Below are 56,539 nucleotides of genomic sequence, written 5' to 3'. Positions count from 1 at the left end.
TCGTCGTGCGCGCGCCGATGCCTTCGATGCCGCTCTGCTTCTGGGGCGATGCCGATTTCGTCCGGTATACGGACAGCTATTTCGGCGTCTATCCGGGGGTCTGGCGCCATGGCGATCGTGTCCACTTCAACGCGCGCGGCGGCTGCCACGTCTTGGGCCGTTCCGACGCCACGCTGAACCGTCATGGCGTGCGGATCGGCTCGGCGGAAATCTACCGGACGATGGAGGGGATTCCCGGTATCGTCGATAGTCTCGTCATCTGCATCGAGCAGCCGGACGGCGGCTTCTACATGCCGCTGTTCGTGCAACTCGCCCAGGGCATCGAGCTGACGGACGGGTTGCAGGACGAGATCCGCCGGCGGCTGCGCCACGAGCGCAGCCCGCGGCATGTCCCCGACGTCATCATCGGCGTGCCGGAAATCCCGATGACCCTGACCGGCAAGAAGATGGAGGTGCCGGTCCGTCGACTGCTGCTCGGCGACGCTCCGGACAAGGTCGCGAGCAAGGATGCCACCCGCAACCCGGCGGCGCTGGACTGGTTCACGCAGTTCGCGGCGGCACGGCGAGGCGGATGACAGGGGCGAGCGTCAGCCCGATGAGGGACAGGCCGGACGGCTGGAGCGTCCCGGCATCTGGGCCTACACGTCGACGTTCGCCGACAGCGAGTTGTCCTGGATGAATTCGCGGCGCGGCTCGACGACGTCGCCCATCAGCTTGGTGAAGATGTCGTCGGCCTCGTCGACCTCCTTGACCCTGACCTGCAGCAGCGTGCGGGCCTCGGTGTCGAGCGTGGTTTCCCAGAGCTGTTCCGGGTTCATCTCGCCCAGACCTTTGTAGCGCTGCTGGGTGACGCCCTTGCGGCCGGCATCGATGACGGATTCGAACAGATCGACCGGGCCGTGGATCACCGTCTGGACGTCGCCGCGGCGCAAGGTGCCGGGCTTGGCATAGGCCTCCTGCAGGCGGGCCGCATAGTCGTCGAGCTTGCGGGCATCCGCCGAGGCGAGCAGCGCGTCGTCGATGACGGCGACGTCCTTGACGCCGCGCACGGTGCGTTCGAAGGTGAAGCCCTGGCCCTCGAGGAAGTGACCGATCCAGCCGCGCTCGACCTCGTCGGCCAGCACGTCGAGCCGTTTCGCGATGTACTCGGCCGCGGCGTCCGCGGTCGCCAGGTCGCGGGTGATATCCGGCCGCAGCACGCCGGCGATCGCGGCCTGCTCGACGACCTTGCGATCGTAGCGGCTGTGCAGATTGCGCAGGATGTTGCGGACGATCCGCGCTTCCTCGACCAGCCCCAGCAGGTCGCGGCCCTTGCGCTCCTCGCCCTCGGCGGTCTTGAACACGCAGTCGTCGAGCCCGGTGCCGATCAGATAATCCTCCAGCGCGCGCTCGTCCTTCAGATACTGCTCGGACTTGCCGCGCATCACTTTGTAGAGCGGCGGCTGCGCGATGTAGAGATGGCCGCGGTCGATGATCTCGCGCATCTGCCGGTAGAAGAAGGTCAGCAGCAGCGTGCGGATGTGGGCGCCGTCGACGTCGGCGTCCGTCATCACGATGATCTTGTGATAGCGCAGCTTGTCGATCGAGAACTCGTCACTGATGCCGGTTCCGAGCGCGGTGATCAGCGTGCCGATCTGTTCGCTCGACAGCATCTTGTCGGGGCGCACGCGCTCGACATTGAGGATCTTGCCGCGCAGCGGCAGCACCGCCTGGAATTCGCGGTTGCGGCCCTGCTTGGCGCTGCCGCCGGCCGAGTCACCCTCGACGATGAACAGCTCGGACTTGGCCGGATCCTTCTCCTGGCAGTCGGCGAGCTTGCCGGGCAGCGAGGAGACGCTGAGCGGGCTCTTGCGGGTCAGCTCGCGCGCCTTGCGCGCGGCCTCGCGTGCCGCCGCGGCCTGGATCACCTTGCCGACGATGGTCTTGGCCTCGCCCGGATGCTCCTCGAACCAGGCGGCGAGCGCCTCGTTCAGAACGTTCTCGACCACGGGACGCACTTCCGAGGACACCAGCTTGTCCTTGGTCTGCGACGAGAACTTCGGATCTGGCACCTTCACGGAAAGAACGGCGGTGAGACCCTCGCGACAATCGTCGCCGGTCAGCGCGATCTTCTCCTTCTTCGCATTGGCCTCGGCATAGCCGTTGACCTGGCGCGTCAGCGCGCCGCGGAAGCCGGCGAGATGGGTGCCGCCGTCACGCTGCGGGATGTTGTTGGTGAAGCAAAGCACGTTCTCATGATAGCTGTCGTTCCACCACAGCGCAGCTTCCACGGTGATGCCGTTGACCTCCGAGCGCACCATGATCGGCGCCGGAACGATCGCCTTCTTGTTGCGGTCGAGATATTTGACGAACTCCTCGACGCCGCCGTCGTAATGCATCTCCTCGCGCTTCTCGACCGCGTGGCGCATGTCGGAGAGCACGATGTTGACGCCGGAATTGAGAAAGGCGAGCTCGCGCAGGCGATGCTCAAGCGTCGCGTAGTCGTATTCGACGTTCTTGAAGGTCTCCGTCGAGGCCAGGAACGTCACCTCGGTGCCGCGCTTGCCCTTGGCCTCGCCGACCACCTTCAGCGGCGCAATCGCATCGCCATGGGCGAACTCGATGAGATGCTCCTTGTCGTCGCGCCAGACCCGCAGCAGCAGCTTGCTCGACAGCGCGTTGACGACGGAGACGCCGACGCCGTGCAGGCCGCCCGACACCTTGTAGGAGTTCTGGTCGAATTTTCCGCCTGCGTGCAGCTGGGTCATGATGACCTCGGCCGCGGACACGCCTTCGCCCTTGTGGATGTCGACCGGAATGCCGCGGCCGTCGTCGCGCACGGTGACCGAATTGTCCGGATTGAGGATCACCTCGACCGCGGTGGCGTGGCCGGCCAGCGCCTCGTCGATCGCGTTGTCGACGACCTCGTAGACCATGTGGTGCAGGCCGGAGCCGTCATCGGTGTCGCCGATATACATGCCCGGGCGCTTGCGCACCGCGTCCAGGCCCTTCAACACCCGGATCGATTCTGCGCCGTACTCGTTCGCGGTTGCAGGCTCGGTGTCGGCGATGGTTTGCCGGGCGGGTTCGGTCATGTGGGGCCTTCGGAAGGGTGGTCGAATCGGCATCGCAAACCGCATGCCGAGAGCGCTCTTTCTCTCACGAAAGAAGCCACGCGCCTAGCGCAAAGTGGCCCTTCGTAAGACATTGAAGAGATAGCGTTTTTTAACGGTTTTTCAAGGCCTGGCGAGGGTCGTTTTCGTCCCCTCCGAAAGCCGGATTCAGGCCATTCCCGCGGCTGGTTTTGAGGCGTGCGGCGGGGCGCTTTCGCGTGCGATTCAGGGCACGAGTCCGGTATGACCCCGGGGGGATCCCGACCAACGGCCGAAGGCGTTACCGCCGCGCGCTGATCCGTCCGGCCTCGACGTCGAAGATCTCGCCGAGCTCGCGTAGTTCGGCAAACGCCGCGGGATCGGCGCCGGTCAGCCATACCTGGGCACCGAGCGTGCCGAGCTCGGCGAACAAAGCGGTGCGGCGGCCGGGATCGAGATGGGCGACGATCTCGTCGAGCAGCAGCATCGGCACGATGCCGGTGGTCTCGGCGACCAGCGTCGCATGCGCGAGGATGAGGCCGATCAGCAGCGCCTTCTGCTCGCCGGTCGACGCGTCGCGCGCCGGCATGTTCTTCGGCGCGTAGACGACATGGAGATCAGTGAGATGCGGCCCGTCGAGCGTGCGGCCAGCCGCGGCATCGCGCGCGCGATTGTCGCGCAGCATCGCGCGGTAGCGGTCCTCGACGGCAAGCGCCGGCTCGCTCAGCAGCGCATTCTCCATCCAGCCGTCGAGCGCGATCTCGGCGGATGGGAACGCCGAGGCTTGTCCGCGCTGGCGCAGCATCGCAGCGAGCTTCACCGCGGTCTGGCCGCGGCTCGCGGCGACGGCGACCGCGAGCTCCGCAGTCTCGCGCTCGATCGCGCCACACCAGTGGTCGTCGAAATTGCGCACCTCGAGCAGCCGGTTGCGCGAGCGCAACGAGCGCTCCAGCGCCGACACGCGGCTCGAATGCTCGCTGTCGATCGCGAGCACCAGGCGGTCGAAGAAGCGCCGCCGCTCCGAGGCCGCGCCCATGAACAAGCCGTCCATCGCAGGCGTCAGCCACACCATGCGGATGTGGTCGCCGAAGGCGGCTGCCGAGCCGACCGGTTCGCGATCGATGCGGCAGCGGCGCGTGGTGTTCGCATCGCTGCGCGGCGGCTCGATGCCGGTGCCGAAGGTCGTCAGCCCCAGCGCCCCCTCGACCTCCGCCGAGACCGCCCAGGAGCCGTCGCCCTGGTTGTCGGCGACATCCTCGAGTGTCGCGCGGCGCAGGCCGCGTCCCGGCGCGAAGAACGAGATCGCCTCCAGGCAATTGGTCTTGCCGGCGCCATTGGCGCCGACCAGCGCAACCATGTCCGCCTGCACGCTGACGCTGGCAGCGCGATAGCTGCGAAAATGCGTCAGCGCGAGGCGGTGGATGCGGGAGGGGGTCATGGGGTGGAGTTGCAGGTCCAGTTCTGTCATTGCCGGGCTTGACCCGGCAATCCATCGTCCGCGTCAGCGGACGATTTCATCATAGAGATCGCGCCAGTCCGGATTGTTTGCGACGATCAAGTCGACCTTCCATTCGCGTGACCAGTGCTTGATGTTCTTCTCACGCTGCAATGCTGCGGCGATCGTCTCATGCGCTTCGAAATACACCAAGCGCTTGATGCCGTAGCGTCTGGTGAAGCTCTCGGCGAGTCCTTCGCGATGCTCATAGACGCGACGAACAAGATCGTTGGTCACGCCGACATAAAGCGTGCCGCCGGGCTTGCTGGCGAGGATGTACACCCAGTAGGCCATTTGTCGAGATGGATGGCCGGGTCAAGCCCGGCCATGACGAGTCAACTTAAAAGCTCGCAGCGGATCACTTGTCACACCCGCATGGGCATCAGCACGTACAACGCATTCCTGTTGTCGCGGTCCTGGATCAGGGTCGGCGAGCCGGGATCGGCAAGCCGGAGCACGGCGACCTCGCCCTCGATCTGGGCGGCGATGTCGAGCAGATAGCGCGAGTTGAAGCCGATATCGAGGGCATCCGCGGCGTACTCGACCTCGAGCTCTTCGGTCGCGCTGCCGGAATCCGGATTGGTCACCGACAGCACCAGCTTGCCGGGCGCCAGCGCCAGCTTCACGGCGCGGCCGCGCTCGGAGGAGATGGTGGAGACGCGATCGACGGCGGCGGCGAAATCGGCCTTGTCGACGACCAGCTCCTTGTCGTTGTTCTGCGGAATGACGCGGCCGTAATCCGGGAAGGTGCCGTCGATCAGCTTCGAGGTCAGCACCACCTGTCCCAGGGTGAAGCGGATCTTGCCCTGCGACAGCTCGATCCTGATCTCGCTGTCATTGTCCTCGATCAGCCGCTGCACCTCGCCGACGGTCTTGCGCGGCACGATCACGCCCGGCATCTCGGCGGCGCCGGCCGGCTGCGGCAGGTCGACCTGGGCGAGGCGGTGGCCGTCGGTGGCGACGGCGCGCAGCGTCGGCTGCTTGGCGGTGCCGCCGGCATGCAGATAGATGCCGTTGAGGTAGTAGCGCGTCTCCTCGGTCGAGATCGCGAACTGCGTGCGGTCGATCAGGCTCTTGATGTCCTTGGCCGGAACCCCGAAGGCGTGCGTCATTTCGCCCGCGGCGAGATCCGGGAAATCGCTCTCCGGCAGCGTCTGCAGGGTGAACTTGGAGCGGCCGGCGCGGATCGCGAGCACCGCGCGCTCGCCGTCGCTCTCCAGCACGATCTGCGAGCCGTCCGGCAGCTTGCGGACGATGTCGTAGAACATGTGCGCCGGAACTGTGGTCGAGCCCGCGGTGGCGGTCTCGGCGGCCAGGGTTTCCGTCACTTCGAGATCGAGGTCGGTTGCGCGCAGCGACAGCCGGGCGTTCTCGGCGCGGACCAGCACGTTACCCAGGATCGGGATGGTGTTGCGCCGCTCGACCACACGATGGACGTGGCCCAGCGACTTCAGGAGCTGCGCGCGTTCGACGGTCACCTTCATTGCACTTACCCGCCCGTTCCCAACTGATCTCGTCCTGGAATGCCGGCGGGCTAGAGCAGCGCCGCGGCCGATGGCACCTCGCGCCCGAACGGCGCTTGGCCAGCGTCCAGGAGCGTGAGGGGGAGGCGTAAAGTGGCGCGGATGAGGCTCAAGCGCAAGGGATGCGGAGCCGATTTCCCATGTTTCGGCAGGCTCTTCCGGGACCCGGAGGCAGGGGCCGAGCATGACGCCCGAGGGCAGCGTCGAGCCGCCGGGACAATGGCCCGGCTGGGGGCGAACCTTCTGTCCGCTCCCCTGGCCGTGCGTGCCCTCTAATCCTGCAGCTGGCGCTTCAGCGACTCGACTTCGTCGTTCAGCGTGACGTCCTTGCCGACCAGCGCCTCGATCTTGCGCACGGCGTGCAGCACGGTGGTGTGGTCGCGCCCGCCGAAGCGGCGGCCGATCTCGGGCAGCGAGCGCAGGGTCAGCGTCTTGGCGAGATACATCGCGACCTGGCGCGGGCGCACCACGTTGGCGGTGCGGCGCGACGACAACAGGTCGGAGCGGCTGACGTTGTACTGCCGCGCCACGACGCGCTGGATGTCCTCGATCTTGATCCGCTTCGGCTCCTGCGGGCGGACCAGGTCGCGCACCTCGCGCTCGGCCATGTCGAGTGTGACCGGCTGATTGTTGAGCTTGGAATGCGCCAGCAGGCGGTTGATCGCGCCTTCGAGATCACGGCCGTTATGGGTGATGGAGCGGGCGAGATAGTCGAGCACCGGCTCCGGCACGTCGAAGCTCGCATGATGGGCGCGGGCCGCCGCGACGCGCGACTTGAGAATGCCGAGGCGGAGATCCTCGCCCAAAGTTGCCATCTCGACGACGAGGCCGCCGGCAAGCCGCGAGCGGACGCGATCATCGAGGCTTTCGAGGTCGGACGGCGGCCGGTCGGCTGCGATCACCACCTGGCGCCCCGCGTCGATCAGCGCATTCAGCGTATGGCAGAACTCCGCCTGGGTGGATTTGCCCTGCAGGAACTGCAGGTCGTCGATCACCAGCACGTCGATGCCGCGCAGTGCTTCCTTGAACGCCAGCGCGGTCTGCGATTTCAGCGCCGCGACGAAGCCGTACATGAACTTCTCGGCGGTGAGGTACAGCACCTTGCGCTCGCCGCCGGCGTTGCCGGCCCAGGTGACGGCCTGGAGCAGGTGCGTCTTGCCCAGCCCGACACCGGCATGGATGTAGAGCGGGTTGAACATCACGGGATCGCCGCGGCGACCGTCGGCGACCTGGCGCGCCGCCGCATGGGCCAGCGTGTTGGCGCGGCCGACGACGAAGCTGGCGAAGGTCAGCCGCGGATCGAGCGGCGAGCCGCCGAGCGCATCATGGCTCGTGGCGAGCGAAGCCGCAGCCGACGCCGTTCGCGTGTCGGCGCTGGTCGCCGGCTTGGCGTCGCTGCGCTCGGCGCGGCGGGCTTCGACGGCGACGGGGGCTTCCTTGACCGGCGTCGCGCAGCGCATCGCGGTGCGAACGGACAGATCGATACGGTGCACCTCCGGCATCTCGGCCTGCCAGCACGACAGCACGCGCTCGGCGTAGTGCGCCTGGATCCAGCTCTTCAGGAAACGCGTCGGCACCGACAGATGAACGCTTTCGTCCTGGACGGCTTCGAGGTCCATCCGCGCAAACCAGCTCGTATAGACATCCTCGCCGACGGTCGAGCGCAGCCGACCCTTCACGCGAGACCAGCGTTCCTGTTCCGAATTTGTCATGGCAGTCGCAACTTTTCGAATTGAGTGGTGGTGTCGTGTGATCGCCGGGCAGGCGTCCCGTGGAAGGACGCGTCTCCCGCAGCGAGACCTCGAGCGGAGGCTCAACTCCAGACATGGCTTACCGTTCGGCGCGAGCGCCGTTGGGCTGATCAATGCTGGTGAAGAAAACTACTCCGCGAGGTCAGCGCATACTCGGACGAGCGGGAGGGCCGATGGCCGTGCTGGCGATGGCCGTGCTGGTCGTACCGGTCACTTCAGTGCCGACCGCCAAAGTGCCGACCGCCAAGGGTGCGTGATCCGGAACCAGCTTATGGTGTGTGCCCGCAATTTGTCCGTAAAGCATGCAACCTCCCCGCCCTGCCGTGATTGCTCACGGCAAGTTGTCATCCCAATGCCGCCGCGTCCGAACCCCAAGATTCAGCCGCACCGCCGTACATCCCGTCCAACTTGTCCACTCGGTGAGCGAAGCCGCCACGAGCTCCGGCCGGGTCGACCGATGTCGTATTTCTCTTGTTCAAAGCGGCGCAACGATGATGCTGCGCCCGAGAAATTTCGACAAAGTTCGGTCGTTCCCCATATTGCTATGGGTACAGATCCGGCCATCGCTTTGGAAAGCGTCGCCAACGCGCACACCGCCGCCGATTTGCACGTCCGCCCCGTTTCTAAAACCGCGCTGGTCTCAAGATCGTGGGCGCCGCGAGTGATTAAAGAAATACACGATGCGTCGGGACTCGCAATCCATAAGATCGGAGCACGCGTGACGAGTCTTCGCAGCGGTTGCGACGCGGTGTTGCGCGTTAAGAAAGCAACGTTTTGAATCATCGCGAGGAATCTCGGATGTGACAAACAACATCGTCTGCCCAAAATTTCTTCATAATTTTTTTATGTTTCGACCGGCCTCACCCGCTTTTCCAATCACTTGGTCGCGCTATGCGCTTAAGTCATTTTCGAGACGATGTTTTTCGCGATTGCCGGACGCGGGTAACTCCCGCGATGCGCGGTGCGTGACGTGAACGACGCGCCGCGCTCACTTGACATCGCTGCGCAAGCGCGACGCGCAGAGTCTTCGCTGTTTCAGGTGAGACAATATTGTCACCGCGTAAAACTACGGAACGTCACGTAGGACTACGGAACAATGTCAGGCGCGTATGACGTCGCGCATCCTCCAACACGCGCAGATCGCATTCGCGACGCGATATCGCCATCAAATAGAAGGCGCGGCGAGGAACGAATGTGCTCCGGCGCAATGCGCAAAAAGAAAAGCCCGGCGCGAGCCGGGCTGTTTGCATCTTGATAGTTCGCCAGTGGCGCGGTCGCGTTACTTCGCGAGCTTGGCGATCTGATGCGTGAGGCGCGACACTTTGCGGCTCGCGTTGTTCTTGTGAATGATGTTGCGCTGCGCGGCGCGCATCAGCTGCGGCTCGGCGTTGGCCATCGCCTTCAGCGCAGCCTCGCGGTCGCCCTTCTTGATGGCGTCCTCTACGGAGCGAACGGCGCCGCGCATCTGGGTGCGGCGCGACTTGTTGATGATGGTGCGGCGGGCAATCTTGCGCGTCGCTTTCTTCGCGGAGGTCGTGTTGGCCATGCTCTCAAATATCCTTCGGCGGCGAGCAGTCGCCGCTCTTGCGGGTACGCGCGCGGCCCGCTTGACGCGGCCCCATCGACGCGGTGGGTTGTTCGGACGCCTCTCTGAGAATGCCATGACCGGAGCGGATGCTCGGCGGATCGGCGCTGCTCAAAGAACAGCGGCGGCGGGATTGCGCCCACCGCCAATGGCGACCTTATAGGGGCAGGCCTGCCGAGCGTCAACGGTCTCGGAGCGCCCGCGGCGGCCGGAATCGACCAAAACCCGGTTCTAAGCCCCTGACGAGGTTGAATTTCTGCGGGGGCCCCGCTATGGCCTTGCTGCCCGCAAGGGCGTGCGAGAGAGGGCAGGTGAGGCATGATCCGCGGTTTTTTCCGTCTGGTAGGGCTGTTGCTGCTGGCCGGAAGCTTCATCTTCCTGGTCTATGACGGCGCGCGCTGGGTGGCCGACCAGACCCTGCAGTTCACCCGTTTCGGCCAGCTCTGGAACGACGTCCACCAGGCGAGCCAGGCCGCCTTCAAGGCCTGGATCGAGGCCAAGGCCCCGTTCTTGTGGGAGTGGATCGTCAAGGTGTTTTTGGACCAGCCGGTGTTTGCGGTGCTTGGATTGCTTGGAATCCTGCTGATGCTGCTGTTCCGGCCGCGCAAGCCGCTGATCGGCTATGGACGCGACTGAGCGCGGCGGTTCGTCTCGCTGCGCCGGCAGCTGTATGCTGGCAGCATGCCGCGGGAACCGCTGGCGCGGCGTAACAGCGCTACTGCTGGACCCGTAGAGCCCTATATATTCCCCCTGAGGAGAGGTCATCGCGCCGTGGGCCGTCCCGCGGGCGCTGGCCATGAGCGGAGACATCCCATGTTCTTCATGCGCAAAGCCCCTGTCATGCCGTCTGCCGCCGAGGCGCTGCCCGGCCGCACTCAGCCGATCCCGACCGCCGCCACGCATTTCGTCAACGGTCGCCGCCTGTTGCCGCCCTATCCCGACGGCCTCGCGCAGGCCGTGTTCGGGCTCGGCTGCTTCTGGGGCGCGGAGCGCAAGTTCTGGCAGCTCGGCGACGGCATCCACGTCACCGCCGTCGGCTATGCCGGCGGCCATACGCCGAACCCGACCTACGAGGAGGTGTGCTCGGGGCAGACGGCGCACACGGAGGTCGTGCTGGTGGTGTTCGATCCCAAGGTCATGTCCTACGAGCGGCTCCTGAAGACGTTCTGGGAGAGCCATGACCCGACCCAGGGCATGCGCCAGGGCAACGACGTCGGCACGCAATATCGCTCGGCGATCTACACGTTCAGCGATGCGCAGCGCGAGGCCGCCGAGGCGTCGAAGACGGCCTATGAGTCGGCGCTGCGTGCCAAGGGGCTCGGCGCGATCACGACCGAGATTGCTCCGGCGGGGCCATTCTATTTCGCCGAGGATTATCATCAGCAGTACCTCGCGAAGAATCCGGCCGGCTATTGCGGCCTCGGCGGCACCGGGGTCGCGTGCCCGATCGGTGTCGGCGTGAGCGCCTAGGCCAGCCGCGCGCTGGATCGCGCCGAATATTCTCGGGTCCCTCTCCCACGCGGTGGGAGGGGGATTTTTTTCGAACCGCCTTCACCGCGGCGCGCTTGCGGATGCACGGACTGCACGCGCCAACGGTTTGTTAACCTTAACCGCGCATGACTAACGCACATCCTCATTCAAGGATTGTTCGAGTGCGCGCGTTGTTTGTTCCGGTCATTGCCGTCCTGTCCGCGATCCTGTTGTCGGGCTGCATGCAGACGATCTCCCCCGTCGCTGCCGTCCAGCCGCAGAGCGATCTCGACGCGATGGCCTATGGAACGCCTTCCTCCGGCCCGGTTGCCGCCACCGGGCAGGGCGGGGCGATCCCGGCGCTGCGCAACTCGTTCGCTGCCGCCACCCGCGCGGGCGCCTATGTCGTTCCCGCCGGCTACGTGCCGGCGCGGCGCGACTCCGCCTATCATCTCGACGCCGGCGACAAGCTGCGCGTCGTCGTCTACGGCCAGGAGGGCCTGACCAACACCTATGCGATCGACGCGTCCGGATCGATCACGATGCCGCTGATCGGCAGCGTGCCGGCGCGTGGCCGCACCACCGCCGGCCTCGCCGCCGAGATCACCGCCAAGCTGCGCAACGGCTACATCCGCGAGCCATCGGTGGCGGTCGAGATCGAGGCCTATCGCCCGTTCTTCATCCTCGGCGAGGTGCAGGCGCCCGGCCAATACCCCTACGTGCCCAACATGACGGTGGAGAGCGCAATCGCGATCGCCGGCGGCTTCTCGCCGCGGGCGCGGCGCGACATCGTCACCCTGACGCATACCGATGCGTCCGGAGTCGCGCGCTACGAGGTTCCGCTCGGGACCTCGCTCAAGCCGGGAGATACGATCCAGGTCGGCGAGCGCTGGTTCTGATATCAGCACGTCTCGCCCGGCTACAGGGATACATTGCCGCCGAGTGGCGCGCTGCTCCATCCGCCGTCATTGCGAGCCAACGGGTCCGCGCACATGCGCGGCCCGATGACAGGCTCCGCGAAGCAATCCAGAGCGACACGCGCGACTCTGGATTGCTTCGTCGCTTCGCTCCTCGCAACGACGGTGGTGAGGTTCAGCGCAAATGCGTTCCGAGGAACGCGAGGCTACGGGTCCACGCCAGATCCGCGCTCGGCTTGTCGTAGCTCGCACGCTCGTCGCAGCCGAAGCCGTGCTGTGCGCCGGGATAGACGAAGATCTCGACGTCCGGCCGCTTGGCCTTGATGGTCTCGACGTCGGTCAGGGGGATGCCCGCGTCCTTCTCGCCGAAATGGAGCTGGGTCGGCACCGTCGGCTTGTCGTCGGCGAAGCGGACGATGGCGCCGCCGTAGTAGCCGACCGCGGCCTTCAGCCCGGTGAGCTTGGTCGCAGCCGCATAGGCGATGCTGCCGCCGAGGCAGAAACCGATGATGCCGACCGGCCCGACATTCCTCACGCCGTCGATTGCGGCCTGGGTGTCGCGCAAAAAGGCCGCCCAATCCGGATTGGCGACGAACTTGCGCGCGACCGCGATCTCGTCAGGCGAATAGCCCGAGGTGAAGCCGGGCTCGACGCGGTCGAAGATCGCCGGCGCGATGGCAACGTAACCTTCGGCGGCGAGGCGGTCGCAGACGTTACGGATGTGATGGTTGACACCGAAGATCTCCTGGATGACGACCAGCGCGCCCTTTGCAGTTCCCGTCGGATCGACGCGATAGGCGCCGAGCTGGAACCCGTCCGATGCTGTCAGCTTGATGTCCTGTCCCACGTTATGTCCTCTTTGCGGTCGTCAGGCGCCTGTCAGCGCCACATCCAGTTGGTGCCGTAGTCCTCTTTCCAGCCTGTCAGCCGTCCCCTGCGGAATTTCAGGTAGAGGCGGTGATGGTGCGGGACCAGTCCGCTGCCGCCGAGATTGCGCAGTGCCAAAAAGGTCTCGTTGCCGGGCGTGCCGTTCAGATAGATCAACGGCTGCTCCAGCACGCGCGATGTCTCACCGACATCCATGCCGAAGGCAAGCGGCGTGACATTGAATAACGTCGCTGTGAAAGGCGCGTCAGCGACGCCGGGCGTCTGCCCTGCCGCAGCAGGGGTTACGGCCGACAGGCTCGGCAGCATGGCCGCAGCCAGGCACCGCGTCATGCGTATGGATGGTCTCATGGGCTGAAATCTCTTCTCGCTGTCGGCGTTGGCTGCATCTCTTCTTAGCGTGCGCGGCGTCACGAGCCCAGCATCGTTCGCGCTGCACAACGCAAATGCCGTTTCATTTCGCAAGCCGGCGCTCAAATCCCGTTGCGTCGCCGTGGCAACGCGATCATTCTTATGATGGCTGGCATCTATCCGGTGGGTTCCAGCGAATCGATAAAACCGAACTTCGCCGTAAGCGAAGTCGCACGCCGGGCGGGGAAGAAACCACATGCCCAATCTCACCATCAACGGGCGGACCATGTCCGTCGACGCGGCGCACGATACGCCGCTGCTATGGGTCATCCGCGAGCAGTTGCAGATGACCGGCACCAAGTTCGGCTGCGGCGCCGGGCTGTGCGGCGCCTGCACCGTGCATGTCAACGGCGAGGCCGTGCGCTCGTGCCAGACCATGGTCGGCGACGTCGCGAACAAGAAGATCACCACCATCGAGGGGCTGTCGCAGAAGGGCGATCATCCCCTGCAGAAGGCGTGGATCGCCGAGCAGGTGCCGCAATGCGGCTACTGCCAGTCCGGCCAGATCATGCAGGCGGCCTCGCTGCTCGCCAAGACCACGAGCCCGACCAAGGAGGAGATCGTCGCACATATGGACGGCAATCTCTGCCGCTGCATGACCTATTCGCGGATCCAGAAGGCGATCCAGCGCGCCGCGTCCGAGATGCGCACCGCGTCGAACACCAGCGACCGGAGGGCGACATGAACCAGCACGTGAAAGCAGCGCCTTCGATGGCCCCCGATCTCAGCCGCCGCTCGTTCCTGGTCGGCACCGCCGCGACCGGCCTCGTGCTCGGTTACGCCGGCCTCGCCGACAGCGCACTCGCCGCCGCGGCGCCTGCAAACTTCGAGCCCAGCGTGTGGTACGCGATTGCGCCGGACGGCATCGTGACCGTGACCTGCGGCAAGGCCGACATGGGCCAGCACATTGCGTCCACCATGGCGCAGATCGTTTGCGAGGAGCTCGGCGCCGCCTGGAAGGACATGCGGGTCCAGCTCGCCTCCAACGATCCGAAGTTCAACGATCCCGTGCTCGGCGCCCAGATCACTGGCGGCAGCTGGAGCACGATGATGAACTTCGATGCCATGAGCCGCGCCGGCGCAGCCGGCCGCATCGCGCTCACCGAGGCGGCTGCGACCGCGATGGGCGTGCCGGCGAAGGAGCTCGTGGTGCGCGACTCCGTCGTCATGCATCCGAAGTCGAAGAAGCAGATGACCTATGCCGAGATCGTCAAGAGCGGCAAGATCACCAAGAGCTTCACGCCTGACGAATTGAAGGCGCTGACGCTCAAGACGCCCGATCAGTACACCATGATCGGCGTCTCGGTGCCGCAGCTCGACATTCCCTCCAAGACCAACGGCACGGCCAAATATGGCATCGATACGATGCTGCCGGGCATGGTCTACGGCAAGGTCGTCACGCCGCCGGTGCGCTTCGGCGCCACCGTCACGGCGGTCGACGATTCCGAGGCGAAGAAGGTGCCGGGCTTCATCAAGGCGGTGACGCTCGACGACAAGACCGGCTCGACCTCGGGCTGGGTGGTGGCGGTCGCCAACACCTATGCCAATGCCAGGAAGGCGGCGGACGCGCTCAAGATCAGCTACGACAAAGGCCCCTACGCCAATGTCAGCACCGACACCATCATCACCGAGGCGATGCGGCTGCAGGCGCAGGACGATGCCGGGCAGTTCTTCGTCAAGGACGGCGATCCCATTGCAGCGCTGTCGGGCGCGGCCAAGGTGCTGGAGGCGGAGTACACCACCAGCATCAACATCCATGCGCCGCTGGAGCCGATGAACGCGACCGCCGAGTTCAAGGGCGACATCCTGCACATCTACTCCGGCAATCAGTTCGCGACCCGCTCCGGCGCGATCGCGGCGGGTGCTGCCGGGATCGATCCGAAATATGTCGTGATGCACCAGGCCTGGCTCGGCGGCGGCTTCGGCCGCAGGCTCGACGCCGACATGATGGTGCCGGCGGTGCAGGCGGCCAAGGCCGTGGGCAAGCCGGTCAAGGTGATCTACTCCCGCGAGAACGACATGACGATGGACTACTCGCGGCCGCTCACCTACCAGAAGGTCAAGGCCGGGCTCGACAGCAACGGCAAGCTGATCGCGCTCAGCCACGACGTCGTCTCGGCCTGGCCGACGGCGCGCTGGGGCATCCCGGACTTCCTGTCGCCCTCGGTCGACAAGAAGGGCCCGCTCGACTCGTTCACGGTCAACGGCGCCGACTTCTTCTACACCGTGCCCAACCACCATGTGCGCGCGATCAAGAACGAGCTCGCGCACAATGCGACGCCGTCCGGGCAATTGCGCTCGGTGGCGCCGGGTTGGACGTTCTGGGCGGTCGAGAGCATGATCGACGAGATCGCGGTGGCCTCCGGACAGGACCCGGCGCAGTTCCGCATCGCGCTGCTCGACGGCAAGGGCAAGAACGACGGCGGCGCACAGCGGCTGCGTAACACGCTGCTGGCGGCGATGGGCCTGTCCGGCTACGGCGCGAAGAAGCTGCCGAAGGGCGAGGGCATGGGCGTGTCCTGCGTGTCGTCGCAGGAGCGGGCGACCGCGAGCTGGACGGCGTGCGTCGCCCATGTCGCGGTGGCTGACGACGGCGCGGTCACGGTGAAGAAGCTCACCGTGGCGACCGACGTCGGCACCCAGGTGCATCCCGACAACATCCGCGCCCAGGTCGAGGGCGCGGCGCTGTGGGGGCTGTCGCTGGCGATGTACGAGAAGGCGACGTTGAAGGACGGCGGCATCGAGCAGACCAACTTCGACAGCTACACGCCGCTGCGCATGAGCCAGGTGCCGGAGGTCGCGATCGCCGTCATCGCCAATGGCGAGAAGGCAACCGGCGTCGGCGAGCCCGCGGTGACCGTGGTCGCGCCGGCGCTCGGCAACGCCATCTACAACGCCTGCGGTGCGCGGCTGCGCTCGCTGCCGATCACGTCGGCGGCGGTCAAGGCGGCGATGAAGGCCTAGCGTCGTCGCGCGGCCAGCGCCGTATCTGGGAACCGCCGGAGCCAGTCTCCGGCGGTTGCTTTTTGCGCTGCGGTCAGGTCTCCGCGCCGGACGATTTGACCAATTCCCTTAACCTCTCGCTCACCTGAAACGATACAGCTTGAATGATCGGCTTAAGCCGCGACGAACCCGTATCCCGGTAACTTGCATGAGCAGCAAACCGCAGGGGGCGAGCACGTATGAGCGCGACAGCCAAGCAGACCGTGACCCAGACCGCGAACAGGCGCCATCTCCTGCTCGCGTCGGATCGCGGTGACCAGAGCAGCGAGCTGGCGCGCATCCTGCGCTCGGTCGGCGACGTCGACATGATGCCGACCACCGAAATCCCCGAGAACCCCGGCAACCGCTTCTCCGGCGTGATCGTCGACATCAACCTGCGCTCGCCGGAGAGCGTGCAGCGGGTGCGCAAGAAGCTGTCGTCGCGCGCCTATAGCGAGGTGCCCCGGCTGTTCGTGCTGGCCGAGGCGCTGCACCACGCCACCATGCAGGCGTGGGCGCTCGGCGCCACCGACACCATCGCGCGGCCGTTCAGCCCCGCCGATGTGCTGCAGCGCATCCGCTCGGCGCTCCCCGCCGACGACGGCTATGACGAGACCGATCGCGGCAAGCTGCTCAATCGCGGCGTCGAGGCCGCGCAGGCCATCATGGTCAAGATCTTCGAGAAGCTGCCCACCGGCGCGCATCTGACGATGGAGGACATCGTCGCGGCCGAGAACAAGATCCTGAAGGCGATCAAGCACTCGTCCTTGCGCGAATGGATGACCGTGGTCGGCTGTCACCACAACGACACCTACCGGCATTGCCTGTTCGTGACCGGGCTTGCGGTCGGCTTCTCGATTCATCTGGGCATGCGCGACGACGATCAGCGCCGGCTGGTCCGCGCGGCGCTGCTGCACGACGTCGGCAAGGCGTTCATTCCGGTCGCGATCCTCGACAAGCAGGGCAAGCTGACGGCGGAGGAGATCGCGCTGCTGCGCCAGCATCCGCGACGCGGCTACGAGGCGCTGTGGCGGCAGGGCGGCTTCCCGCCGGAGATGCTCGACGTCATCCTGCATCACCACGAGTTCCTCGACGGCTCCGGCTACCCTGACGGGCTGCACAACGAGCAGATCAGCGACATCGTGCGTCTCACCACGATCGTCGACATCTACGCCGCGCTGATCGAGCACCGCGCCTATCGGCCGGCCTTCACCCATGCCCGTGCGTTCCAGATCATGGAGAACATGGGCCCGAAGCTCGACCAGCAACTGCTGCAGGCGTTTCGCCCGGTCGCGATGGGCGCGCATTGACGCGATCGCCTGAGAGCGCATCCATCGCCCGGCGGTAGCTGCTCGACGCAAGTGCATCTCGGCGGAGGCGCACTATCCTACCCGCCAATCGATGAAAGGCGGGAGGAGCAGCATGGGCGCAGCCGAACAGGCCGGCGAGGTCATTCCCGGGCCCATCGCCGCCGCGCTGGTCGATCCGGCCTGCTACGCCGACCACCGCATCCATGATGCCTATCGCTGGCTGCGCGCCAACAACCCGCTCGGGCGGGCCGAGCTCGATGCGTTCGATCCGTTCTGGGTGGTGACGCGGCACGCTGACATTCTCGCCATCAGCCGTCAGAACGATCTGTTCCACAATGCCGACCGTGCGACCACCCTGACCAACAAGGCGGTGCTGGAGCGCGTTCACAAGATCACCGGCCAGCCCAATCTCGTGCGTTCGCTGGTGCAGATGGATGCGCCGGACCATCCGAAATATCGCGCGCTGACGCAGGGCTGGTTCATGCCGGCCAACATCGCCAAATTCGAGCCGCGCATTCGCCAGATCGCGCGTGCGACCGTCGACCGCATGGCGGCGAAGGCCGCGGCCAATGGCGGCGTCTGCGATTTCGTCGCGGACGTCGCGCTCGGCTATCCGCTGCATGTGATCATGGAGATCCTCGGCGTGCCGGAAGAAGATGAGCCGCGCATGCTCAAGCTGACGCAGGAGCTGTTCGGCCCGCAGGATCCGGACACCGCGCGGGTGCGCGAGGCGCTGTCGGCGGAGGTGTTCGCGGCCATGCTGCAGGCCGTGGTCGCGGATTTCGCCGCCTACTTCCAGCGCATCACCGACGACCGCAGGGCCAATCCGCGCGACGATCTCGCCACCGTCATCGCCAATGCCAGGATCAACGGCGAGGACATGCCGCTGCATGACCGCACCAGCTACTACATGATCGTTGCGACCGCAGGCCACGACACGACGTCGTCGTCGACCGCCGGCGCGATCTGGGCGCTGGCGGAAGACCCCGAACAATTCGCGCGCGTCAAGGCCGATCCCGCGCTGATCCCCGGACTCGTCGACGAGGCGATCCGCTGGATGACACCGGTCAAGCACTTCATGCGCAGCGCCACCGCCGACACCGAGCTCGGCGGCCGCCATATCGCGAAGGGCGACTGGCTCATGCTGTGCTACGCGTCAGGCAATCGCGACGAAGCCGTGTTCGACGAGCCCGACACGTTTCGTTGCAACCGCAAGCCGAACCGGCACGTCGCCTTCGGCTATGGCGCGCATCTTTGCCTCGGCCAGCATCTCGCCAGGCTCGAGATGCGCATCCTGTTCGAGGAGTTGCTGCCGCGCCTCGCGTCGCTGGCGCCGGCGGGGCCGGTGAAGATGACGCAGGCGACCTTCGTCAACGGGCCGAAGAGGCTGCCGATCCGCGTGGAGATGTCTTGAGGTCGGGCCGCTCGATCCTCCTCAATCCAGCAGCTTGCGCAGCTCGGCCTTTGCGACCTTCTCCAGGGTCGAGCGCGGCATCTCGTCGACCAGCTTCACCTCGCGCGGCACCTTGAAGTCGGCGAGCCCGGAGCGGCAGGCGGCCAGCACCTTCCCGGGAAGATCGTCGCGTGCGATCCCGGGCTGCGGGATCACGAACGCGACCGGCACCTCGTCCAGCATCGGATGCTTCCTGGCGACGACGGCGGTCTCGCGCACGCCGGGCACGGTGATGATCACCTGCTCGATCTCGGACGCCGCGACGTTCTCGCCGCCGACCTTGAGCATGTCCTTGGTGCGATCGCCGAACTTGATGAAGCCGTCGGCCAGGCGCGTGACGCGGTCGCCGGTGAGGAAGAAGCCGTCGGCATCATAGCTCGTGCGCGTCGCTTCGGCGTTGTAGAGATATTCGGCGAACAGCGACAGGCCGGGCACGCCCTTGATGGCGAGGTTGCCGGTGGCGCCGACCTCGGTCGGCCGGCCGTCATCGTCGGTGATGCGGATGGTGTATTCCGGTGCGGCCCGGCCGATCGACATCGGCGCGTTGGGCTGGTCGATCTCGCCGACGATGCCGTGGGTGATGGTCTCGGTCATGCCCCACCAGCCGATGATCTTGATGCCGAACCTGGCAAACGCAGGCGGCTCGGATACCGCCGTGCCCCACAGCCGGAACTTGTGATGCTTCGGCACCTCCTGGTCGAGCAGCGCCTTCATGCAGAACGGGATGGTCGAGGTCCAGGTGCAGCCATGCTCGAGCGCGACGCTCCAGAAGCGGCTCGCGGAGAAGCGCGGCTGGATCACGCAGGTCGCGCCGACCCAGAGCGTGGCCAGCATCGAATAGGCCAGCGCGTTGGTGTGGAACAGCGGCAGATAGGTCTGGTGCACGTCGCCTTGATGCAGGTCCTCGTGCACGGCATTGACCTTGGCGCCCCATAGCGCGTTGGCATGCGTCCACAGCACCGCCTTCGGCCGCGACGTCGTGCCCGAGGTGTATTGCACGCTGCAAGGCGCCAGCGGGTCGGCCGGCCGCCGCGGCCGGTCGGCACTGTCGGCAAACAGCGCTTCGAAGCGCTCGCCGCGTCCGACGGCCGGCGCCTCCGCCTGACCGGGATCGCGCGAGATCACGGCCATCCACTTGAGACCGCGGCAATGCGCCGCGATCATCTCGGCATAGGCCGGCTGGGTGATCGCCGCCACCGCGCGACAGTGCTCGGCGAAGTAGCTCATTTCGGCGGCTGCCGAGCGCGTGTTGGTCGTGACGGCGAGTGCGCCGAGTTCGACACAGGCGAACCAGGCGAGCATCGCCTCGACGCAATTGTCGAGATGGATCAGCACGGCATCGCCAGGCCGGACGCCGCGCTTGACCAGCCCTGCGGCCAAGGCGCCGACACGGTCGTGAAAGGCGCCATAGGTCCAGCGGCGCGCCGGCGCATCGAACGGCGCGGAGATCAGGAACGGATGGTCGCGCCGGGTCTCGCTGCGCAGCTTCAACAGCCAGGGCACGTCCATGCCGTCGAACGGCGTCACCGTGCCCGCTGCCATCGTCGTTCCGTTCATCTTCGCTCCCGCCATTCTTGAGTACGGCCTGTCTCCGGCCGCTTCGTTCTTGTCGTCATCTTTTGCCACCTCGCGCCGCCGCGATCAAATCGGGATTGAACCCGTCTCCGTCTGCGGGCGACCAATGGCGCGGCAAGACACGCCCGGAGGTTTGCATGCAGGCCGAGCCACGACCGTGGCGGCTGCCCGATGCGCGCTATTTCCAGATCGCGGCATTGGCGACGCTGCTGGCGATCAATTTCGCCGCGATCGATTTCGGCGCGCGTCCCGCAGCGAGCGTGATCGCGGTCACCATGGCGCTGCTCACGCAGGTGGTCTGCTGCCGCATCGCCGGCGTGCCGCTCGATCTCAAATCGCCGCTGATCACCGGCCTCTCGCTCAGCCTGCTGTTGCGCGCCGATGCGCTGTGGCTGCATGCGGCGGCGGCCATGATCGCGATCGGCTCCAAATTCGTGCTGCGCATCGACGGCAAGCACATGTTCAACCCGGCCGGGCTCGCGATCGTGGGGCTGCTGCTCGGCTCCAAGAGCGTGTGGATCTCGCCGGGCCAATGGGGTACGGAGATCTGGTTCGCGAGCCTCGCCGGCTTCTTCGCGATCCTCGTGCTCAGCGCGTCCCGCCGGGTGGATATCGCGCTGTATTTCTTCGCAAGTCACGCCGCGCTCCTGCTGCTGCGCGCCGCCTGGCTCGGCGATCCCCTGGCGATTCCGCTGCATCAGCTGCAGAGCGGCTCGCTGCTGATCTTCACCTTCTTCATGATCTCCGACCCGCGCACCTCGCCGGACTCGCGCGTCGGCCGGCTGCTGTTCGCGCTGAGCGTTGCGGTCGCGGCGCACTACCTCACCTTCGCCCTGCAGATGCGGCCGGCGCTCTATGTGGCGCTGATCGCGCTGTCGCCGCTCACGCTGCTGCTCGATCGGCTCGTCCCTGAGACCCGCTTTTCCTGGCGTTCATCCGTTCCCGAAGGAGTGTCGACATGACCCCGCGTGACAACAAGCTCTTCCGCACCGGCGTCGCGGCCACCGCGATCCTGGCCAACGCGGCGATGGCGCCGGCGAATGCCTTCTGCGGCTTCTATGTCGCCCAGGCGGATGCAAAACTGTTCAACCAGTCGTCGAAGGTCGTGCTGGCCCGCGACGGCGAGCAGACCGCGATCACGATGGCCAGCGACTTCGAGGGCGACGTGAAGGAGTTCGCGGTCGTCGTTCCCGTGCCGACCTTCATCGAGCGCAAGCAGATCGGCGTGGTCGAGCCGAAGACGATCGATCATCTCGACAAATACACCGCGCCGCGGCTGGTCGAATATCATGATGCCGATCCTTGCGCGCCGGTCGTCGTCGCGGCGCGGGCGATGCCCGCGGCGCCGATGATGGGAGGCCCCGTCTACGAGATGGCCCGGCGAAGCTACGGCGTCACGATCGAGGCCAGCTACGACGTCGCCGAATACGACGTGCTGATCCTGTCGGCGCAGGAGAGCGACGGCCTGACCCGCTGGCTGACCGACAACGACTATCGCATCCCGGCGGGCGCGGAGTCCGTGCTCGGCAGCTACATCAGGCAGGGCATGCGGTTCTTCGTCGCCAAGGTCAATGTCGAGCGGATGAAGGGACTGGGGAACGGTCAGCTCCGGCCCCTGCAGGTACGCTACCGGAGCGCCAAGTTCATGGTGCCGCTGCGGCTCGGCACGGTCAATGCCAGGGGACCGCAGGACCTCATCATCTATGCCCTGACGAGGAGCGGCCGCATCGAGGCGGCCAATTATCGCACGGTGAAGATCCCATCCGATATCGATGTCCCGCTCTATGTGAAGGACGAGTTCGGGCCGTTCTACAAGGCGCTGTTCGAGCGCGCCGTCGCGCGTGAGAACATGCAGGCGGTGTTCGTCGAATATGCCTGGGACATGGGATGGTGCGACCCCTGCGCCGCCGATCCGATGAGCAACAGGGAACTGGTCGAGCTCGGCGCGCGCTGGATCGGCAGCGACGACGACGCCTCGTTCCGCACCACGCGCCGTGGCGGCTCCGATGCCTACGCGACCCGGCTGCACGTGCGCTACGATGCCAAGACGTTCCCCGAGGACATCGTGTTCATCGAGACCAAGGACCGCAGCAATTTCCAGGGCCGCTATGTCCAGCACCACCCCTGGCGGGGCGAGGCGTCCTGTCCAGCGGCGAAGACCTACCAGGACAATCTCGCCGCACGCTTCGCCAGGGAGGCGACGGATCTCGCGCAACTGACCGGATGGTCGCGCAGCGAGATCGCCGCCAAAATGGAGAAGAGCGGCGAGACCGCGAGGCAATGACCTCGGCGTGGCCCCGGCTCAATCCTGATACGACGAGATCTCGATCAGGCTGCCGTCGGGGTCGCGGCAATACACCGAGCGCAGGGTGCCGCGCGCGCCCTGCTTGGCGACCGGGCCTTCCTCGATGGCGACGCCGAGCGCCCTGAGATGCGCCACAACCTCGTCGGGGGTGCTGGTGGTGAGGAAGCAGAGGTCGTCGCTGCCGGCCACGACGTGGTCGGCCGTGAACCAGTCGACCTTGTCCGCGTCCTTCGGTCGCACGTTGATCTTCTGGTTCCCGAACAGCAGCGACGTGCGCCTCGCCTTGCCTTGTCCGGGATCAAACACCTGGACCGTCATGCCCAGCACTGCTTGATACCACGCCGTCGTGCGCTCGACGTCGGCGACATTGATGACCAGATGATCGAGCGCATCGACCTTGACTGGCATGGGCCCTTCCCTCCTGATGGGGCATCGATCTCGCCGCCATCGCGGCACTCTGTTACAATCGATGTTACAATAGATCCCGGCGGTTCGTTGACCGCCGCCCAACGATAATGCCTGAGGAAACGCATGATTTCACGTCGTACCGCGCTTGGTCTGATCGCTTCCGCCGTCCCGTCCATCGCTGCCGTTCGCAACGCCTCCGCGGCCGAGTATCCCACCCGTCCCGTCCGCTTCGTGGTGGGTTATCCTCCGGGCGGCGCGACCGACATCCTGGCGCGGCTGATCGGCCAGCGGCTGTCCGAGACGCTCGGTCAGCAGTTCATCGTCGAGAACAAGCCGGGAGCCGGCAACAATATCGGCACCGATGCCGTGGTGAACGCGGCGGCGGACGGCTACACCGTGTTGCTGGTCAATCCGGCCAACTACATCAATGCCAGCCTCTACACCAATCTCAAATTCAACTTCGTCCGCGATATCGCGCCGGTGGCCTCGTTCAACCGCGTCCCCAACGTGATGACCGTCAACAAGGACATCGAGGCCAAGAACGTCGCCGAGTTCATCGCCTATCTCAAGGCAAACCCCGGCAAGGTGAACATGGCCTCGTCCGGCAACGGCACCTCGGTGCATCTGTCGGGCGAGATGTTCATGGCGATGACCGGAACCAAGATGCAGCACGTGCCCTATCGCGGCGCGGCGCCGGCGATCACCGACATGCTCGGCGGCCAGGTGCAGGTCATCTTCGACAACATGCCCTCCATCATCCAGCATATCCGCTCCGGCTCGTTGCGGGCGCTCGGTGTCACCACGCAGCAGCGTTCGCCGCAATTGCCGGACGTCCAGACCGTCGCCGAGACCGTACCCGGTTACGAGGCGAGCGCGCTGTTCGGTATCGGCGCGCCGAAGAACACGCCGAAGGAGATCATCGAGAAGCTCAACAAGCAGGTCAACACCATCCTGGCCGAGCCCGAGATCAAGACCCGTCTCGTCGATCTCGGCGGCGAGCCGCTGATCCAGTCGCCGGAGCAGTTCGGCGCCCAGATCGTCGCCGAGACCGAGAAGTGGAAGAAGGTCGTCGAGTTCGCCGGCCTGAAGGTCGAATGAGACGGCAGGCGACGCCGCGATCGCCGGGCCGCGCGCCGCGGCAGGTCTTCGATGAGGCGCCAGCCCGCCAGACGGGTGTCGAGGGCTGAAGGTGACGTGCCGCGCAGGCGACACGTCACTGCCTTGGTTGGTGATCCGTTCCGCCGATTTGTCGTTTTTTGACCATGCCGGTGTGGTGCAACCCTCCGGCCAGAAGAGGAACAGATCATGCGCAAGGTTATGATGATGGCAGCCGGCCTCGTCGGCGTTGCACTTGGTGGCGGTATCGCGCCGGCCTCCGCAGGCGGTTACGACTATCCCTGGTGTGTGCAGGGCCGAGGCGTCGGTTACCCCGGTGACTGCTCCTACCAGACCTTCGAGCAATGCCGGGCGAGTGCCTCCGGGCGCAATGCAGGCTGCGGCATCAATCCGCGCGTCGCGTTCGATCCTGCCCGCCGCCGCCCCTCGGTCTATGTCGATATGCCGCCGCCGCGCCGCGTGCACCGCTATCAGTATTACTGACACCCTCGACCGAGTGGGTCGGCGTGCGCGACCGATCGGCTGACGCAGGCGCACTTCCGGGATCGCGCGGGCTTGCATCGACTTTGCGTTCGTATATACTTTGTACCGCAAAGTTAAACGAGCCGGTCACCGGCTTCAGGTGAGACATGCGCGATCTCGATAAGGCGCTGGCGGACATCATCGCGATCCGCAGCCAGCTTGCGGCGGGCACGGCATTTCGCGGCTACGGGCCGGCGACGATGGCCGCGACCTCGGCCGTCGCGCTGGTCACTGCGCTGCTTCAGCAGCTGTTTCTGCGCGACCCGACGGCCGACGCGTGGACGTTCCTGCTCGGATGGGCGGCGGCAGCCTGCGTGTCGCTGACCATGATCTGGTTCGAGATGCGGGCGCGATCGCGCCGGCATCATTCCGGCCTCGCAGATGCGATGATCCATCAGGCGGTCGAGCAGTTCCTGCCAGCGGGCATCGCCGGCGTGCTGCTCGCGGTGCTGTTGTGGAAGTTCGCGCCGGAGGCGCTGTGGATGCTGCCGGGCCTGTGGCAGATCCTGATGTCGCTCGGCGTGTTCGCGTCGGTGCGCTCGCTGCCGCGCACGGTGGCGCTTGCCGGGGCGTTCTATTTCATGGCCGGCTTCGCCGTGTTGCTGGTCGGCAGCGCCACGCATGCGCTGTCGCCGTGGACGATGGGGCTTCCGTTCGCGATCGGACAGGGGCTGATGGCGGGCATTCTGTATTTTGCGACCGGAGAGTCCGATGTCGAAGACTGATGGCAGCGCGCCGTTCTCCTATGACGGCCTCGATCGCGTCATCCACGAGAAGGCAAGGCTCGGCCTGCTCACCTCGCTGATGGCGCACCCGAAGGGTCTCGCCTTTGCCGACCTCAAGCAGCTCTGCGGGCTGACCGACGGCAATCTGTCGCGGCATCTGCAGGTGCTGCAGGAGGCCGGTCTCGTCGAGGTCACCAAGGGCTATGAGGGCAATCGCCCGCATACCACCTGCCGGCTGACGAAGGCGGGACGCCGCCGCTTCCTCGACTATCTCGCCGTGCTCGAGCGCCTCGTCCGCGACGCCGCGGCCGCTGCCGGCAAGGAGCACACGCCATCGTCGGCCGGCCTGATCCCGGGCCGCGTCTGACTCTCGCATCGCGTTTATTTTTGACCTGGAGCTTTGCAATGCAAAGTAGTCTGCAACCTCAATCGCCTGCTGTGGTGGATGGCCTGCATGTTGGCATCATCATGGATGGCAATGGCCGCTGGGCGACGCGCAAGGGCCTGTCGCGGCTGCGCGGGCACGAGGCGGGCGTCGAGGCGATTCGGCGCGTCGTCGAAGCCGCGCCCGACCAGGGCATCGGCACGCTGACGCTGTATGCGTTCTCCAGCGACAATTGGCGACGCCCGCGGGCCGAGGTCGCAGCCCTGATGGCGCTGCTGCGGGTCTATCTCGCCAGCGAGGTGGAGGCGCTGGTGCGCAACGGCGTCCGCCTCACCGTGATCGGCCGCCGCGACCGGCTGCCCGGCGGCATCGCCGACGCGATCGGCCGGGCCGAAGCGGCCACCCGTGACGGCAACACCCTGCACCTGCGCATCGCCGTCGACTATTCGGCGCGCGACGCCATCCTCGCGGCGGCGGCGAAGGCCCGCGAGCTCGATGGCCTGACGCGTGCGGCCTTCTCCGATCTCGTGACCGGCGAAACCGGCTTGCGCGACGTCGACTTGATCATCCGCACCTCCGGCGAGCAGCGCCTGTCCGACTTCCTGCTCTGGGAAGGCGCCTATGCCGAGCTGCATTTCACCCAGCGCATGTGGCCCGATTTCGACGCCGCCGATCTGGCCCAGGCGCTCGCCTCCTTCCGCGGCCGCGAGCGCCGCTTCGGCGGCCTCGAGGCGGCGCCGCTGGCACCGGCGCCGGTCGCCTGACGACGGCGCAATCTTTCCGCGCATCGGGGAATCATCTACCGCTTGCAGCACGAGCGCAGAGATCCCCAGATGAAGCACAAGCCGCGCCGGCCCGCCGGCAAGCCCCCGGCCAAATCCGGATCGATGGGCCACAACGATACGCCTGATGCGCTGTGTGCCGCGGCCTTGCGGCTGCTGCGCGCCGGACAGCTCGCGCAGGCCGAGGATGCGTGCCGCCGCGCGCTGACGCTGGACGCAGCCTCGCTCGACGCGCTGCGTGCGATGGGACAGGTCTGCCTGGCGCTCAAGCGCGCCGATGATGCGATTGAGTGGTTCGCCCGCGCCGTTCGGCAGGACATGTCGGCCGCGGAATCCTTCGTCGGCCTGGCGCAGGCGCTGCGGCTCGCCGGCCGCACCGATGAAGCGATCAAGGCTTACGATCGCGCGCTGCAGCTCCAGCCGGATGCGATCGAGAGCTGGGATGCGCTTGGCGAACTGCTGCAGGCGAAGCAACGGCACGCCGAGGCGGCGCTGGCCTGCGATCGGCTGCTGCAGCTCGCGCCCGATCGCGCCGCGACGTGGTTTCGTCTCGGCGAGGTGCTGGAAGCGCAGGGGCGGCGCGACGAGGCGGCCCTGGCCTTCGATCAGGTGGCGCAGCTCAGGCCTGACCACCTCGAGGCGGCCAACAAGGCCGGCGCGCTGCATTTCGATGCCGGTCACTATGAGCAGGCCATCACGCGCTTTGGGCAGTCGCTGGGGCTGATGCCCGATCAGGCGGGCGTGCTGTATCTGAAGGGAATCGCGCTGCGGCGGCTGCGCCGCTACCAGGAAGCCGAGACGTTCGGCCGCCGTGCGCAGGCGCTGGCGCCTGACGATCCCGACGTCGCCAATGGCTATGGCTGCATCCTGCAGAACCTCGGCCGTCACGATGACGCCGTCGCCATGTTCGACAAGGCGATCGCGCTCCGGCCGCAGACCGCGGATTTCCATAATCATCGCGGCACGTCGCTGGCCGAATTGCATCGTTTCGCCGAGGCGTTCGACAGCTTCGATCGCGCCGTCGCGCTGAAGCCGGACCTCGCCGATGCGCATTGGAACGCGGCGCTGTTCCGGCTGCTGACCGGCGACTTCGCCCGTGGCTGGGCGGCGCGCGAATGGGGACGCAAATGTCGCGCCGTCGGCTTCGTCGAGCGCAGCTTCGAGGCGCCGCTGTGGCTTGCCGATGCGCCGCTGGCCGGCAAAACGATCCTGCTGCACAGCGACGAGGGGCTCGGCGACACCATCCAGTTTTCGCGCTACGCCACCCTGGTGGCGGCGCAGGGCGCGCGCGTCGTGATCGAGGTCGACACGCCGCTGCAGCCGCTTCTGTCCGGCCTGGACGGCGTGGCGCAGTGTCTTGCCCGCGGCATCGATGCGCTGCCTTCCATCGACTATCACTGCCCGCTGTCGAGCCTGCCGCTCGCCTTCGCCACCCGGCTCGACACCATCCCTGCCGCGCCGCGCTATCTGCCATGCCCTCCCGAGGCGCGCCGCGCGATCTGGGAGCAGCGATTAGGTCCGCATGAGCGCTTGCGGGTCGGGCTCGTCTGGTCCGGCAACCCCGCGCATCTCAACGATCACAACCGTTCGATCCCGCTGCCGGCGCTCGCGCCGCTGCTCGAGCTTGGCGCGCGGTTCGTCAGTCTGCAGAAGGAGCCGCGTCCGTCGGACAAGGCCGCGCTCGCCATGGGCAACGACGTTCTCGATCTCACCGCCGACATCCGTGACTTCGTCGACACGGCGGCGCTGATCGACAGTCTCGACCTCGTCATCACCGTCGATACCAGCGTGGCGCATCTGGCCGGCGCGCTGGGCAAGCCGACCTGGATCATGCTGCCCTTCACGCCGGACTATCGCTGGCTGCTCGGCCGTGACGACAGTCCCTGGTATCCGAGCGTGCGGCTGTTCCGCCAGGACGCGCGACGTGACTATGCCGACGTCGTCGTGCGCGTGCGCGATGCGCTGGCGCAGCAGGTCGCGGCGTTTTCCGCGACTTAAGGATCGGCATTCAGCAGACCGATCGATATCTCGTGGATGCGCCGCGTCAGCTCGGCGACGCTGCGCCATCCCGTCTTCTCCCGGGTGCGCTTGAGATGCGTGTAGACCGTCGTGACCTTGATGCCGCGATGCGCGGCATATTCGACCGCAGTCATGCCGGTACTCAGCGCACAGGCCAGTTGCGCCTCCGCCCTGGTCAGACCATGAAGGTCCTGAAGCAGATGCGACGCCGGGCTGTCCCGCATCGGATCACGCACCAGCATCACCACCATCGCAGCGGGCCAATCCGAACGAGGGTGTCGTTTGTGCAGGGAGCGCAGCGATATCGTGCAAGGCGGCAAGCCGCCTGGACGCGGCGCCAGGAAATCGAGCGCGGCATCCGTGCCGATCAGGCCGTCGGTACGCGTCGCCGCGCTGAGCGCGCGCGCATAGCGATTGCGCAGATCGGCCGAGGCGAAGACGATGCCGCGCCTCTCGATCCGGAACATGGCGCCGTCTGCCGAGATGGCTTGCAGGCTCGGATTGAGGTAGACGATCTCGCCTCTCGGATCGAGCAGTGCGACGCCGTCCTTCAGCACATCGAGTGCGGTCGTGCCGATATCGTTGCCATAGGCTGTGACGAGGCTGTTTCGCATTCTAAGTGCGCGCTGCAGATGGGGCGTGAGGCGGTGCATCAGGGCGATGTCGGCCTTGCCGACATGGCCCTGCCGCGGCGTTCGCTGCAGGGTCAAGGCGACCATCCGCTGCGGCGACCGCTCCAGCACCGCTGAGAGGAAATAGCGAAGCCCGGCGCGCGGCAGGAACTCTGCATAGAACGGATCGCGGTTCATGGCGCTCTCGTCCATGACCTGATAGTCCCAGGCCAGTTCGCCGCGCTGTTGGTTCAGCGCCATGCGCAGGCGCGGATTGCGGGGCGCGAAGTAGGCGAGGTAGTCGTCGCCCTCGGCCGCAGCAACACCGCTGCTGTGAAAGGTCAGGGGCTGCCGGACGATCGGGTCGATGACCTCGAAGGTGGCACCCTCGGACCTCGTCAGTTCCCGGACGCAATCCAGTGCGTCCGTGATGCCATCCGGTTCCGCAAAGCCCTGATAGATGGCGTCCAACGCCCGCGAATAGAACTCGCTCTGCACGGTGACCTCGCTGCCATGACCGGGAAAGGGTGCGCCGGTCTGAATAATCAACCCGGGCGCGTGGACGATATTCCCCTTCATGGGTCGGCATGCGGCGCGTGAGGTTCATCGCGCAACGGTCGCGCGAAGCCGCGAGATTGGCAGGCCTGCCCAGGCCGTCGGCTGAGGAGTGGCGCACGATCGGAGCTTCACTTGGCCGGAGATGAGTGATGAGGATCCCTGTGCCGCGCGTGCGGCGACAGTCGCACAGAATTCGACGTCGGATGCGCCGGATGGCGCGGGCCGTGCTCGCCGCGCTTCAGGAGTCGCGGTTGCGCACCGCGCGCCGATCGATCCACGATCATCGGCATCTGCTCGACTGATGAGATATGAGAAGGACGCCGGCCGAGCCCCGGAGCCTGTCATGCTCCGGGGCTCGGCATCGCCAGGCTACTCAGCGACGGCGTCGCCCGAGCCGCCGAACTCGCGCGGAAAGTCCTTCAGCTTCGGCAGGCCGTCGCGCATCGGCAGCACGGTCTCGGCATAGTTCACGTGCACGGCCGGCTTGAAATCGAGATCCGGAAGCGTTGCCGCGAACACGTCGACCAGCCCGAGCGGCGGATGAGTGGTCATCAGATGTCCACCGCATTTGGCGCAGTACTGCCGCTGGCTCAACGGCGTCTTCTGGAACATCGCCACGTGCTCGGTGCCGGCTGCGATCCTGACCGCGTCCGGCTTCCACAGGCTGAAGGCGTTGACAGGGCCGCCCGACCACGAGCGGCACGACCGGCAGTGACAATAGCCCATCGCCTCTGGCGCCCCGGACACCTCGACTTCGACCGCTCCGCAAAAACATCGTCCAGTGAGTGTCATCCTCGTCCTCGTTGGTTGTAAGGCCGCAGACGGCATCACTCCCGAAGCCCTGTGTCTTGGCGCGCGGCGACGATCGGCAGGGCTGGCACGACCGCGCGTGACCCAGTTCACATTCGGCCATCCTCCGACAGGCGACATCCTCTGATCGGAGGACGCCGCGTTTGCGGCGATGACGCTATCGATTCCGCCTTGGATGGAGCGCGCGGCTCCAGGTTTCAGTTTCGGATTGTCTCGGGTGATCGCATGTCAGGTTTCAATTCGCGCATCGTCGAATTCTCGACCGACAACATTCCGGAACCGGAGCGCGCGGCGTTCTGGCGCGAGCACTACGGCCAGGTCATGCTGCGTGTCGATTTCGAGCCCGCGCCGGATCTCGCGTTCAAGGCGCGCAATCGGGCCCTGACCCTGCCGGGGCTGCAACTGCTCGATGCCTGGGCCACGCCGGCGCGCATCTCGCGGTCCGGCCGCTATCTTGCCGACGGTGCGGACAATGTGATCCTCGCGATCAATCGCCAGGGAACCGCGTTCGTCGAGTCCGCCGGGCAGATCCGCGAGCTGCGCGAAGGCGAGGCGGCGATCCTCAGCGGCGCCGATGCGAGCGCGTTCCATCGCACCAGCAATGGTCGATCGTTCACGCTGCTGATGCCGCGCGTGATGGTCGAAGCCGCGGATGTCAGCATCGCGGATGCCTTGATGCGGCCGATGCCGGTCGATCGCGGCGCATTGCAGCTGCTCGACCACTATGCGGGCTGGCTCATGGCCAGCAGCGGCGCGATCGATGCGCAACTGCTCAATCTGTCGGTACGCCACGTCCAGGACCTGCTCGCGCTGTCGATCGGGCCGGCCGCCGACCTGGCCGAGACGATGCGCGCGAGAGGATTGCGCGCGGCGCGGCTGAAGCTCGCAAAATCGTTCCTCATCGCCAACAGCCGGCGCCGCGACATGTCGGTGGCGACGATCGCGGCGAAATTGAACGTCACGCCACGCTACGTGCAGCGCCTGTTCGAGATCGACGGCACCACCTTCTCCGCGTTCCTGTCCGGCGTGCGGCTTGCGAACGCGCATCGCATGCTCTGCGACCCGGCCCATGGCCAGCTTGCGATTGCCAGCATCGCCTATGATGTCGGCTTCGGCGATCTCTCGCACTTCAATCGCTCGTTCCGACGCCAGTACGGGCTGACCCCGCGGGAGGTCCGGGGCGATTGCGGAGGCAGCCGCGGGCAGCCGACCGCGCGCGTGTCCTGAACGGGGAGCACGCCATGACGTCCAAGACGATCGTGTTGAGGATCCTCGATGGTATCTTCTTCGCGGCAACCGGCCTTCTCCTGCTCATGCTCGCCGGTCTGCCGATCGAGTGGATGCTCGTCCTGCTCGATATGTCGCCACGCGAATTCCAGGCGTTCGCCTTGTTCGTCATCTTCAGCAGTCTGCTGCTGATCCATGCGATCGCGACGTCGGATTCCGCGCCGTAACCCAAACGTGATCGCAGGCTTCGGCGGCATGCGCGGGGCTGGTTGAGCTGTGTCAACGGATTCTCCCGCGCCTATGGCAAACGAGCGCCATGCTTCAGCGGAGAAGGTTTTTCGGAATGGATCCACAGGACACGCAACTCGCCGGCGACGAACGGCCCGTTCAGCGCGTCCGTGCTGAAACCGCAGCCGTCGTTCCCACGCCGGCGATGCCGGTTCCTGTGTCCCATCAGCCGCGGCGCAGGTGGGCAGTGTGGCCGCTTCTCGTGCTCCTCCTTGCCGTCGGGGCGGCCGGTGGTGGCGGCTACGTCTGGTGGCAGCGGCTGCATCCGCCGCTGCCCCTCGGCATCAGCGTCAGCAATGGCCGCATCGAGGCTGACGAGATCGACATCGCGACCAAATATGCCGGCCGTGTCGCCGAGCTGCGCGCCGATATCGGCGATCGCGTCGAGGCCGGGCAGATCGTGGCGCGGATGGACACGAAGGAGCTGCAGCAGTCGCTGTCGAAGGCGCAGGCCCAGGCCGAGCAGGCGCAGCACGTGGTCGATCAGGCCCGTGCCAATCTCGCGCAACTGCAGGCGCAGAAGACGCTCGCCGAGCAGGAGATGGAGCGCACCCGCAGCCTGCTGCAGAGCGGCTGGACCACACGGGAGCTGGCCGATCAGCGCCAGCAGGCGCTCGACACTGCGACCGCCGGCCTTGCCGGCGCGCAGGCGCGGATTTTCGAAGCCGAACGCGGGCTCGAAGCGGTCCGTCACGACGTCGCGCTCTACACCGTTCAGATCGCCGACAACTCACTGATCGCGCCAAAGCCCGGCCGCATTCAATATCGTCTCGCCAATGTCGGCGAAGTCCTCGCCGCGGGCGGCAAGATCTTCACCATGCTCGACATCGGTTATGTCTACATGGACGTGTTCCTGCCGACCGAGGAGGTCGGCAAGGTCAAGATCGGCACCGACGCGCGGATCGTGCTCGATGCCTATCCGGATCGTCCGATCCCGGCGAAAGTGTCGTTCGTGGCGAGCCAGGCGCAGTTCACGCCGAAGACCGTCGAGACCCGCAGCGAGCGCGACAAGCTGATGTTTCGCATCCGCGTGCGCGTCGATCCGGACAGGCTGGCCGCACATGCCGATGCCGTGAGGAGCGGATTGCCCGGCGTGGCGTATGTCCGGTGGAATCCCGACGTCGCATGGCCGGCGCGTCTGCAAGCAGCGCCATGATGGCCGACATGATCGGCGATGCGTCTCCGGTCGCGATGGTCAGGGACGTCTCGCAGCGCTATCGCGACGTGATCGCGCTCGACAACGTCTCGATCGACATTCCCGCCGGCCGCGTGGTCGGCCTCATCGGCCCGGACGGTGTCGGCAAGTCGTCGCTGCTGTCGATCCTGGCCGGCGCGCGCGCGATCCAGGACGGGCAGGCGCGCGTGCTCGGCGCCGACATGGCCGACCGGCGCGCCCGCACGCAAGTGTGTCCGCGGATCGCCTACATGCCGCAGGGCCTCGGCAAGAATCTCTATCCCGATCTCAGCGTGCGCGAGAACATCGCGTTCTTCGCCCGGCTGTTCGGCCAGTCGCGGTCCGAGCGCGACTGGCGCATCGCCGAGCTGATGGAGGCGACGGCGCTGTCCGATTTCGCCGACCGGCCGGCGAAAAAGCTGTCCGGCGGCATGAAGCAGAAGCTCGGCCTGTGCTGCTCGCTGATCCATGATCCCGATCTTCTCATCCTCGACGAGCCGACCACCGGCGTCGATCCGCTGTCGCGGCGGCAGTTCTGGGACCTGATCGACCGCCTGCGCGCGCGCAGCGCGGCGGGCATGAGCGTGATCGTCGCCACCGCCTATATGGAGGAGGCCGAGCGTTTCGACTGGCTGATCGCGATGAACGACGGGCGCATCCTCGCGACCGGTACGCCGGCCGAGCTCAAGGCGCAGACGCAGGCCGCCTCGATCGAGGATGCGTTCGTCGCGCTGCTGCCCGACCGCTCGGCGCGCGACCGCGCCGAGATGCCGGCCAAGACCGAGCTCGACGGCAGCCACGAGACCGTGATCGTCGCGCGCGACCTGACCTGCCGCTTCGGCGATTTCACCGCGGTCGACGGCGTCAACTTCCAGATCCGCAAGGGCGAGATCTTCGGCTTCGTCGGCTCCAACGGCTGCGGCAAGACCACGACGATGAAGATGCTGACCGGGCTGCTGCCGCCGACCGAAGGCGAGGCGCTGATCTTCGGCCGCTCCATGGAGGCCGGCAATCATGAATCACGCAGCCGGGTCGGCTACATGTCGCAGGCGTTCTCGCTGTATGGCGAGCTCACGGTGCGGCAGAACCTGGTGCTGCATGCGCGGCTGTTCCATCTGCCGCGCGACGCCGCCGAGAAGCGCATTGCCGAACTGGTCGAGCGCTGCGACCTGACCGATCACATCGACGGCCTCGCGGCCGATCTTCCGCTCGGCATCCGCCAGCGCTTGTCGCTCGCGGTGGCGATCGTCCACAGGCCGGATCTTCTGATCCTCGACGAGCCGACGTCGGGCGTCGATCCGGTGGCGCGCAATCAGTTCTGGCGCCTGCTGATCGAGCTGTCCCGCCGGGACGAGATGACGATCTTCGTCTCGACGCATTTCATGAACGAGGCGGCGCGCTGCGACCGGCTGTCGCTGATGCATGAGGGGCGGGTGCTGGCGACCGACACGCCGGACGGCCTGATCCGCGCCAAGGGCGCGCAGACGCTGGAGCAGGCCTTCATCGCCTTCCTCGAGCAGGACGCTGGTGTCGCCGATCCGCCGGTCACACTGACCCAGGCGAGGCCCGATCCAAAGCCCGCCGACCGGCCGCGCGAGGAGCGACGGCGGGGCGCCGTCAGCCTGCGGCGGCTGTTGGCCTATACGATCCGCGAAGGTCTCGAGCTGATCCGTGACCCGATCCGTCTGATGTTCGCGCTGTTCGGAACGGCGTTCCTGATGATCGTGATCGGCTTCGGCATCTCCACGGACGTCAACAACCTGACCTTCGCCGCGCTCGACCGCGACCAGTCGCCCGAGAGCCGCGCCTATCTCGCGGAGCTCAGAGGTTCCCGCTACTTCGTCGAGCGGCCGCCGCTTGCAGATTATGTCGAGCTCGAGCGGCGGATGAAGAGCGGCGACATCAAGGCCTCGATCGAGATCCCGCCGAACTTCGGCGTCGACATCAAGCGCGGCCGGCCGGCGTTCGTGTCGGCCTGGATCGACGGCGCGATGCCGTTCCGCGCCGAGACCATCCGGGGCTATCTCGAAGGCACGCATCAGCTCTATCTCTCCGATCCCGCCGTCAAGACGACGCAGCCATTGCCGGCCTCGCCGGTCAATGTCGAGATCAGGTTCAAGTACAACCAGGCGTTCGACAGCATCTACGCCATGGCTCCGAGCACGATCGCGCTGCTGCTCGCGCTGTTTCCGGCGATCCTGATGGCACTCGCGGTGGTCCGCGAGAAGGAACTGGGGTCGATCACCAATCTCTATGTCACGCCGGTGACGCGGCTTGAATTCCTGCTCGGCAAGCAGCTGCCTTACATCGCCGTCGCGCTGGTGAACTTCGTGCTGATGTATGTGATGGCGATGGTCTTGTTCCGCGTCCCGCTCAAGGGCGCGTTTCTGCCGCTGATGGTCGGCACCTTGGTCTATGTCATCACCACGACCGGCTTCGGCATGCTGATCTCGACCTTTTGCCGGACCCAGATCGCGGCGCTGTTCGGCACCGCGATCCTCACCGTGCTGCCGGCGACGCAGTTCTCGGGCATGCTGGTCCCGGTGTCGTCGCTGTCCGGCGTGGCCAAGCTGATCGGCATGGTGTTCCCGATGACCTACTACCGCCCGATCGCGGTCGGCACCTTCACCAAGGGACTTGGCTTCGCCGATGTCGGCGCCGATATCCTGATCCTCCTGATCTTCATTCCCGTCCTGACAGGGTTCAGCCTGGCGATGCTGCCGAAGCAGGAGGCGTGAGCCATGATGCGCTCGCTCTCCAACGTGTTCTGGCTGGGCACAAAGGAGCTGCGCAGTCTGTTCGGCGACGTCGTGCTGATCGGGCTCGTGATCTATTCGTTCACGGTGGCGGTGATCAGCCAGGCGCAGAGCAGCTCACAGGAGCTGCATCGCGCCTCGATCGCCGTCGTCGACGAGGACCACTCCGAGCTGTCGCGCCGGATCGCGAGCGCATTCCAGCTGCCTTATTTCCAGCCGCCGGTCTATATCGTGCAGAACGAGGTGGAGCGGCTGATGAACAACGGCCGCTTCACGTTCGTGCTCGACATCCCGCCGAATTTCCAGCGCGACGTCCTGGCGGGGCGCAAGCCATCGGTGCAGGTGAACGTCGATGCGACCGCGATGATCCAGGCGGGGATCGGCTCCGGCTATGCGCTGCAGATCATCAACACCGAGGTTGCCTGGTTCGTGGCCCGCTCGGAGACGTCCTCGTCCTCGCCGGTCAACCTGGTGACGCGGATCGCGTTCAATCCCAACGTCACCACCGCCTGGTTCGAAGGCGTGATGGGCATCATCAACAGCGTCACCATGCTCGCGATCATCCTGGCCGGCGCGGCGCTGGTGCGCGAGCGCGAGCATGGCACCATGGACCATCTTCTGGTCATGCCGCTGTCGCCATTGGAGATCGCGATGTCGAAGATCTGGGCCAATGCGCTGGTGATCGCCGTCGCCGTCGCCATCGCGCTCTACGCCGTCGTGCGCTGGTATCTGCGCGTGCCGATCATGGGCTCGATCCCGCTGTTCATGGTGGGCACCGTGCTCTATCTGTTCTTCGCGACCGCCGTCGGATTGTTTCTCGGCACCATCGCGCGGTCGATGCCGCAGCTTGGCCTGCTCTATATCCTCGTCGCCGTGCCGATGAACCTGTTGTCGGGCGGGATGACGCCGGTGGAAAGCCAGCCGGTTTGGCTTGCCACCATCATGAAGGCGTCGCCGTCGACCCATTTCGTGTCGTTCGCCCAGTCGATCCTCTACCGCGGTGCCGGCCTCGATGTGGTGTGGCCGCAATTCGTCGCGGTGGCGGCCATCGGCGCGGTGGTCCTGGCGTTGACCTTGCGCCGCTTCCGGGCGGCGATCGCGGCGGCCTGAGCCCGCCCTCGACCCTAACAAAAAAGCCTCGGCACTGCGGCCGAGGCTTTCCCTTGAATGGTGTCGGTAGGGATGACGGCGATCAGTAGCGCGCGGCCGCCGGGCCACCAAACTTGTAGTTCACGCCGACCCGGACCGTGTGGAATGAGAAGTCCTGCGACAGGCGCTCGACGTAGTTCGAGCCGGGCGGGGCGAATGTGCTGCCCGGGACGTAGGCCGAGGTGTAGTTGATGCTGCCGAGGTCGGTGTAGAGATATTCCGCCTTGACCGTCCAGTTCGGCGCGAACGCATGCTCGACGCCGGCGCCGACCGTCCAGCCGACCCGCGTCTCGTTGGCAGAGGCGGTCTTTGTGTAGCCATTCGCCGAGGTCAGATCCCAGCTGCCCTTGACATTGCCGACGGCGAGACCGCCAGTGACGTAGAACAGCGTCGTATCGACCGCGTAACCGGCGCGGCCGCGCAGGGTCATGAACCAGTCGTTCCGGATGCTCTCGTTGAAGGTGCGGGTCGTGGGCGGGTTGGCCGCCGTGTAGACCGTCCGCTTGTTGAGGTCAGATCCGTTGATGTCGGCCTCGATGCCGAAGACGCCGGCGCCGCTCTGCCAGTTGTAGCCGGCCTGCAGACCGCCGAGCACGCCAGCCGGATTGAGCCGGTTGTTGCTGATGTTGACGAACTGATTCTGGAAGGCGGCGCCCTCGACCGCCCAGCTGCTGGTCTGGTCCAGCGTCGTGTTCAAGTTCGACCGGCCCCAGCCATAGCCGACGCTGCCGCCGAAGTAGAAGCCGGTCCAATTGTAGATCACGGCCGGGGGAGGCGCCTTGGTGTAGCGGGCCGGCAGATCCGCGGCGAATGCGCCGAGCGAGCTGGCGAGGAGCAAAGAGACGGCGGAGGCAAGGGTTTTCATCGGTCACAATCCTCAATGAATATCAGCAACATTGAGACAAGGATTTCTCACAATTCGGCCTATTAGGCTGTAGTTCAACTACAACACTCGTGAGCGTAAGTATCTGTGACGACATCACTTTATGCGAGTGCGTCCTTAACCTTAAGTCATTGTAAATTCGAGCGTGCGGCGGGGAGGCGGTCGATCGATACCGTCGTCGATCGACGATCCGGACAATTCGACGCACCGCGTTAGTCAACGATTCGCCAACCATCCGCACGCTCCATCGCGCCCGCTAACGATTTCGCAAAGTGCATGCGTGCACCTTCGGCACGTCCTGGGGGACGGAGAGGGGAGAGCATCATGATGATGAATGGGGAAGCGGTTCTCGAGAACGTGCGGCGCTATCGTACCATCGCCTCCTTGTACCGCCAGACCGCGGCGTTCCGTCCGCATCAGCGCGACTCACTGCTGGCGCAGGCTGCCGAATGGGAAAGCCGCGCGGTCGCCGAACTCGAGGATTACTTCCTCGCCCGCCATGCACCGTCACAACCGCCGGCGAACTTGAACTTCAATATCAGCCATCATGGGGCCTCCTACAGGTCGTCGCACCAGCAGATGGCTGCGGCGTAGCGCCAGATCACGGCACCGTTTTTTCGCTGCGCTCATCCGGATGGCGCCTTATGCTGCATCTCACTCCGGTGCCATGCGCGCTGCAGCGAGCAGGCCGATCAGGGCGGGCAGCGCGCCCACGCTCATCGCGTTGATTGCGATCAGCGAGGCGTAGTTGAGATCCACGACGCTCATCACCGGCTCGCCGAGCCGGGAATCGATCAGCAGATAGCAAACGAACGGCAACGCGAGCAGCGGCAAGGACCGCAGGCGCTCCGTGGGTGCGAACAGCAGCGCGGCCAGCAACACGCAGGGAATGAGAAACAGCTCGACGCCGCTCTGGGCGCCGAACAGCTTGACGCAGAACACGGTGTTGGCAGTTCCGGCGAGCACCATCAGGGCTCGGCCGGTGAACGGCTGGCGCTTCGCGAGCACGGGCACGGTCGCGAACAACGGCGTCGTGAGCAGCGTCAGCCAGGCCGGCCAGGCTGCCCGGCCTACAATGGCGTGGAGATACAGCGGGTAGAACGGCTGGTTGGAGACGATGACGAGCGCCACTTTGGCGGCAATGTCGGAGCGCGCATCATCGGCCGATGCATAGGCCTGCACGGCGGCCAGCCAGCGTCCGAACGTCTTGCCCATTCAAGTCCCTCAATTCTGCAGGCCGTCGCGCGCGCCTCGGCCTTCAAACGCGCCCACGTTCGAGGCGGATCATTCGCCTCGGGAATGGAGGCTGGTCACGCGTTCAACGCGGTGCGGATCATGCGGGCAAGGTCGGCGCTCTGATAGGGCTTGGTGAGCAGCAGCACGCCGGCATCGAGGCGGCCGTGATGGACGATGGCGTTCTCCGTATAGCCCGACGTGTAGAGCACCTTGAGGTTCGGGCGCCGCTTCAGCGCCTCGATCGCGAGCTGGCGACCATTCATGCCGCCGGGCATGATGATGTCGGTGAACAGCAGGTCGATGCGGGGGTGACGGTCGATCAGCGCCAGCGCCTCGTCGGCCTTGCTGGCGGCGAGCGTCGTGTAGCCGAGCCGCTTGATCTGGGCGATGACATATTCGCGCACCAGCGAATCGTCTTCCACGATCAGGATCGTCTCGTCGCCGCGCTCCATGCCCTCGGCGCTGATGGTCGACAGTGCCGCGTCGGCGTCGGCATTGGCCTGCGGCAGGTACAGCTTGACCGAGGTGCCGTGCCCCGGCTCGCTGTAGATCTTGATGTGCCCGTTGGATTGCTTGACGAAGCCGTAGACCATGCTGAGGCCGAGGCCGACGCCCTTGCCGACGTCCTTGGTGGTGAAGAACGGCTCGAAAACCTTGTCGAGCAGATTGGCGGGAATGCCTTCGCCGGTGTCGCTGACCGCGATCATCACGTAGTTGCCGGGGATCACCTCAGGGTTCATGCGCGCATAGGCGGCGTCGAGCAGGACGTTCTTGGTTTCCAGGGTCAGCTTGCCGCCGTTCGGCATGGCATCGCGCGCGTTGAGCGCGAGGTTCAGGATCGCGGTCGACAGCTGGCTCGGGTCGATCATGGCCGGCGCCGAATCGTGCGCCAGCATGGATTCGATCTCGATCTGCTCGCCGAGCGTCCGGCGCAGCAGGCGCGCGGTGTCGACGACCATGCCGTTGATGTCGACGCTGCGCGGCTGCAGCGGCTGGCGGCGGGCGAAGGCCAGCAGGTGTTTGGTCAGGTCGGCACCGCGCGCTGCGGCCGAGTTGATCAGGCTGGTGATCTGCACCAGCTGCGGACTGTCCTTCACCGCCTCGGCCAGGATCTCGATGGTGCCCGTGATCACGGTGAGGATGTTGTTGAAGTCGTGCGCGACGCCACCGGTGAGCTGGCCGATCGCCTCCATCTTCTGCGCCTGCCGCACCTGCGCCTCGGTGGCCTCGATCTCCTGGAAGCGCTTGACCATGGCTTCCGCGGTGCGGCGCTGCCGCGTCTCCTCCTCGAGCTGTGCATAAGCGTTCCGGAGTTCGGCGCGGGACGGCATGGTCAGGACCCGCGGCAGCATCAACAGCAGCGCCGCGGCGATGCCGACCGACATGAAGGCCAGGAAGCCCTTGGTGGCCGCCTCCAGGCTGTAGGCTGGAACCCAGATCGTGAGCACCTCGATCAGCCGCGTCATCCCACAGAAGGACACCCACAACGCGAAGGCCCAGAAGATGTAGCTGAACTGAAAGTCGCGGCGGCGATAGACGATGAAGGCAAGCACGAACGCAATGGTGAAGAAGGCGAACGAGGTGAGGATGTCGGACACCGTATTCACCCATATCAGCTCAGGTGTCCACAGCAGGCACTCGCCATGCGGCGTGAGCATCGACATGTCCGATTTCCCCAAAACATGTAGCCGACGGACCGTGTCGCCCCCGCGGCTCGGCCGGTTCCCTTAGCAGATCATCGAATTTCCGTTGAGCACACAAGGGTTCTCACTGTCGCGACACACACATTCGGTAAACGGGCACCGCAAGCATGGTGGGCTCCGCGTCGATCCGATTGCTTACGGCTGAGCTTGTGCCGGGAGCTCTCTTTAACATGCGCGGCTTGACGACTTGTACCGATCGGTACATAGTATTCCGAATGGTATACAAGGAGATGTCCCGTGAGCACTCTCGCCCCGCCGTTTACGCTGCAGACCGCCACCCAGAAGGTGCGCATGGCCGAGGATGGCTGGAACAGCCGCGACCCCGAGCGGGTGTCGCTGGTCTACACGCCCGACAGCCGGTGGCGGAATCGCGCAGAGTTCATCACCGGCCGCGCCGAGATCGTCGCCTTCCTCACCCGCAAATGGGCCAAGGAGCTCGACTACCGCCTGATCAAGGAGATCTGGGCCCACAGCGACGACCGGATCGCGGTGCGCTTCGCCTATGAGTGGCACGACGACAGCGGCAACTGGTTTCGCTCCTACGGCAACGAGAACTGGGAGTTCGACGCGCAGGGGCTGATGCAGCGTCGCTACGCCTGCATCAATGACCTGCCGATCAAGGCGGCCGATCGCAAATTCCACTGGCCTCTCGGGCGCCGGCCGGACGATCATCCCGGCCTGACCGAATTGGGACTTTGAAGCAAGGAGAGCCATGCGGACGCTCAACGAGCGCGCCGACGTCGTCCCGCTGATTGCCGAGGTGTTCCGCGAATTCGGCTTCGAGGGCACCTCGCTCAGCCGGATCACCGAGACGACGGGACTGGGCAAAGGCAGCCTCTATCACTTCTTTCCAGGCGGAAAGGACGAGATGGCGCGCGCGGTGCTGGCGCATGTCGACGCCTGGTTCGAGCGCGAGATCTATGCGCCGCTGCGCGATGATCCGCCGGAGCAGTCGATCGCGCGGATGTGGCGCGGCGTCGACGACTACTTCCGTTCCGGCCGCCGCGTCTGCCTGGTCGGGGCGTTCGCGCTCGACGAGACGCGGGATCGCTTCGCCGCCGCCATCGCCAGCTACTTCACGCGCTGGATCGAGGCCTTGCGCGATGCGCTGATCCGCGACGGCTGGCCGGCGGCACAGGCCGCCGACGGCGCCGAGGAGGTGGTGCTCGGCATCCAGGGTGCACTGGTGCTGGCGCGGGCAACCGGTGAGGCGGCCGTTTTCGGCCGCGCGCTGATGCGGTTCCAAGCGCGTCTGCAACGATCATCCGTCGTCTGACTCTCGAAACGCCGGCGGCCGCTGCCTCCGCAAGCGGCAAATGGCGGGCTGAAATATCGGCGCGCGGCTCTCGTGAAATCGTGGTTGTCTTGGGCAACGTCTCGAGCAGCGGCGACACCAGGGAGGTCCGGCATGAACGGGTTAGGCGGTCTCAATAAATCCGATAACGGCGTGGTCATCGGCCTGGTGCAGCTGCAGCTCCCGGTCGTCGTGACCAAGGACGACCTTGCGCGGCAGACCGAGAAGATCGTCTGGATGGTCGGCAAGGCCCGGCGGAATCTCGGCACCATGGATCTCGTGGTGTTCCCGGAATATTCGCTGCACGGGCTGTCGATGGACACCAATCCCGAGATCATGTGCCGGCTCGACGGGCCGGAGGTCGCCGCGTTCAAGCAGGCCTGCATCGACAACAAGATCTGGGGCTGCTTCTCGATCATGGAACACAACCCCGACGGCAATCCCTACAATTCGGGTCTGATCATCGACGACCACGGCGACATCAAGCTGTATTACCGCAAGCTGCATCCATGGATTCCGGTCGAGCCGTGGGAGCCCGGCGATCTCGGCATCCCCGTGATCGAGGGACCGCGCGGCGCCAAGATCGCACTCATCATCTGCCATGACGGCATGTTCCCGGAGATGGCGCGGGAATGCGCCTACAAGGGCGCCGAGATCATGATCCGCACCGCCGGCTACACCGCGCCGATCCGCGACAGCTGGCGCTTCACCAACCAGGCCAACGCGTTCCAGAACCTGATGGTGACGGCCAATGTCTGCATGTGCGGCTCCGACGGTTCGTTCGATTCGATGGGCGAGGGCATGATCGTCAATTTCGACGGCAGCATCATCGCGCACGGCACGACGGGGCGCGCCGACGAGATCATCACCGCCGAGGTGCGCCCCGATCTCGTGCGCGAGGCGCGCATCAACTGGGGCGTCGAGAACAACATCTATCAGCTCTGGCACCGCGGCTATGTCGCGGTGAAGGGCGGCGCGATGGATTGTCCCTACACCTTCATGCATGACATGGTCGCCGGCACCTATCGCTTGCCCTGGGAGGATCAGGTCAAGATCACCGACGGCACCTCCTGCGGCTTCCCGGCGCCGACGCGCGCTTTCGGCAGGCTCGGCAAGGCGGCGGAGTGAGCGAATGCGGCGGCGCGTGCGGCCGCCGCAAGCTTGACAGATCGATCGTCCGCGAATTATTTTATACTTAAAATAATTGGCGGACAGGTTTTGTCATGAGTGCATCGGCGAAGGTGATCCCCCGCGACTGGCTCGACTGGCCGTTCTTCGAGCCGCGTCACCGCGCCCTGTGCGACCAGCTCGACCGCTTCGTCGGCTCGGGCGTTCTCGACGAGGTCGATCACGGCGACGTCGACACCGCCTGCCGCAAGATCGTGCGTGCGCTTGGTGCCGCAGGCTTGCTCGACAGCGCCGTCGTGGCGCCCGATGCGGATGCCGGCGCGATCGACTCGCGCGCGATCTGCCTGTCGCGCGAGACGCTCGCTTATGCCGACGGTCTGGCCGATTTCGCCTTCGCCATGCAGGGCCTCGGCTCCGGCGCCATCGCGCTCGGCGGCTCGCCGGAGCTGCGCGCCAGTGTCTTGCCGAAGGTGCGCGCCGGCGAATGGCTCGCCGCTTTCGCGTTGTCCGAGAAGGAGGCGGGCTCCGACGTCGCCGCGATGGCCTGCGCGGCGCGGCTGGACGGCGATACCTACGTGCTCGATGGCGAGAAGACCTGGATCTCCAACGGCGGCATCGCCGACGTCTACACGCTGTTCGCCCGCACCGGCGAGGCGCCCGGCGCGCGCGGCATCTCCGCCTTCGTCGTGTTTCCCGATGATCCCGGTTTCTCCGTCGCCGAGCGCATCGAGGTGATCGCACCGCACCCGCTGGCGACGCTCCGCCTGCAGAATTGCCGCATCCAGGCCAGCCGCCGGCTCGGCGCGCCTGGCGGCGGCTTCAAGCTGGCGATGCAGACGCTCGACATCTTCCGCGCCTCGGTGGCGGCTGCCGCCCTCGGCTTCGGCCGCCGCGCGCTCGACGAGGCGCAGGCGCACGCCTCGAGCCGGCAGATGTTCGGCGGCGCGCTGGCCGACCTGCAGATGACGCAGGCCGCGTTCGGCGAGATGGCGACCGATACCGACGCCGCGGCGCTGCTGACCTATCGCGCGGCCTGGCGCCGCGACGTCCAGAACCTGCCGACCACCCGCGAGGCCGCGATGGCCAAGCTCACCGCCACCGAGACCGCGCAACACGTCATCGACCGCGCCCTGCAGATGTTCGGCGGCCGCGGCGTGCGCAAAGGCGAGATCGTGGAGAGCCTCTACCGCGAGATCCGCGCGTTGCGCATCTACGAAGGCGCGACCGAAGTGCAGAAGCTGATCGTCGCGCGCGAATTCCTGAAGGCGCGGGCCGGCGTGGTGCGCGGCTGAGGCGTGCTGCGCGTCAGGCCCGCAGACGCAAGGGCGCCTGCCAGCCGGGATCTCCGTCGCACGCGGCCTCGCCCAACGTTACGCGGCGGCCTTGGTTGTCACGAAGCGGTTGGATTTCGATCTCGTCGAACGTGAAGCGGACAATCGGCTGCAATTCGCCGACGAACGTTCTCGTTTGCCACGGCTTAGCGCTTCCGCGCGGCATCGGAAACGCGAAAGGGCGCGCGGGGATGCGGAGGAGAATGCGGCCATCCCACGATTCGTGATCAAGCAGCTCGGGCTGTCGGACCAGGCCGACATGGTCCAGATACGCATCGTATGCGTGTTGTTGCAGAGAGAGGGTCACCATGATCCCGGTAAAGTCGATGTCCCCACGCATTCGATCATCGTAGACCAAGGTCTCTTTCACATCCACGCTGCCGAGCGAGCTGCTGTGCTCGGCAGGTTGAATCAAGAAGAACCTTTCCCGACACCAGCTGTCGTAGGGGACCTTCTCTGGCCGGGGTGGGCGATCCGATAGATTCTGGTCGCGGCCGTGGCAAAAGCCGATGTCATCAATTCCGCCGCGAATGGGTTGGAAAAAGAGTCCTTCGGGGAGAAGCGACGTTCCGTCGAGACGACCGACCACGACCAGGAACGAGCGTCCCTTGGCAGCGTCCGACAGGACCAGCGGCGTGCTCGTCATCTTGTCCCCTCTTTGCAGGATTGTGGCGGGCCGGTCGGCCCCTCCTCGTGCGTGAGGGGCCAGCGCGACGGGTCTGAGCGCAACGTGGCTCGATCGCCACTGCTCCAGGCCGTGAAGGGCGAACTGGATGGATTCGGCACATCTTCATGCCGCCTTCTGGCCGCTGCGACAGCGGCAAGCGACTATCGGGATGCTCGCGGGGGATGTCGAACATGCATTGGAGAGAATGTGCCGTGTACCGATACGCAGGCGAGGAGAAAAGCCACAAGGCGTCCCAACCGCATGACAGGATCAAGCCCGGAACTGGCGCACCCGACACGATTCGAACGTGTGACCTTTGCCTTCGGAGGGCAACGCTCTATCCAGCTGAGCTACGGGTGCGTACGGCCAATCGTTTAGCCGATTGCCTGGGCGACGGCAACGGCCTTGGATGCTCCCGGACCGGGCGGACGGCCGCTCGCGCCGCGAGGCACGAGGGTCAATTCCGCTGGGTTGCGCGGCTCGGCCGCTCCTGCCGCCCCGCCTTACGCCGGCACGATGGTCTTGCCGATCGGCCACAGTGCCAGCCCGGCGAGCTTCAGATGGGCCCAGGCGAAGGGCAGGCCGATGATGCTCACCGCGAGCACGATTGCGGTCAGGAGGTGGCCGAGCGCCAGCCACCAGCCGGCCAGCACGAACCAGATGATGTTGCCGAGTAGGCCGAGAACGCCGGTTCCGACGTCCTCCATGCCCGTCACCTCGTCACGGCGAACCGCGCGCGAGCCGAACGGCAGCAGCGTGTAGGCGGCGATGTTGAAGGCGGCGCGGGACCAGGGCAGGCCGACGATCGTGATCGCCATCACGACCGCGGCGACCAGCCAGCCGAACGCCATGTAGGCGCCGCCGCACAGGATCCAGAGGATGTTCAGAAGCATGGAAACCGGCTGCATGACGACCTGCCAACTCCGTTGTTGCCGCTCCGGATATAGGAACGCGACGCCAAGGCCGGTAGCGGGCGGTCGTCGAAATCTGCGTGGCCTCCCGCCGCAGCCGCGGCCGGGGCGGCCAGGCGTTGAGGACGCCGGAAAGCCGGCTCAGCCGGCGGCCTGCAGGCTCCCTGCCGCCGTTGGAGCGAACAGCTTGCGCAGCTCGGCGGCCGGCTTCGGCGCGCTGAACAGATAGCCCTGCATCTCGGTGCAGCCAAGCTGCCGCAGCGCCGTCTGCTGCGCGCCGGTCTCGACGCCTTCGGCCGTGGTCGTCATGTTGCTGGCGGCGGCGATGCTCACCACCGCCTGGACGATCGCCGACGAGCTGCCGGCGCCGATGTCGCTGACGAAGCAGCGGTCGATCTTGATCTTGTCGAACGGAAACCGCTTCAGGTAACTTAGCGACGAATAGCCGGTGCCGAAATCGTCGAGCGCGATGCGCACGCCCATGTCGTGCAGCTGGTGCAGGATGCCGAGCGCGACGTCGTCGTCGCTGATCAGCACCGCCTCGGTGATCTCGACCTCGAGTCGTTCGGGCGCAAGGCCGGCCGCCGACAGCGCGCCTGCGATCCGCAGCGCCAGGGTTGGCGATTTGAGCTGCACGGGCGAGACGTTCACGGCGATGCGGATGCCGGCGGGCCAATGCGCGGCCTCGGCGCAGGCGGTGCGCAACACCCAGTCGCCGATCTCGTTGATGAGCCCGGTGTCCTCGGCGAGCGGAATGAAGTCGAGCGGTGGCACCATCCCTCGCTCCGGATGACGCCAGCGCAGCAGCGCCTCGCAGCCGGTCATGACGTTCTCGCTGAAGCCGAGCAGCGGCTGGTAGTGCAGCTCGAACTGGCCTTCCGTGATCGCCCGGCGCAGGTCCTGCTGCAACTGCAGCCGCGCGCGCGCGTTTTCGTCCATCGACGGCTCGAAGAACCGGAAGGTGCGGCGGCCGCCGGCCTTGGCGGCATACATGGCGAGATCGGCATTCTTGGTCAGCTGGTCGCGCTCGACGCCGTCCTGCGGCGCCAGCGCGATGCCGATGCTGGCATCGGTCGACAATTGGTGGCCCAGGCAGCGATAGGGCTTGCGGATGGCCTCGAGGATCTCCTTCACGGCCACGATGACCGCGTCCCGGTCCGCAACGGTGGTCAGCAGCACCGCGAATTCGTCGCCGCCGAGCCGGGCGACCATATCCTCCGGCGCGAGGCAGCCCTCGATGCGGCGCGCGATCGTCTTCAACAGCTCGTCCCCGACATGATGGCCGAGCGAATCGTTGATGCCCTTGAATTCGTCGACATCGATGTAGAGCAGCGCGAAGAAGGTGCCGTGACGCGCGCGCTCCAGCTCCTCGTCGATGCGCTCCTGGAACAGCACGCGGTTCGGCAGCTCGGTCAGCGCGTCGAAATGGGCGAGATGGGCGATCTTCTCGTCGGCCAGCCGCCGCTCCGTGGTGTCCTCGATCACGTTGATCAGATAGCGCGGCCGCTGCGCATCATCCGCGATGGCGATGCGCCGCGACGTGATGTAACGCAATCCCAGGCCGGGACTCTGCCAGGGATGTTCGGCGAGAAACAGCCCGTCCGACTGCTCCAGAGCCCGGTCGTCGTCCGCGGTCACCTTTTCCGCGACCGATCGCGGCAGCAGGTCGAACGCCGTCTTGCCGACGATCTCCTCGCGCGGCACACCGAAGCGTTGCTCGGTCGACTGGTTGACCAGGACATAGCGGCGGTCGCGGACGTCCTTGACCATGATGTGCGACGGGATGTGGTCGATGATCTCGCGCAGGAATGCGTAGTTGCGGTCGCGCTCCTGCTCGAGCCTGCGATGTTCGCTGATGTCCTCGATCGTCGTGACCCATCCGCCCGAGGCCAGCGGCTTGTCGATGATGTTGAAGAAGCGGCCAGCTCCGCCCTCCGCGATCATCTGCGACGTGCCGCCTGCCGCGGCTCTGTCGATGATGTCGGCGCAGAAGTCGGTCACGTCGCCGTTGAAGGATCCGCGCGCCTTGCAGTGCGCGATGACTTCGCTGAGATGGGCGCCGGGCCTGATCACGTCCGTGGACAGGCCGAGCAGGTCGATGAAGCGCTGATTGAACATCACGACGCATGCGTTCGCGTCGAACGAGATCAGCCCCTGCGTCATGTTGTCCAGCGCAGTCTCGACCCTTTGCTTCTCCGTCTCCAGTTGACGCGTTGCCGCACGCCCCTGCCGCACGATCTGCCGGATCATCAGGCTGAACGTCAGGGCGATGACCGCGATCGCAAGCACCGCCGCGCCCACGAGCAGCACCATCTGCGATCGCCAGTCCGCGAGCGCAGCGTCGACCGGCCTGTTGGCCGAGATGACGAGCGGGAAGCGTCCGATCCTGGAAGCCGACGCGATCGTCTCCAGGTTGTCGACGGAGCTCGTGAGCAGGGTCGTGCGCAGGCCACTCTCGGCGACGCCCTTCAGCAACTCGTCGTTCCCGATCCTGGCGCCCATCAGGGATTCGGCGTGCGGGTAGTGCGCCAGCACGGCGCCGTCGGAATGGACCAGCATGATCGAAGAGCCCTTCCCGAGGGCCATCGATTCCAGGAACGTCTCGTAAGTGTGCGGATCCACCCGGCGGGTCAGCAAGCCGAGGAATTCCCCGTTCGCGCCGTTCAGGCGATGCGCGACGATGGTCGCCCAGCCGCCGGTGACGCGGCTCATGACCGGCAGGATCACGAAGCTGTCCGGCCGCGATGTCGATTGCAGGTCCTTGAAGTAGGAGCGGTCCGCGACGTTGATGGCCGGCAGCGGGTCGTTGGACGACCAGTTCACGAAATTGCCGTCGACGTCGACGATCGTGAGGTCTCCCATATAGGACAGGCCATTGACCTGAGAGCGCAGCATCTCGCTGATCTCGGGCTTTGCCATCTCGGCCCGGAATGCCTCCGGCGAAGCGATCGACGCGAGCTGCATGCGGCCGATCGCGTGCGATACCGCGGTCTCCGCATCTTCGAACTGCTGCGCGAAATGCCGGCTCAACAGCAGCACGGTGTTCTCGAGTTCGCGCTCGTTGTTGGCGATCGCACGCGCCCGAAAGCCGCTGGCCATGACGATCGTCCCGATGACGATGGCTGCGATGAGAAGCGCTCCGCACGCAATCAGCCATGGCACCGGACCGCGCCAGAGGGACGTGCCAATCCGTTCCGGCTCGCTACCGGTCCCTGACGTATCTGCTGCGCCTTGCATGCCTTGATCGACCCGGGAGGAAATGACTTGTTGCAAGCCAGCTTGATAACAAGGCACTGGTGCCGGACCGGTTAGGAAATGCGGTTAGCCGTCGCTTAAGGCGCGCGCCGAAACTTCGCGGCAAACGATAATTTCTGCATGCGAATACCGTGCGGCAGAGGCTGCGGCGGCGCCGTTGCGCAGAATTTTAAGGGTACTTGCAGCTCAGCGCGCCGCACGCGGTTTGTTGCGAAGGCGGCCGACGACGCCGGTCGGAAAGAAATAGACGCTGGCGATGAACAAGAGGCCGAGCCACAGCAGCCAGCGGTCGGGGTGCAGCAGGCCGGGCAGCAGCGGCAATCCGGCGTCAGCAGCCGCGGTCGAAGCGATCCCCATCAGGGCCTGCAGGTAATTCTGCGCCAGGATGAAGATCGCAGCTCCGATGATGGCGCCGTAGATGGTGCCCATGCCGCCGATCACGACCATCAGCAGGATGTCGAGCATGATCGAGAACGCCAGCGACGTGTCGGGCCCGGCATAGCGCAGCCACAGCGCGTTCAACATGCCGGCGCAGGCGGCGATCACCGCGGCGATGCAGTTGGCGTAGGTGAGATGGAAGACGGTACGATAGCCGAGCGCCTCGGCGCGGAAACGGTTCTCGCGGATCGCCTGCAGCACGCGGCCGAATGGCGAGTTGACGACGCGCAGCAGCGCCAGGATCATCAGCGCGCAGGCCGACAGCACCAGGTAATAGGTCAGGATGCGGCCGTTGATCGGAAAGCCGAACCAGTCCTTGCCGATGAACACGGTGCTCGGGCGCAACAGCTCGGGCAGCTGGAAGCTGCGGCCGTCCTCTCCGCCCGTCAGCCACGACAATTGCGACGCCAGCACCAGGAACGCGGAAGCGATGGCGAGCGTGATCATCGCAAAGAAGATCGCCTCGACGCGCAGCGAGAACAGCCCGATCGCGAGCGCGAGCAGCAAAGCGAGCGGCAGCCCGGCGGCGACGGCGACCGCCACCGAGGTCCAGTTTGGGCCGAGGCCGTAGAGCGCGATGGCGATCGCGTAGGAGCCGATGCCGTAGAACATCGTATGCGCGAACGAGACCGAGCCTGTATAGCCGAGCAGGAGATCGTAGGACGCGACCAGCGCCGCGAAGATGCAGATCTTGGCGGCGACGTTGAGCGCCTTGGCGCCGGGGAAGATGAAGGGCGTCGCCAGCAGCGCCAGAATGATGACGACGAGCAGGATCGACAGCGCACGGCTGCGGGGCGGATCGCCGGACAGGATCATCATCGGCTGGTCACCGCATAGAGACCGCGCGGCCGCCACATCAGCACAGCGACCATCAGCAGGATGTTGGAGACGAGGGCGAGCTTGGGCACCAGGAAGCCGCCATAGTTGGCGACCATCGCAACCAGGATCGCGCCGATGAAGCAGCCGGTGATCGAGCCGAGCCCGCCGATGATCACGACGATGAACACCAGCACGGTGAGCTCGTCGCCGAGCGAGGCGTGCACCTGCTCGCGATACAGCCCCCACATCACGCCGCCGAGTCCGGCCAGCGCCGATCCCGTCATGAAGACGCCGAGGAACAGGCGACGGATGCGATAGCCGAGCGCCTCGACCATCTCGCGGTTCTCGACGCCGGCGCGGATCAGGAGACCGAGCTTGGTGCGGTTCAGCACCAGCTCGATGGCGACGAAGATCGCCAGGCCGACCAGCATGGCCAGCAGCCGGTATTTCGAGATCGCGACGTCGCCGATGATGAAGGAGCCACGGAATGCGTTGGGTAGCGGCAGCGGAATGATCTGCGGACCGAACAGCGCATACAGCGTCTGCTCGGCGACGATGAGCCCGCCGGTGGTCATCAGGATCTGCTTGAGGTGCTGGCCGTAGACCGGCAGCACCAGCACGCGCTCGACGACGAGGCCGAGCGCGCCGGTGACGCCCATCGACAGCAGCGCTGCGGGGACGAGGACGGCGAGGTTGGTCAGCAGTGAGTCGGACTGGGCCCAGCTCGCCAGCGGCAGCAGCACCAGCGTCGCGACATAGGCGCCGACGGCGATGAAGGCGCCATGGCCGAAATTGAGCACGTCCATCAGCCCGAAGACGAGCGTCAGGCCGGACGCCATGATGAAGATCATCATGCCCATCGCCAGGCTGGCGACCGTCAGGGTCACCCAGGAGCTCGTCGATCCCACCAGCGGGATCATCAGCAGCGCCAGCACCACCGGCAGCAGCAGGGGCGCAATGTCGCGCTTCGGTTTCGGCAGTGCCTCGGTCGCAGCGATCTCGCTCATTGATGCGCCTCCAGGCTGAGGCCGAGCAGGCGCTCCTGCAGCGGCACGTCGGCCGCGAGCGCGGCCATCTCGCCGCGATGGACGATGGTGCCGTTGTCCATCACCAGTACTTGGTCGCCGAGCTCGCGCGCGGCGTGGAAATTCTGCTCGACCAGCAGGATCGTGGCGCCACGGCGCTTGATCTCCTTGAGGCATTCGATCAGCGACACCACGATCGCCGGCGCCAGGCCCTTGGTCGGCTCGTCGATCAGCAGCAGCTTGCGCGGCTCGACGATCGCGCGCGCAATCGACAGCATTTGCTTCTGGCCGCCGGACAGGCTGCCTGCACGAGACAGCCAGAACTTCTTCAGGGCAGGGAAGAAGCCGAAGATCCAGGCGAGCTGGGCATCGTCGAGCGGGCCGTTGCGCGCCGCGAGCACCAGGTTCTCCTTGACGGTGAGGTCCGAGAACACCGCCATGCTCTCGGGTACGTAGCCCACGCCGCGCTGGGCGATGTCGGGCGTCGCCAGTTTTTCGATCGGTTCGCCGGCCAGCGCGATCGTTCCATTCCTGGCCTGCCACAGCCCCATGATGGTGCGTAGCGTCGTGGTCTTGCCCGCGCCATTGCGGCCGAGCAGCATCGTGGTCTGCCCCTCCGGCACTTCGAAATCCACGCCCTGCAGGATGTGATAACGCCCGATATAGGTCTCGACGGCAGACAGCGTCAGTAGCGCGCTCATGCCGCGCTCCGCGGGGCGACGCCCAGATAGGCTTCCTGCACGATCGGCGAGGCGATCACCTCCGCGGGCTTTCCGTCGGCCACCAGCTGGCCGTTATGCAGCACGATGATGCGGTCGGCGAGCGAGCGCACGACGTCCATCTTGTGCTCGACGAGCAGGATGATCTTGCTCTTGTCCTGCTTGAGCCTGCCGATCAGGCCGAGCACGACCGGCACCTCGTCGATGCTCATGCCCGCCGTCGGCTCGTCGAACATGAAAACCTTCGGCTCCAGCGCCATCATCAGCGCGACTTCGAGCTTGCGCTGGTCGCCATGCGACAGCGTCGTTGCGGTGACGCTGCGGCGGCCGCCGAGCGCGACCTGGTCGAGGATCGCGTCCGCTCGCGCAATCAGGTCGCGTCGCGCCATCCAGGGGCGGAGCAGGTCATAGTGCACACCGCTCTGTGCCTGCACAGCGAGCCGCACGTTCTCCTCGACGCTGAGATTGGGAAAGAGGTTGGTGAGCTGGAACGCGCGTCCCAAGCCGGCGCGGGTGCGCAGGGGTGCCGAGAGACTGGTGATGTCGCGGCCGTCGAACAGGATGGAGCCCGAGGAGGCCGTCAGCTGGCCGGAGATCAGGTTGAAATAGGTGGTCTTGCCGGCCCCGTTGGGGCCGACGATGGCGGTCAGCTCACCCGGCCTGAAGCTGCAGCTGACGCTGTTGACCGCGACATGACCGCCGAAACGGATGGTGAGGTCGCGGGTTTCGAGGGTAAGGGCCATGTCGCCAGCTTGTCAGTGCCAGTAAGAACGTGCCCGGCGCGAGGGCCGGGCACGCAATTCATCATCTCACCGCTTGTTGCGGATTGGCACCGCCATCTCGTCGATCTTGATCTCTCGCACCGGCTCGTTGACGGCCCAGGCGAGGTTCGGATCGACCTTGACGCGGAAGTGATACATGCTTTGCAGCGCCTGGTGATCTTCTTTCCGGAAGATCATCTTGCCCTTCGGCGTATCGAACTCCATGCCCTCCATCGCCGCGATCAGCTTCTCGGTGTCGGTCGACTTGGCCTTGGTGACGGCGGTGACGACGGCCATCGCGGCCGAGAAGCCGCCGGCGGTGAAGAAGTCCGGCGGCGCGTTGAAGCGCTTCTGGTGCTCGGCCACCAGCCAGTCGTTCACGGGGTTCTTGGGAATGTCATAATAGTAATAGGTGGCGCCTTCCATGCCCGGCAGCCGCTTGTAGGCGGCAAGCGCCGGCAGGATGTTGCCGCCGGTCGACAGCTCGATGCCGTAGCGCTTCGGATCCATGTCCTGCAGCTTTGTCAGTGGATCGCCAGCACCGGCCCAGATCACCCAGATGATCTTCTTGCCGGGCTTGTCCTTCAGCGCATCGAACAGGCGCTGCCCGACGGCGGTGAAGTCGGTGGTGCTGGTCGGCACATATTCCTCGGCCCCCAGCGTCGCGCCGGTCTTGGCCAGCGCCTCCTTGAAGGCAGCGACGCCGTCGCGTCCGAAGGCATAGTCCTGCGCCAGCGTGGCGACCGTGACGCCCGGTTTGCCGATCGCGACCGCGTTGGAGATCGCATCCTGCGACGAGTTGCGGCCGGTGCGGAAGATGTAGCGGTTCCACTTCTCGCCCGTGATCTGGTCGGCGACCGCCGGCTCGACGATCAGGATCTTCTTGTTCTCCTCGGCGACCGGCAAGTCCGCGAGCGCCGCGGCGGAGGAGGTCGTGCCGATCGCGATGTCGGCGCCGTCATCCTGATAGGCTTCGGACAGTGCGGCCTTCGACAAATCGGGCTTGCCCTGGTCGTCCTTGGTGATGATGACGATCTTGCGACCGTCGATCATGTTGGTGCCCTTGGTGGCATATTCGAAGCCGAGGCGGAGACCCGCTTCGGTCTGCTTGGCGTAGGCCTCGAGCGGGCCGGTCTTGCCGTAGATGAGAGCGATTTTCAGATCGTCGGCCTGGGCGGCGGTGGCCAGCAGGGCGGCAGTCAATGATGAAACAATACCTTTGAGAATATGTGACGTCTTCACGAGCCTTCCTCCCAGCTACCGGCGGCTGTTGCCTGCAACTGATAGTGTGCAGGCTCAGCCTGGGTCAAGGCGCTTTCAGCGGCAGCCGGTGACGCTCATATTTTGTGCTGAAGGGCTCCGTCCTCCGAGAGGTCAACGCCGATAGCGGCTGCTGCGCGCATAGGCCTGGCGATTTTCCTGCACAGGGCGACTGGCGAGACTGATGCGCGCTTCGCTTGCAAGCGGGGCCGCCGGCTTCAGCTCTTCCAGGAAGATCGGACGCGAGAAGTAGTAGCCCTGCGCATAGCGGATCTTGGTCGCGGCCTGCAGATAGGCGAGCTCCTCGAACGACTCGATGCCCTCCGCGATCACCGTCATGCCCAGCGCCTCGCTCAGGGATTCGATCGCGCGCAGGATGCCCTGGCTGCGCGGCCGCTTATGAATGTCGGTGATGAAGGAGCGGTCGATCTTGATCTCGTCCGCCGTGATGTCGGCGAGCGCCGATAGCGACGAATAGCCGATGCCGAAATCGTCGATCGAGATGCCGACGCCGATCCCGCGCAGCAGCGGCACGATCTCATCCTGGAAATGGCTGCGGGTCACGAACGCGTCCTCGGTGACCTCGATCATGAACCGCTTGGGAAAGCCGGTCGCCGCGATCGCCAGCGCGAAGGGCTGCATGAATTCCGGATTCGACGCCTGTTTCGCCGCGACGTTGATGCTGATCGTCGCGTCCGGTCCAAACGCGTCGTTGATCAGATCGATCGATTTGACGATCTCGTCCAGCACGAGATGGGCGAGCTCGTCGATCAGGCCAAGCTCGACAGCGAGATTGATGAAGGAGCCTGGCGCCTGGATCACGCCTTCATTGTCGCGCAGCCGTACCAGCGCCTCGATGCCCTTGATCTCCTCGGTGCGGATGTCGACCTTGGCCTGGAACGCGCAGCAGAAGCGCTTTTCCAGGATCGCGAGCCGCAGCGACTGCTCGACCTTCATGCGCGCCAGCGCCTCGTGCTCCATCGCGCTGGAGAAGAAGGCAAGCGTGCCCTTGCCGCTGTTCTTGACGCGGTACATCGCCAGATCCGCGTTCTGGCGCAGCACGTCGTAGCTTGCGCCATGCTCGGGAAACAGGCTGACTCCGACGGACGCGGAGGCGAACACCTCCGCGCCGTCGATGAAGAAGGGCGCGTTCAGGCGGTCCAGCATGTCGTGCAGGAATTCGGCGACCTCCTCGGCACGCTCGATCGGATGCAGCAGCAGCAGGAACTCGTCACCGCTGATGCGCGACAGCAGGTCCGACTCGCGCAGGTCGCGGCTGATGCGCTTGGCGAGCTCGACCAGCAGCGCATCGCCGGTGGCGTGGCCGTAATAGTCGTTGATGTACTTGAAATTATCGAGGTCGAGAAAGGCGAGCGCGAAGCGTCCGTCGACGCGGCCGCGCCGGACCAGGAGGTCGGCGCGATGCTCGACCACGCGGCGCATCGGCAGGCCGGTCAACTCGTCATAATAGGCGGCGCGAAACAGCTGGTCCTCGAACTCCTTCTGCTCGCTGATGTCGGCCGAGCTGGAGATGAGGACGCTCTGGTCGCCGATGCGAACCGGCCGATGCGCTGTCAGCAGGGTCTGCCCGCCGCGCTCGCCTGCCACCTTTTCCTCGCCGATCACCGTTCGTCCCCGGCCAAGGATCTCGCGGCAGGCCGTGCGCCTGTTGTGGAGATGCGGCGCCGAGAGGCCGTCGATGCTGTTGGCGGCGGCGCCGAGCTGGACGGCGGCCGTATCGTTGACCAGCAGAAAGCGACCGTGCTCGTCCTGGACCGTGACGCCCGAGGGAAGCTGGCTGAGGACGGTGCGCAGGAAGCGCAACTCGGCCTCGGTCGAGCCCAGC

General features: G+C 65.9%; 51 protein-coding genes and 1 tRNA gene (2 of these 52 only partly in view). 27 read left to right on the top strand and 25 right to left on the bottom strand.

Annotated elements, in window-relative coordinates; genetic code table 11:
- Positions 1–575: the end of an acetoacetate--CoA ligase gene (locus QW845_RS23455; protein ID WP_315803892.1), read on the top strand. Its footprint begins 1,420 nt before the window's first position; 575 of the gene's 1,995 nt are visible here — the last part of the coding sequence; the start codon falls outside the window, past its left edge; it ends in the stop codon at positions 573–575.
- Between the two features lie 63 nt (positions 576–638).
- On the opposite strand, the gene gyrB is transcribed toward QW845_RS23455, so the two are convergent.
- From gyrB to dnaA, 5 genes are all read right to left on the bottom strand, one after another.
- Complete coding sequence (gene gyrB / locus QW845_RS23450) at positions 639–3,074, bottom strand: DNA topoisomerase (ATP-hydrolyzing) subunit B (protein ID WP_315803891.1); 2,436 nt, start codon at positions 3,072–3,074, stop codon at positions 639–641.
- Between the two features lie 298 nt (positions 3,075–3,372).
- Complete coding sequence (gene recF / locus QW845_RS23445; RefSeq protein ID WP_315803890.1) at positions 3,373–4,509, bottom strand: DNA replication/repair protein RecF; 1,137 nt, start codon at positions 4,507–4,509, stop codon at positions 3,373–3,375.
- Between the two features lie 63 nt (positions 4,510–4,572).
- The gene (locus QW845_RS23440) at positions 4,573–4,860 is read right to left on the bottom strand and encodes a GIY-YIG nuclease family protein (RefSeq protein ID WP_315803889.1); all 288 of its coding nucleotides are present in this window, start codon (positions 4,858–4,860) and stop codon (positions 4,573–4,575) included.
- Positions 4,861–4,931: 71 nt separating this feature from the next.
- Positions 4,932–6,050, bottom strand: a complete 1,119-nt coding sequence (gene dnaN, locus QW845_RS23435) for a DNA polymerase III subunit beta (RefSeq protein WP_315803888.1) — start codon at positions 6,048–6,050, stop codon at positions 4,932–4,934.
- Between the two features lie 311 nt (positions 6,051–6,361).
- Positions 6,362–7,801: a chromosomal replication initiator protein DnaA gene (gene dnaA / locus QW845_RS23430; RefSeq protein WP_315803887.1), complete on the bottom strand. Its 1,440-nt coding sequence runs from the start codon at positions 7,799–7,801 to the stop codon at positions 6,362–6,364.
- A 496-nt stretch (positions 7,802–8,297) separates the two neighbouring features.
- On the opposite strand from dnaA, the gene QW845_RS23425 reads away from it, so the two are divergent.
- Positions 8,298–8,618 (top strand): hypothetical protein, encoded by a 321-nt coding sequence (locus QW845_RS23425; protein ID WP_315803886.1) that lies wholly within the window; start codon positions 8,298–8,300, stop codon positions 8,616–8,618.
- A 501-nt stretch (positions 8,619–9,119) separates the two neighbouring features.
- Here the strand turns inward: QW845_RS23425 and rpsT are convergent.
- Complete coding sequence (gene rpsT, locus QW845_RS23420; RefSeq protein ID WP_012047584.1) at positions 9,120–9,386, bottom strand: 30S ribosomal protein S20; 267 nt, start codon at positions 9,384–9,386, stop codon at positions 9,120–9,122.
- 357 nt (positions 9,387–9,743) lie between these two features.
- Here rpsT and QW845_RS23415 point away from each other — a divergent pair, with 357 nt between their 5' ends.
- The 3 genes from QW845_RS23415 to QW845_RS23405 all read left to right on the top strand — a co-directional run bounded on the left by QW845_RS23415 (position 9,744) and on the right by QW845_RS23405 (position 11,794).
- Positions 9,744–10,061, top strand: coding sequence for a hypothetical protein (locus QW845_RS23415; RefSeq protein WP_315715027.1), 318 nt, complete (start codon positions 9,744–9,746; stop codon positions 10,059–10,061).
- A 177-nt stretch (positions 10,062–10,238) separates the two neighbouring features.
- A complete protein-coding gene (msrA, locus tag QW845_RS23410) occupies positions 10,239–10,895 on the top strand; it encodes a peptide-methionine (S)-S-oxide reductase MsrA (protein WP_315803885.1) in 657 nt (218 codons plus the stop codon).
- Between the two features lie 182 nt (positions 10,896–11,077).
- On the top strand, positions 11,078–11,794 hold the full coding sequence (locus tag QW845_RS23405) for a polysaccharide biosynthesis/export family protein (protein ID WP_315803884.1): 717 nt from the start codon (positions 11,078–11,080) through the stop codon (positions 11,792–11,794).
- 193 nt (positions 11,795–11,987) lie between these two features.
- On the opposite strand, the gene QW845_RS23400 is transcribed toward QW845_RS23405, so the two are convergent.
- Complete coding sequence (locus QW845_RS23400; protein WP_315803883.1) at positions 11,988–12,659, bottom strand: dienelactone hydrolase family protein; 672 nt, start codon at positions 12,657–12,659, stop codon at positions 11,988–11,990.
- A gap of 32 nt (positions 12,660–12,691) precedes the next feature.
- Entirely contained in the window at positions 12,692–13,006 is a 315-nt protein-coding gene (locus QW845_RS23395; protein ID WP_409997958.1) for a hypothetical protein, read from the bottom strand.
- A gap of 298 nt (positions 13,007–13,304) precedes the next feature.
- Here QW845_RS23395 and QW845_RS23390 point away from each other — a divergent pair, with 298 nt between their 5' ends.
- From QW845_RS23390 to QW845_RS23375, 4 genes are all read left to right on the top strand, one after another.
- Positions 13,305–13,793, top strand: coding sequence for a (2Fe-2S)-binding protein (locus QW845_RS23390; protein WP_315735504.1), 489 nt, complete (start codon positions 13,305–13,307; stop codon positions 13,791–13,793).
- A complete protein-coding gene (locus QW845_RS23385; RefSeq protein ID WP_315803882.1) occupies positions 13,790–16,072 on the top strand; it encodes a xanthine dehydrogenase family protein molybdopterin-binding subunit in 2,283 nt (760 codons plus the stop codon). The genes QW845_RS23390 and QW845_RS23385 overlap by 4 nt, the downstream gene beginning before the upstream one ends.
- Before the next feature lie 218 nt (positions 16,073–16,290).
- The gene (locus QW845_RS23380; RefSeq protein WP_315803881.1) at positions 16,291–17,400 is read left to right on the top strand and encodes an HD-GYP domain-containing protein; all 1,110 of its coding nucleotides are present in this window, start codon (positions 16,291–16,293) and stop codon (positions 17,398–17,400) included.
- Between the two features lie 112 nt (positions 17,401–17,512).
- Complete coding sequence (locus QW845_RS23375; protein WP_315803880.1) at positions 17,513–18,814, top strand: cytochrome P450; 1,302 nt, start codon at positions 17,513–17,515, stop codon at positions 18,812–18,814.
- Between the two features lie 21 nt (positions 18,815–18,835).
- Here the strand turns inward: QW845_RS23375 and QW845_RS23370 are convergent, their stop codons facing one another.
- Positions 18,836–20,410: an AMP-binding protein gene (locus tag QW845_RS23370; protein ID WP_315803879.1), complete on the bottom strand. Its 1,575-nt coding sequence runs from the start codon at positions 20,408–20,410 to the stop codon at positions 18,836–18,838.
- Positions 20,411–20,565: 155 nt separating this feature from the next.
- On the opposite strand from QW845_RS23370, the gene QW845_RS23365 reads away from it, so the two are divergent.
- Together QW845_RS23365 and QW845_RS23360 are read left to right on the top strand one after the other, a co-directional pair.
- Positions 20,566–21,390, top strand: a complete 825-nt coding sequence (locus tag QW845_RS23365) for an RnfABCDGE type electron transport complex subunit D (protein WP_315803878.1) — start codon at positions 20,566–20,568, stop codon at positions 21,388–21,390.
- Entirely contained in the window at positions 21,387–22,712 is a 1,326-nt protein-coding gene (locus QW845_RS23360; protein ID WP_315803877.1) for a DUF2330 domain-containing protein, read from the top strand. The genes QW845_RS23365 and QW845_RS23360 overlap by 4 nt, the downstream gene beginning before the upstream one ends.
- 18 nt (positions 22,713–22,730) lie before the next feature.
- Here QW845_RS23360 and QW845_RS23355 read toward each other — a convergent pair whose 3' ends face one another.
- The gene (locus QW845_RS23355; protein ID WP_315803876.1) at positions 22,731–23,141 is read right to left on the bottom strand and encodes a VOC family protein; all 411 of its coding nucleotides are present in this window, start codon (positions 23,139–23,141) and stop codon (positions 22,731–22,733) included.
- 123 nt (positions 23,142–23,264) lie between these two features.
- Here QW845_RS23355 and QW845_RS23350 point away from each other — a divergent pair, with 123 nt between their 5' ends.
- The 6 genes from QW845_RS23350 to QW845_RS23325 all read left to right on the top strand — a co-directional run bounded on the left by QW845_RS23350 (position 23,265) and on the right by QW845_RS23325 (position 28,669).
- Positions 23,265–24,239, top strand: coding sequence for a tripartite tricarboxylate transporter substrate binding protein (locus QW845_RS23350; protein ID WP_315803875.1), 975 nt, complete (start codon positions 23,265–23,267; stop codon positions 24,237–24,239).
- A gap of 207 nt (positions 24,240–24,446) precedes the next feature.
- Complete coding sequence (locus QW845_RS23345) at positions 24,447–24,740, top strand: DUF3551 domain-containing protein (RefSeq protein ID WP_315803874.1); 294 nt, start codon at positions 24,447–24,449, stop codon at positions 24,738–24,740.
- Positions 24,741–24,886: 146 nt separating this feature from the next.
- Positions 24,887–25,504, top strand: coding sequence for a hypothetical protein (locus QW845_RS23340; RefSeq protein WP_315715042.1), 618 nt, complete (start codon positions 24,887–24,889; stop codon positions 25,502–25,504).
- The gene (locus tag QW845_RS23335) at positions 25,491–25,871 is read left to right on the top strand and encodes a transcriptional regulator (protein ID WP_315803873.1); all 381 of its coding nucleotides are present in this window, start codon (positions 25,491–25,493) and stop codon (positions 25,869–25,871) included. Before QW845_RS23340 ends, QW845_RS23335 begins: the two co-directional genes overlap by 14 nt.
- Positions 25,872–25,909: 38 nt before the next feature.
- Positions 25,910–26,653, top strand: coding sequence for a di-trans,poly-cis-decaprenylcistransferase (locus QW845_RS23330; protein WP_315803872.1), 744 nt, complete (start codon positions 25,910–25,912; stop codon positions 26,651–26,653).
- A gap of 69 nt (positions 26,654–26,722) precedes the next feature.
- Entirely contained in the window at positions 26,723–28,669 is a 1,947-nt protein-coding gene (locus QW845_RS23325) for a tetratricopeptide repeat protein (RefSeq protein ID WP_315803871.1), read from the top strand.
- Here QW845_RS23325 and QW845_RS23320 read toward each other — a convergent pair.
- Both QW845_RS23320 and QW845_RS23315 read right to left on the bottom strand, forming a co-directional pair.
- Complete coding sequence (locus tag QW845_RS23320) at positions 28,666–29,880, bottom strand: helix-turn-helix transcriptional regulator (protein ID WP_315803870.1); 1,215 nt, start codon at positions 29,878–29,880, stop codon at positions 28,666–28,668. The genes QW845_RS23325 and QW845_RS23320 overlap by 4 nt on opposite strands.
- A 348-nt stretch (positions 29,881–30,228) precedes the next feature.
- Positions 30,229–30,651: a GFA family protein gene (locus QW845_RS23315; RefSeq protein ID WP_315803869.1), complete on the bottom strand. Its 423-nt coding sequence runs from the start codon at positions 30,649–30,651 to the stop codon at positions 30,229–30,231.
- A 243-nt stretch (positions 30,652–30,894) separates the two neighbouring features.
- Here QW845_RS23315 and QW845_RS23310 point away from each other — a divergent pair, with 243 nt between their 5' ends.
- The 5 genes from QW845_RS23310 (at position 30,895) to QW845_RS23290 (ending at position 37,224) form a co-directional block, all read left to right on the top strand.
- The gene (locus tag QW845_RS23310; protein WP_315803868.1) at positions 30,895–31,896 is read left to right on the top strand and encodes an AraC family transcriptional regulator; all 1,002 of its coding nucleotides are present in this window, start codon (positions 30,895–30,897) and stop codon (positions 31,894–31,896) included.
- Positions 31,897–31,910: 14 nt separating this feature from the next.
- On the top strand, positions 31,911–32,123 hold the full coding sequence (locus QW845_RS23305; protein WP_315803867.1) for a hypothetical protein: 213 nt from the start codon (positions 31,911–31,913) through the stop codon (positions 32,121–32,123).
- A 116-nt stretch (positions 32,124–32,239) separates the two neighbouring features.
- Positions 32,240–33,340 carry an HlyD family secretion protein gene (locus QW845_RS23300; protein WP_409997955.1) on the top strand — a complete coding sequence of 367 codons (1,101 nt, stop codon included), beginning with the start codon at positions 32,240–32,242 and terminating at the stop codon, positions 33,338–33,340.
- An 8-nt stretch (positions 33,341–33,348) separates the two neighbouring features.
- Positions 33,349–36,096, top strand: a complete 2,748-nt coding sequence (gene rbbA, locus QW845_RS23295; RefSeq protein WP_315803975.1) for a ribosome-associated ATPase/putative transporter RbbA — start codon at positions 33,349–33,351, stop codon at positions 36,094–36,096.
- A gap of 3 nt (positions 36,097–36,099) precedes the next feature.
- On the top strand, positions 36,100–37,224 hold the full coding sequence (locus QW845_RS23290) for an ABC transporter permease (RefSeq protein ID WP_315803866.1): 1,125 nt from the start codon (positions 36,100–36,102) through the stop codon (positions 37,222–37,224).
- Positions 37,225–37,306: 82 nt separating this feature from the next.
- Here QW845_RS23290 and QW845_RS23285 read toward each other — a convergent pair whose 3' ends face one another.
- On the bottom strand, positions 37,307–38,128 hold the full coding sequence (locus QW845_RS23285; RefSeq protein WP_315803865.1) for a porin family protein: 822 nt from the start codon (positions 38,126–38,128) through the stop codon (positions 37,307–37,309).
- Between the two features lie 342 nt (positions 38,129–38,470).
- On the opposite strand from QW845_RS23285, the gene QW845_RS23280 reads away from it, so the two are divergent.
- The gene (locus QW845_RS23280; protein WP_315803864.1) at positions 38,471–38,740 is read left to right on the top strand and encodes a hypothetical protein; all 270 of its coding nucleotides are present in this window, start codon (positions 38,471–38,473) and stop codon (positions 38,738–38,740) included.
- 60 nt (positions 38,741–38,800) lie between these two features.
- Here the strand turns inward: QW845_RS23280 and QW845_RS23275 are convergent, their stop codons facing one another.
- A complete protein-coding gene (locus QW845_RS23275; protein ID WP_315803863.1) occupies positions 38,801–39,361 on the bottom strand; it encodes a hypothetical protein in 561 nt (186 codons plus the stop codon).
- Positions 39,362–39,456: 95 nt separating this feature from the next.
- Positions 39,457–41,046 carry an ATP-binding protein gene (locus tag QW845_RS23270; protein WP_315803862.1) on the bottom strand — a complete coding sequence of 530 codons (1,590 nt, stop codon included), beginning with the start codon at positions 41,044–41,046 and terminating at the stop codon, positions 39,457–39,459.
- A 276-nt stretch (positions 41,047–41,322) separates the two neighbouring features.
- Here QW845_RS23270 and QW845_RS23265 point away from each other — a divergent pair, with 276 nt between their 5' ends.
- The 4 genes from QW845_RS23265 (at position 41,323) to QW845_RS23250 (ending at position 44,799) form a co-directional block, all read left to right on the top strand.
- Positions 41,323–41,784 (top strand): nuclear transport factor 2 family protein, encoded by a 462-nt coding sequence (locus QW845_RS23265; protein WP_315803861.1) that lies wholly within the window; start codon positions 41,323–41,325, stop codon positions 41,782–41,784.
- Positions 41,785–41,797: 13 nt separating this feature from the next.
- The gene (locus QW845_RS23260; RefSeq protein ID WP_315803860.1) at positions 41,798–42,361 is read left to right on the top strand and encodes a TetR/AcrR family transcriptional regulator; all 564 of its coding nucleotides are present in this window, start codon (positions 41,798–41,800) and stop codon (positions 42,359–42,361) included.
- Between the two features lie 132 nt (positions 42,362–42,493).
- Entirely contained in the window at positions 42,494–43,507 is a 1,014-nt protein-coding gene (locus QW845_RS23255) for a formamidase (protein WP_315803859.1), read from the top strand.
- 95 nt (positions 43,508–43,602) lie between these two features.
- Positions 43,603–44,799, top strand: a complete 1,197-nt coding sequence (locus QW845_RS23250; RefSeq protein WP_315803858.1) for an acyl-CoA dehydrogenase family protein — start codon at positions 43,603–43,605, stop codon at positions 44,797–44,799.
- 13 nt (positions 44,800–44,812) lie between these two features.
- On the opposite strand, the gene QW845_RS23245 is transcribed toward QW845_RS23250, so the two are convergent.
- From QW845_RS23245 to QW845_RS23200, 10 genes are all read right to left on the bottom strand, one after another.
- Positions 44,813–45,484: a hypothetical protein gene (locus QW845_RS23245; protein WP_315803857.1), complete on the bottom strand. Its 672-nt coding sequence runs from the start codon at positions 45,482–45,484 to the stop codon at positions 44,813–44,815.
- Between the two features lie 304 nt (positions 45,485–45,788).
- Positions 45,789–45,865, bottom strand: a tRNA-Arg gene (locus QW845_RS23240).
- 143 nt (positions 45,866–46,008) lie between these two features.
- Positions 46,009–46,413 (bottom strand): YccF domain-containing protein, encoded by a 405-nt coding sequence (locus tag QW845_RS23235; protein WP_315803856.1) that lies wholly within the window; start codon positions 46,411–46,413, stop codon positions 46,009–46,011.
- A 144-nt stretch (positions 46,414–46,557) separates the two neighbouring features.
- Positions 46,558–49,653 (bottom strand): EAL domain-containing protein, encoded by a 3,096-nt coding sequence (locus tag QW845_RS23230; protein ID WP_315803855.1) that lies wholly within the window; start codon positions 49,651–49,653, stop codon positions 46,558–46,560.
- A 204-nt stretch (positions 49,654–49,857) separates the two neighbouring features.
- On the bottom strand, positions 49,858–50,928 hold the full coding sequence (locus QW845_RS23225) for a branched-chain amino acid ABC transporter permease (RefSeq protein WP_315803854.1): 1,071 nt from the start codon (positions 50,926–50,928) through the stop codon (positions 49,858–49,860).
- Entirely contained in the window at positions 50,925–51,935 is a 1,011-nt protein-coding gene (locus tag QW845_RS23220) for a branched-chain amino acid ABC transporter permease (protein ID WP_315803853.1), read from the bottom strand. Before QW845_RS23220 ends, QW845_RS23225 begins: the two co-directional genes overlap by 4 nt.
- Positions 51,932–52,654 carry an ABC transporter ATP-binding protein gene (locus tag QW845_RS23215; RefSeq protein WP_315803852.1) on the bottom strand — a complete coding sequence of 241 codons (723 nt, stop codon included), beginning with the start codon at positions 52,652–52,654 and terminating at the stop codon, positions 51,932–51,934. Before QW845_RS23215 ends, QW845_RS23220 begins: the two co-directional genes overlap by 4 nt.
- The gene (locus QW845_RS23210; RefSeq protein WP_315803851.1) at positions 52,651–53,415 is read right to left on the bottom strand and encodes an ABC transporter ATP-binding protein; all 765 of its coding nucleotides are present in this window, start codon (positions 53,413–53,415) and stop codon (positions 52,651–52,653) included. Before QW845_RS23210 ends, QW845_RS23215 begins: the two co-directional genes overlap by 4 nt.
- Positions 53,416–53,481: 66 nt before the next feature.
- Entirely contained in the window at positions 53,482–54,675 is a 1,194-nt protein-coding gene (locus QW845_RS23205; protein WP_315715117.1) for a substrate-binding domain-containing protein, read from the bottom strand.
- A gap of 132 nt (positions 54,676–54,807) precedes the next feature.
- Positions 54,808–56,539: the 3' portion of a putative bifunctional diguanylate cyclase/phosphodiesterase gene (locus tag QW845_RS23200; protein ID WP_315803850.1), read on the bottom strand. It continues 47 nt past the right edge of the window; only the last 1,732 of its 1,779 coding nucleotides appear in the window; its start codon lies beyond the right edge, outside the window; its stop codon occupies positions 54,808–54,810.

The sequence above is a fragment of the Bradyrhizobium sp. SZCCHNS3002 genome, assembly GCF_032377435.1.
Classification (GTDB): Bacteria; Pseudomonadota; Alphaproteobacteria; order Rhizobiales; family Xanthobacteraceae; genus Bradyrhizobium.
Note: the sequence above shows the minus strand (reverse complement) of the source record. Positions and strands in the feature narration are given on the sequence as shown.

What these genes read in the sequence shown, in the direction of transcription:
- QW845_RS23395 (WP_409997958.1), bottom strand. Translation starts at nt 13,006, where the DNA reads ATGCTGCCGAGCCTGTCGGCCGTAACCCCTGCTGCGGCAGGGCAGACG.
- QW845_RS23260 (WP_315803860.1), top strand. Translation starts at nt 41,798, where the DNA reads ATGCGGACGCTCAACGAGCGCGCCGACGTCGTCCCGCTGATTGCCGAG.
- QW845_RS23380 (WP_315803881.1), top strand. Translation starts at nt 16,291, where the DNA reads ATGAGCGCGACAGCCAAGCAGACCGTGACCCAGACCGCGAACAGGCGC.
- QW845_RS23365 (WP_315803878.1), top strand. Translation starts at nt 20,566, where the DNA reads ATGCAGGCCGAGCCACGACCGTGGCGGCTGCCCGATGCGCGCTATTTC.
- QW845_RS23340 (WP_315715042.1), top strand. Translation starts at nt 24,887, where the DNA reads ATGCGCGATCTCGATAAGGCGCTGGCGGACATCATCGCGATCCGCAGC.
- QW845_RS23355 (WP_315803876.1), bottom strand. Translation starts at nt 23,141, where the DNA reads ATGCCAGTCAAGGTCGATGCGCTCGATCATCTGGTCATCAATGTCGCC.
- QW845_RS23235 (WP_315803856.1), bottom strand. Translation starts at nt 46,413, where the DNA reads ATGCAGCCGGTTTCCATGCTTCTGAACATCCTCTGGATCCTGTGCGGC.
- QW845_RS23315 (WP_315803869.1), bottom strand. Translation starts at nt 30,651, where the DNA reads ATGACACTCACTGGACGATGTTTTTGCGGAGCGGTCGAAGTCGAGGTG.
- QW845_RS23375 (WP_315803880.1), top strand. Translation starts at nt 17,513, where the DNA reads ATGGGCGCAGCCGAACAGGCCGGCGAGGTCATTCCCGGGCCCATCGCC.
- QW845_RS23245 (WP_315803857.1), bottom strand. Translation starts at nt 45,484, where the DNA reads ATGACGAGCACGCCGCTGGTCCTGTCGGACGCTGCCAAGGGACGCTCG.
- QW845_RS23215 (WP_315803852.1), bottom strand. Translation starts at nt 52,654, where the DNA reads ATGAGCGCGCTACTGACGCTGTCTGCCGTCGAGACCTATATCGGGCGT.
- QW845_RS23325 (WP_315803871.1), top strand. Translation starts at nt 26,723, where the DNA reads ATGAAGCACAAGCCGCGCCGGCCCGCCGGCAAGCCCCCGGCCAAATCC.
- QW845_RS23225 (WP_315803854.1), bottom strand. Translation starts at nt 50,928, where the DNA reads ATGATGATCCTGTCCGGCGATCCGCCCCGCAGCCGTGCGCTGTCGATC.
- QW845_RS23300 (WP_409997955.1), top strand. Translation starts at nt 32,240, where the DNA reads ATGGATCCACAGGACACGCAACTCGCCGGCGACGAACGGCCCGTTCAG.
- QW845_RS23305 (WP_315803867.1), top strand. Translation starts at nt 31,911, where the DNA reads ATGACGTCCAAGACGATCGTGTTGAGGATCCTCGATGGTATCTTCTTC.
- QW845_RS23320 (WP_315803870.1), bottom strand. Translation starts at nt 29,880, where the DNA reads ATGAAGGGGAATATCGTCCACGCGCCCGGGTTGATTATTCAGACCGGC.
- QW845_RS23335 (WP_315803873.1), top strand. Translation starts at nt 25,491, where the DNA reads ATGTCGAAGACTGATGGCAGCGCGCCGTTCTCCTATGACGGCCTCGAT.
- QW845_RS23415 (WP_315715027.1), top strand. Translation starts at nt 9,744, where the DNA reads ATGATCCGCGGTTTTTTCCGTCTGGTAGGGCTGTTGCTGCTGGCCGGA.
- msrA (WP_315803885.1), top strand. Translation starts at nt 10,239, where the DNA reads ATGTTCTTCATGCGCAAAGCCCCTGTCATGCCGTCTGCCGCCGAGGCG.
- QW845_RS23345 (WP_315803874.1), top strand. Translation starts at nt 24,447, where the DNA reads ATGCGCAAGGTTATGATGATGGCAGCCGGCCTCGTCGGCGTTGCACTT.
- QW845_RS23290 (WP_315803866.1), top strand. Translation starts at nt 36,100, where the DNA reads ATGATGCGCTCGCTCTCCAACGTGTTCTGGCTGGGCACAAAGGAGCTG.
- rbbA (WP_315803975.1), top strand. Translation starts at nt 33,349, where the DNA reads ATGATCGGCGATGCGTCTCCGGTCGCGATGGTCAGGGACGTCTCGCAG.
- QW845_RS23360 (WP_315803877.1), top strand. Translation starts at nt 21,387, where the DNA reads ATGACCCCGCGTGACAACAAGCTCTTCCGCACCGGCGTCGCGGCCACC.
- dnaN (WP_315803888.1), bottom strand. Translation starts at nt 6,050, where the DNA reads ATGAAGGTGACCGTCGAACGCGCGCAGCTCCTGAAGTCGCTGGGCCAC.
- QW845_RS23385 (WP_315803882.1), top strand. Translation starts at nt 13,790, where the DNA reads ATGAACCAGCACGTGAAAGCAGCGCCTTCGATGGCCCCCGATCTCAGC.
- QW845_RS23280 (WP_315803864.1), top strand. Translation starts at nt 38,471, where the DNA reads ATGATGATGAATGGGGAAGCGGTTCTCGAGAACGTGCGGCGCTATCGT.
- QW845_RS23285 (WP_315803865.1), bottom strand. Translation starts at nt 38,128, where the DNA reads ATGAAAACCCTTGCCTCCGCCGTCTCTTTGCTCCTCGCCAGCTCGCTC.
- recF (WP_315803890.1), bottom strand. Translation starts at nt 4,509, where the DNA reads ATGACCCCCTCCCGCATCCACCGCCTCGCGCTGACGCATTTTCGCAGC.
- QW845_RS23370 (WP_315803879.1), bottom strand. Translation starts at nt 20,410, where the DNA reads ATGAACGGAACGACGATGGCAGCGGGCACGGTGACGCCGTTCGACGGC.
- gyrB (WP_315803891.1), bottom strand. Translation starts at nt 3,074, where the DNA reads ATGACCGAACCCGCCCGGCAAACCATCGCCGACACCGAGCCTGCAACC.
- QW845_RS23220 (WP_315803853.1), bottom strand. Translation starts at nt 51,935, where the DNA reads ATGAGCGAGATCGCTGCGACCGAGGCACTGCCGAAACCGAAGCGCGAC.
- QW845_RS23230 (WP_315803855.1), bottom strand. Translation starts at nt 49,653, where the DNA reads ATGCAAGGCGCAGCAGATACGTCAGGGACCGGTAGCGAGCCGGAACGG.
- QW845_RS23425 (WP_315803886.1), top strand. Translation starts at nt 8,298, where the DNA reads ATGTCGTATTTCTCTTGTTCAAAGCGGCGCAACGATGATGCTGCGCCC.
- rpsT (WP_012047584.1), bottom strand. Translation starts at nt 9,386, where the DNA reads ATGGCCAACACGACCTCCGCGAAGAAAGCGACGCGCAAGATTGCCCGC.
- QW845_RS23310 (WP_315803868.1), top strand. Translation starts at nt 30,895, where the DNA reads ATGTCAGGTTTCAATTCGCGCATCGTCGAATTCTCGACCGACAACATT.
- QW845_RS23275 (WP_315803863.1), bottom strand. Translation starts at nt 39,361, where the DNA reads ATGGGCAAGACGTTCGGACGCTGGCTGGCCGCCGTGCAGGCCTATGCA.
- QW845_RS23390 (WP_315735504.1), top strand. Translation starts at nt 13,305, where the DNA reads ATGCCCAATCTCACCATCAACGGGCGGACCATGTCCGTCGACGCGGCG.
- QW845_RS23255 (WP_315803859.1), top strand. Translation starts at nt 42,494, where the DNA reads ATGAACGGGTTAGGCGGTCTCAATAAATCCGATAACGGCGTGGTCATC.
- QW845_RS23330 (WP_315803872.1), top strand. Translation starts at nt 25,910, where the DNA reads ATGCAAAGTAGTCTGCAACCTCAATCGCCTGCTGTGGTGGATGGCCTG.
- QW845_RS23210 (WP_315803851.1), bottom strand. Translation starts at nt 53,415, where the DNA reads ATGGCCCTTACCCTCGAAACCCGCGACCTCACCATCCGTTTCGGCGGT.
- QW845_RS23350 (WP_315803875.1), top strand. Translation starts at nt 23,265, where the DNA reads ATGATTTCACGTCGTACCGCGCTTGGTCTGATCGCTTCCGCCGTCCCG.
- QW845_RS23270 (WP_315803862.1), bottom strand. Translation starts at nt 41,046, where the DNA reads ATGTCGATGCTCACGCCGCATGGCGAGTGCCTGCTGTGGACACCTGAG.
- dnaA (WP_315803887.1), bottom strand. Translation starts at nt 7,801, where the DNA reads ATGACAAATTCGGAACAGGAACGCTGGTCTCGCGTGAAGGGTCGGCTG.
- QW845_RS23440 (WP_315803889.1), bottom strand. Translation starts at nt 4,860, where the DNA reads ATGGCCTACTGGGTGTACATCCTCGCCAGCAAGCCCGGCGGCACGCTT.
- QW845_RS23250 (WP_315803858.1), top strand. Translation starts at nt 43,603, where the DNA reads ATGAGTGCATCGGCGAAGGTGATCCCCCGCGACTGGCTCGACTGGCCG.